Origin of the sequence: Halomonas sp. BMC6 (assembly GCF_964204995.1) — a bacterium.
Classification (GTDB): domain Bacteria; phylum Pseudomonadota; class Gammaproteobacteria; order Pseudomonadales; family Halomonadaceae; genus Vreelandella.
The window spans coordinates 2,220,483-2,275,663 of sequence record NZ_CAXNSH010000001.1 but is presented as its reverse complement, the minus strand read 5'-3'; the positions used below and the strand labels follow the sequence as shown (position 1 = coordinate 2,275,663).

The 55,181-nt window shown below is 56.7% G+C and carries 59 protein-coding genes, 1 pseudogene and 1 riboswitch (2 of these 61 cut by a window edge); of the genes and pseudogenes, 17 read left to right on the top strand and 43 right to left on the bottom strand.

Annotated features, from left to right (window positions below):
- The 8 genes from AB6K10_RS10945 to AB6K10_RS10910 form a co-directional block, all read right to left on the bottom strand.
- Positions 1-147: the 5' end (the start) of a cytochrome b gene (locus tag AB6K10_RS10945; protein WP_339118716.1), read on the bottom strand. It extends 381 nt beyond the left edge of the window; the window shows 147 of its 528 coding nt (coding positions 1-147); the start codon lies at positions 145-147; the stop codon falls past the left edge of the window.
- 113 nt (positions 148-260) lie between these two features.
- Positions 261-821 (bottom strand): hypothetical protein, encoded by a 561-nt coding sequence (locus tag AB6K10_RS10940; RefSeq protein ID WP_339118715.1) that lies wholly within the window; start codon positions 819-821, stop codon positions 261-263.
- A 109-nt stretch (positions 822-930) separates the two neighbouring features.
- On the bottom strand, positions 931-3,087 hold the full coding sequence (locus tag AB6K10_RS10935) for a TRAP transporter permease (RefSeq protein ID WP_339118714.1): 2,157 nt from the start codon (positions 3,085-3,087) through the stop codon (positions 931-933).
- Positions 3,088-3,164: 77 nt separating this feature from the next.
- On the bottom strand, positions 3,165-3,701 hold the full coding sequence (locus AB6K10_RS10930; RefSeq protein ID WP_339118713.1) for a TAXI family TRAP transporter solute-binding subunit: 537 nt from the start codon (positions 3,699-3,701) through the stop codon (positions 3,165-3,167).
- Positions 3,702-3,726: 25 nt separating this feature from the next.
- Positions 3,727-4,814 (bottom strand): IS3 family transposase gene (locus AB6K10_RS10925; protein WP_305948193.1). Its coding sequence is split into 2 segments (ribosomal slippage): positions 3,727-4,562 and positions 4,562-4,814, totalling 1,089 coding nucleotides; the frame shifts between segments, so codons are not numbered across the junction.
- 44 nt (positions 4,815-4,858) lie between these two features.
- Positions 4,859-5,341 (bottom strand): TAXI family TRAP transporter solute-binding subunit, encoded by a 483-nt coding sequence (locus AB6K10_RS10920; RefSeq protein ID WP_339118712.1) that lies wholly within the window; start codon positions 5,339-5,341, stop codon positions 4,859-4,861.
- 77 nt (positions 5,342-5,418) lie between these two features.
- A complete protein-coding gene (locus tag AB6K10_RS10915; protein ID WP_339118711.1) occupies positions 5,419-6,597 on the bottom strand; it encodes a glycerate kinase in 1,179 nt (392 codons plus the stop codon).
- Between the two features lie 9 nt (positions 6,598-6,606).
- Positions 6,607-7,671 carry a tartrate dehydrogenase gene (locus tag AB6K10_RS10910; RefSeq protein ID WP_339118710.1) on the bottom strand — a complete coding sequence of 355 codons (1,065 nt, stop codon included), beginning with the start codon at positions 7,669-7,671 and terminating at the stop codon, positions 6,607-6,609.
- A gap of 115 nt (positions 7,672-7,786) precedes the next feature.
- Here AB6K10_RS10910 and AB6K10_RS10905 point away from each other — a divergent pair, with 115 nt between their 5' ends.
- Together AB6K10_RS10905 and AB6K10_RS10900 are read left to right on the top strand one after the other, a co-directional pair.
- Positions 7,787-8,686 carry a LysR substrate-binding domain-containing protein gene (locus AB6K10_RS10905; protein WP_339118709.1) on the top strand — a complete coding sequence of 300 codons (900 nt, stop codon included), beginning with the start codon at positions 7,787-7,789 and terminating at the stop codon, positions 8,684-8,686.
- An 87-nt stretch (positions 8,687-8,773) separates the two neighbouring features.
- Positions 8,774-9,163, top strand: coding sequence for a RidA family protein (locus AB6K10_RS10900; protein WP_339118708.1), 390 nt, complete (start codon positions 8,774-8,776; stop codon positions 9,161-9,163).
- Between the two features lie 83 nt (positions 9,164-9,246).
- On the opposite strand, the gene AB6K10_RS10895 is transcribed toward AB6K10_RS10900, so the two are convergent.
- The 3 genes from AB6K10_RS10895 to AB6K10_RS10885 all read right to left on the bottom strand — a co-directional run bounded on the left by AB6K10_RS10895 (position 9,247) and on the right by AB6K10_RS10885 (position 13,555).
- A complete protein-coding gene (locus AB6K10_RS10895; RefSeq protein ID WP_339118707.1) occupies positions 9,247-11,190 on the bottom strand; it encodes a tripartite tricarboxylate transporter permease in 1,944 nt (647 codons plus the stop codon).
- 81 nt (positions 11,191-11,271) lie between these two features.
- The gene (locus tag AB6K10_RS10890) at positions 11,272-12,378 is read right to left on the bottom strand and encodes a tricarboxylate transporter (RefSeq protein WP_339118706.1); all 1,107 of its coding nucleotides are present in this window, start codon (positions 12,376-12,378) and stop codon (positions 11,272-11,274) included.
- A gap of 52 nt (positions 12,379-12,430) precedes the next feature.
- Positions 12,431-13,555, bottom strand: a complete 1,125-nt coding sequence (locus tag AB6K10_RS10885) for a 4-oxalomesaconate tautomerase (protein ID WP_339118705.1) — start codon at positions 13,553-13,555, stop codon at positions 12,431-12,433.
- 148 nt (positions 13,556-13,703) lie between these two features.
- Between AB6K10_RS10885 and AB6K10_RS10880 the strand changes: the two genes are divergently transcribed.
- A complete protein-coding gene (locus AB6K10_RS10880; RefSeq protein WP_188640235.1) occupies positions 13,704-14,609 on the top strand; it encodes a LysR family transcriptional regulator in 906 nt (301 codons plus the stop codon).
- On the opposite strand, the gene AB6K10_RS10875 is transcribed toward AB6K10_RS10880, so the two are convergent.
- The 4 genes from AB6K10_RS10875 to AB6K10_RS10860 form a co-directional block, all read right to left on the bottom strand.
- Positions 14,566-16,059 (bottom strand): cobyric acid synthase, encoded by a 1,494-nt coding sequence (locus tag AB6K10_RS10875; RefSeq protein ID WP_339118704.1) that lies wholly within the window; start codon positions 16,057-16,059, stop codon positions 14,566-14,568. The genes AB6K10_RS10880 and AB6K10_RS10875 overlap by 44 nt on opposite strands.
- A gap of 9 nt (positions 16,060-16,068) precedes the next feature.
- Positions 16,069-18,261: a S8 family serine peptidase gene (locus AB6K10_RS10870; protein WP_339118703.1), complete on the bottom strand. Its 2,193-nt coding sequence runs from the start codon at positions 18,259-18,261 to the stop codon at positions 16,069-16,071.
- A 181-nt stretch (positions 18,262-18,442) separates the two neighbouring features.
- Positions 18,443-19,372, bottom strand: coding sequence for an alpha/beta fold hydrolase (locus AB6K10_RS10865; RefSeq protein ID WP_339118702.1), 930 nt, complete (start codon positions 19,370-19,372; stop codon positions 18,443-18,445).
- Positions 19,373-19,387: 15 nt separating this feature from the next.
- Positions 19,388-20,758 (bottom strand): cytochrome P450, encoded by a 1,371-nt coding sequence (locus AB6K10_RS10860; protein ID WP_339118701.1) that lies wholly within the window; start codon positions 20,756-20,758, stop codon positions 19,388-19,390.
- Between the two features lie 215 nt (positions 20,759-20,973).
- On the opposite strand from AB6K10_RS10860, the gene AB6K10_RS10855 reads away from it, so the two are divergent.
- Positions 20,974-21,894 (top strand): glutaminase, encoded by a 921-nt coding sequence (locus AB6K10_RS10855; RefSeq protein WP_339118700.1) that lies wholly within the window; start codon positions 20,974-20,976, stop codon positions 21,892-21,894.
- Positions 21,895-21,903: 9 nt separating this feature from the next.
- Here the strand turns inward: AB6K10_RS10855 and AB6K10_RS10850 are convergent, their stop codons facing one another.
- Positions 21,904-22,758 (bottom strand): methylated-DNA--[protein]-cysteine S-methyltransferase, encoded by an 855-nt coding sequence (locus AB6K10_RS10850; protein WP_339118699.1) that lies wholly within the window; start codon positions 22,756-22,758, stop codon positions 21,904-21,906.
- Positions 22,759-22,926: 168 nt separating this feature from the next.
- Between AB6K10_RS10850 and AB6K10_RS10845 the strand changes: the two genes are divergently transcribed.
- Positions 22,927-23,520 (top strand): LysE family translocator, encoded by a 594-nt coding sequence (locus tag AB6K10_RS10845; protein ID WP_339118698.1) that lies wholly within the window; start codon positions 22,927-22,929, stop codon positions 23,518-23,520.
- Here the strand turns inward: AB6K10_RS10845 and AB6K10_RS10840 are convergent.
- A complete protein-coding gene (locus tag AB6K10_RS10840; RefSeq protein ID WP_253018907.1) occupies positions 23,506-24,336 on the bottom strand; it encodes an AraC family transcriptional regulator in 831 nt (276 codons plus the stop codon). The two genes, AB6K10_RS10845 and AB6K10_RS10840, sit on opposite strands and share 15 nt — an antisense overlap.
- 186 nt (positions 24,337-24,522) lie before the next feature.
- Between AB6K10_RS10840 and AB6K10_RS10835 the strand changes: the two genes are divergently transcribed.
- Both AB6K10_RS10835 and AB6K10_RS10830 read left to right on the top strand, forming a co-directional pair.
- Positions 24,523-25,332, top strand: a complete 810-nt coding sequence (locus tag AB6K10_RS10835; protein WP_339118697.1) for a DUF1206 domain-containing protein — start codon at positions 24,523-24,525, stop codon at positions 25,330-25,332.
- Between the two features lie 12 nt (positions 25,333-25,344).
- Positions 25,345-25,947 carry a VTT domain-containing protein gene (locus tag AB6K10_RS10830; RefSeq protein ID WP_339118696.1) on the top strand — a complete coding sequence of 201 codons (603 nt, stop codon included), beginning with the start codon at positions 25,345-25,347 and terminating at the stop codon, positions 25,945-25,947.
- Positions 25,948-26,001: 54 nt separating this feature from the next.
- Here the strand turns inward: AB6K10_RS10830 and AB6K10_RS10825 are convergent, their stop codons facing one another.
- Entirely contained in the window at positions 26,002-26,412 is a 411-nt protein-coding gene (locus AB6K10_RS10825; protein WP_253018910.1) for a DUF4019 domain-containing protein, read from the bottom strand.
- 118 nt (positions 26,413-26,530) lie between these two features.
- A complete protein-coding gene (locus AB6K10_RS10820) occupies positions 26,531-26,992 on the bottom strand; it encodes a GNAT family N-acetyltransferase (protein ID WP_253018911.1) in 462 nt (153 codons plus the stop codon).
- A 90-nt stretch (positions 26,993-27,082) separates the two neighbouring features.
- Here AB6K10_RS10820 and AB6K10_RS10815 point away from each other — a divergent pair, with 90 nt between their 5' ends.
- The gene (locus AB6K10_RS10815) at positions 27,083-27,838 is read left to right on the top strand and encodes a class I SAM-dependent methyltransferase (RefSeq protein WP_339118695.1); all 756 of its coding nucleotides are present in this window, start codon (positions 27,083-27,085) and stop codon (positions 27,836-27,838) included.
- Here the strand turns inward: AB6K10_RS10815 and AB6K10_RS10810 are convergent.
- Both AB6K10_RS10810 and AB6K10_RS10805 read right to left on the bottom strand, forming a co-directional pair.
- Positions 27,835-28,305, bottom strand: coding sequence for a DUF1456 family protein (locus AB6K10_RS10810; protein WP_339118694.1), 471 nt, complete (start codon positions 28,303-28,305; stop codon positions 27,835-27,837). The genes AB6K10_RS10815 and AB6K10_RS10810 overlap by 4 nt on opposite strands.
- Before the next feature lie 9 nt (positions 28,306-28,314).
- Positions 28,315-28,737, bottom strand: a complete 423-nt coding sequence (locus AB6K10_RS10805) for a tetratricopeptide repeat protein (RefSeq protein ID WP_339118693.1) — start codon at positions 28,735-28,737, stop codon at positions 28,315-28,317.
- Positions 28,738-28,968: 231 nt separating this feature from the next.
- Here AB6K10_RS10805 and AB6K10_RS10800 point away from each other — a divergent pair, with 231 nt between their 5' ends.
- Positions 28,969-30,168: a DEAD/DEAH box helicase gene (locus tag AB6K10_RS10800; protein WP_339118692.1), complete on the top strand. Its 1,200-nt coding sequence runs from the start codon at positions 28,969-28,971 to the stop codon at positions 30,166-30,168.
- Positions 30,169-30,217: 49 nt separating this feature from the next.
- Here the strand turns inward: AB6K10_RS10800 and rho are convergent, their stop codons facing one another.
- From rho to AB6K10_RS10785, 3 genes and pseudogenes are all read right to left on the bottom strand, one after another.
- Positions 30,218-31,174, bottom strand: a complete 957-nt coding sequence (rho, locus tag AB6K10_RS10795) for a transcription termination factor Rho (RefSeq protein WP_339118691.1) — start codon at positions 31,172-31,174, stop codon at positions 30,218-30,220.
- Positions 31,175-31,410: 236 nt separating this feature from the next.
- Positions 31,411-31,661 (bottom strand): annotated as a pseudogene (locus AB6K10_RS10790) (Txe/YoeB family addiction module toxin).
- Positions 31,662-31,669: 8 nt separating this feature from the next.
- On the bottom strand, positions 31,670-31,912 hold the full coding sequence (locus AB6K10_RS10785; RefSeq protein WP_058092928.1) for a type II toxin-antitoxin system Phd/YefM family antitoxin: 243 nt from the start codon (positions 31,910-31,912) through the stop codon (positions 31,670-31,672).
- A 128-nt stretch (positions 31,913-32,040) separates the two neighbouring features.
- On the opposite strand from AB6K10_RS10785, the gene AB6K10_RS10780 reads away from it, so the two are divergent.
- On the top strand, positions 32,041-32,325 hold the full coding sequence (locus tag AB6K10_RS10780) for a type II toxin-antitoxin system ParD family antitoxin (RefSeq protein WP_339118690.1): 285 nt from the start codon (positions 32,041-32,043) through the stop codon (positions 32,323-32,325).
- An 11-nt stretch (positions 32,326-32,336) separates the two neighbouring features.
- Complete coding sequence (locus tag AB6K10_RS10775; protein WP_339119615.1) at positions 32,337-32,618, top strand: type II toxin-antitoxin system RelE/ParE family toxin; 282 nt, start codon at positions 32,337-32,339, stop codon at positions 32,616-32,618.
- A gap of 44 nt (positions 32,619-32,662) precedes the next feature.
- On the opposite strand, the gene AB6K10_RS10770 is transcribed toward AB6K10_RS10775, so the two are convergent.
- The 8 genes from AB6K10_RS10770 to AB6K10_RS10735 form a co-directional block, all read right to left on the bottom strand.
- Entirely contained in the window at positions 32,663-33,601 is a 939-nt protein-coding gene (locus AB6K10_RS10770) for a hypothetical protein (RefSeq protein ID WP_339118689.1), read from the bottom strand.
- 79 nt (positions 33,602-33,680) lie between these two features.
- Positions 33,681-34,694 carry a nucleotidyltransferase gene (locus AB6K10_RS10765; RefSeq protein ID WP_339118688.1) on the bottom strand — a complete coding sequence of 338 codons (1,014 nt, stop codon included), beginning with the start codon at positions 34,692-34,694 and terminating at the stop codon, positions 33,681-33,683.
- Positions 34,682-35,311 carry a hypothetical protein gene (locus AB6K10_RS10760; RefSeq protein ID WP_339118687.1) on the bottom strand — a complete coding sequence of 210 codons (630 nt, stop codon included), beginning with the start codon at positions 35,309-35,311 and terminating at the stop codon, positions 34,682-34,684. The genes AB6K10_RS10765 and AB6K10_RS10760 overlap by 13 nt, the downstream gene beginning before the upstream one ends.
- Positions 35,312-35,396: 85 nt before the next feature.
- On the bottom strand, positions 35,397-35,858 hold the full coding sequence (locus AB6K10_RS10755; protein WP_339118686.1) for a hypothetical protein: 462 nt from the start codon (positions 35,856-35,858) through the stop codon (positions 35,397-35,399).
- Positions 35,851-36,510: a hypothetical protein gene (locus AB6K10_RS10750; protein ID WP_339118685.1), complete on the bottom strand. Its 660-nt coding sequence runs from the start codon at positions 36,508-36,510 to the stop codon at positions 35,851-35,853. The genes AB6K10_RS10755 and AB6K10_RS10750 overlap by 8 nt, the downstream gene beginning before the upstream one ends.
- An 824-nt stretch (positions 36,511-37,334) precedes the next feature.
- Positions 37,335-37,946, bottom strand: a complete 612-nt coding sequence (gene cobO, locus AB6K10_RS10745) for a cob(I)yrinic acid a,c-diamide adenosyltransferase (RefSeq protein ID WP_339118684.1) — start codon at positions 37,944-37,946, stop codon at positions 37,335-37,337.
- A 19-nt stretch (positions 37,947-37,965) separates the two neighbouring features.
- Positions 37,966-38,406, bottom strand: a complete 441-nt coding sequence (locus tag AB6K10_RS10740; RefSeq protein WP_339118683.1) for a YtoQ family protein — start codon at positions 38,404-38,406, stop codon at positions 37,966-37,968.
- 111 nt (positions 38,407-38,517) lie between these two features.
- On the bottom strand, positions 38,518-39,828 hold the full coding sequence (locus AB6K10_RS10735; protein ID WP_339118682.1) for a cobyrinate a,c-diamide synthase: 1,311 nt from the start codon (positions 39,826-39,828) through the stop codon (positions 38,518-38,520).
- 143 nt (positions 39,829-39,971) lie between these two features.
- Between AB6K10_RS10735 and AB6K10_RS10730 the strand changes: the two genes are divergently transcribed.
- Positions 39,972-40,862, top strand: a complete 891-nt coding sequence (locus tag AB6K10_RS10730) for an NAD(P)-dependent oxidoreductase (RefSeq protein WP_339118681.1) — start codon at positions 39,972-39,974, stop codon at positions 40,860-40,862.
- 3 nt (positions 40,863-40,865) lie between these two features.
- Here the strand turns inward: AB6K10_RS10730 and AB6K10_RS10725 are convergent, their stop codons facing one another.
- From AB6K10_RS10725 to AB6K10_RS10700, 6 genes are all read right to left on the bottom strand, one after another.
- Complete coding sequence (locus AB6K10_RS10725; RefSeq protein ID WP_339118680.1) at positions 40,866-41,636, bottom strand: ABC transporter ATP-binding protein; 771 nt, start codon at positions 41,634-41,636, stop codon at positions 40,866-40,868.
- Positions 41,636-42,607, bottom strand: a complete 972-nt coding sequence (locus AB6K10_RS10720; protein WP_339118679.1) for an iron ABC transporter permease — start codon at positions 42,605-42,607, stop codon at positions 41,636-41,638. Before AB6K10_RS10720 ends, AB6K10_RS10725 begins: the two co-directional genes overlap by 1 nt.
- Positions 42,607-43,539, bottom strand: coding sequence for a cobalamin-binding protein (locus AB6K10_RS10715; protein ID WP_339118678.1), 933 nt, complete (start codon positions 43,537-43,539; stop codon positions 42,607-42,609). The genes AB6K10_RS10720 and AB6K10_RS10715 overlap by 1 nt, the downstream gene beginning before the upstream one ends.
- On the bottom strand, positions 43,520-45,331 hold the full coding sequence (locus AB6K10_RS10710; protein ID WP_339118677.1) for a TonB-dependent receptor: 1,812 nt from the start codon (positions 45,329-45,331) through the stop codon (positions 43,520-43,522). The genes AB6K10_RS10715 and AB6K10_RS10710 overlap by 20 nt, the downstream gene beginning before the upstream one ends.
- Positions 45,332-45,471: 140 nt before the next feature.
- Positions 45,472-45,707: riboswitch (cobalamin riboswitch) on the bottom strand.
- 20 nt (positions 45,708-45,727) lie between these two features.
- Positions 45,728-46,171, bottom strand: coding sequence for a bifunctional adenosylcobinamide kinase/adenosylcobinamide-phosphate guanylyltransferase (locus AB6K10_RS10705; protein WP_253018925.1), 444 nt, complete (start codon positions 46,169-46,171; stop codon positions 45,728-45,730).
- Complete coding sequence (locus tag AB6K10_RS10700) at positions 46,123-46,776, bottom strand: histidine phosphatase family protein (RefSeq protein ID WP_253018926.1); 654 nt, start codon at positions 46,774-46,776, stop codon at positions 46,123-46,125. The genes AB6K10_RS10705 and AB6K10_RS10700 overlap by 49 nt, the downstream gene beginning before the upstream one ends.
- Before the next feature lie 140 nt (positions 46,777-46,916).
- On the opposite strand from AB6K10_RS10700, the gene AB6K10_RS10695 reads away from it, so the two are divergent.
- From AB6K10_RS10695 to AB6K10_RS10680, 4 genes are read left to right on the top strand one after another with little or no spacing between them, the layout of a single operon-like run.
- Complete coding sequence (locus AB6K10_RS10695; protein WP_016915086.1) at positions 46,917-47,204, top strand: hypothetical protein; 288 nt, start codon at positions 46,917-46,919, stop codon at positions 47,202-47,204.
- The gene (tnpB, locus tag AB6K10_RS10690; RefSeq protein ID WP_044630870.1) at positions 47,201-47,545 is read left to right on the top strand and encodes an IS66 family insertion sequence element accessory protein TnpB; all 345 of its coding nucleotides are present in this window, start codon (positions 47,201-47,203) and stop codon (positions 47,543-47,545) included. Before AB6K10_RS10695 ends, tnpB begins: the two co-directional genes overlap by 4 nt.
- A gap of 28 nt (positions 47,546-47,573) precedes the next feature.
- Positions 47,574-49,235, top strand: a complete 1,662-nt coding sequence (locus AB6K10_RS10685; protein ID WP_339118472.1) for an IS66 family transposase — start codon at positions 47,574-47,576, stop codon at positions 49,233-49,235.
- Complete coding sequence (locus AB6K10_RS10680) at positions 49,225-49,494, top strand: hypothetical protein (RefSeq protein WP_062375866.1); 270 nt, start codon at positions 49,225-49,227, stop codon at positions 49,492-49,494. Before AB6K10_RS10685 ends, AB6K10_RS10680 begins: the two co-directional genes overlap by 11 nt.
- Positions 49,495-49,499: 5 nt before the next feature.
- Here the strand turns inward: AB6K10_RS10680 and AB6K10_RS10675 are convergent, their stop codons facing one another.
- Genes AB6K10_RS10675 through cobT form a run of 5 tightly spaced genes read right to left on the bottom strand, consistent with a single transcriptional unit; the run spans position 49,500 to position 53,880 of the window.
- Positions 49,500-50,189, bottom strand: a complete 690-nt coding sequence (locus AB6K10_RS10675) for an adenosylcobinamide-GDP ribazoletransferase (RefSeq protein WP_339118676.1) — start codon at positions 50,187-50,189, stop codon at positions 49,500-49,502.
- Entirely contained in the window at positions 50,186-50,752 is a 567-nt protein-coding gene (locus tag AB6K10_RS10670; RefSeq protein WP_339118675.1) for a bifunctional adenosylcobinamide kinase/adenosylcobinamide-phosphate guanylyltransferase, read from the bottom strand. Before AB6K10_RS10670 ends, AB6K10_RS10675 begins: the two co-directional genes overlap by 4 nt.
- Positions 50,736-51,827, bottom strand: coding sequence for a threonine-phosphate decarboxylase CobD (gene cobD, locus AB6K10_RS10665; RefSeq protein WP_339118674.1), 1,092 nt, complete (start codon positions 51,825-51,827; stop codon positions 50,736-50,738). Before cobD ends, AB6K10_RS10670 begins: the two co-directional genes overlap by 17 nt.
- Positions 51,824-52,807 carry an adenosylcobinamide-phosphate synthase CbiB gene (gene cbiB / locus AB6K10_RS10660; RefSeq protein ID WP_339118673.1) on the bottom strand — a complete coding sequence of 328 codons (984 nt, stop codon included), beginning with the start codon at positions 52,805-52,807 and terminating at the stop codon, positions 51,824-51,826. The genes cobD and cbiB overlap by 4 nt, the downstream gene beginning before the upstream one ends.
- A complete protein-coding gene (cobT, locus tag AB6K10_RS10655) occupies positions 52,804-53,880 on the bottom strand; it encodes a nicotinate-nucleotide--dimethylbenzimidazole phosphoribosyltransferase (RefSeq protein WP_339118672.1) in 1,077 nt (358 codons plus the stop codon). The genes cbiB and cobT overlap by 4 nt, the downstream gene beginning before the upstream one ends.
- A 276-nt stretch (positions 53,881-54,156) precedes the next feature.
- Between cobT and edd the strand changes: the two genes are divergently transcribed.
- Positions 54,157-55,181, top strand: the 5' portion of a protein-coding gene (gene edd, locus AB6K10_RS10650; protein ID WP_339118671.1) for a phosphogluconate dehydratase. 865 nt of this gene lie beyond the right edge of the window; only the first 1,025 of its 1,890 coding nucleotides appear in the window; its start codon is at positions 54,157-54,159; the stop codon falls past the right edge of the window.

The window sequence follows — 55,181 nt, the reverse complement described above, 5'->3', positions numbered from 1 at the left end:
AAGAAAGCCTTCAATCGCCGTATCTTCTAAAAACACTCTGGCGGCTGCGCTACAAAATTGCCACACAAACAGCAGCGCCATTCCCCAATGCAATGACCGACTCACCAATCCATAACGCATAGAGCTGTCCATCACTGTTAGCGCCATCTACTGTTCCTCTTAACCAACGTTGAACGATGGCACTATTTTACCCAGCACCGCTCACCGGATCATGACAACAGCATGGAAGTTGGTTGCAAAAAATGGAACGTCGCGTTGCCTTAAAGCGTCGCAGGCACGTTATTGATCCCGGTTAAAAATGCCTCTTTAGCCTGAGCAAACGCAGCCGCATCGTGTTTAAAACGACGCAAAATCAGCGCTTCATCCAGTGCTAACGTGGGCGATAGCGCCTCAAGGCTTTTGGCAGGATGGCGCGCCGACAGCCCAATATGCTGGCCATTATCCGCTGCGAACCAGCGTTTAAAGCCGCACTGCTGATAGAACGTTTTCTCTTTTTCATTCTGAACATCAATGCGCAGCGGTGCTTTGAGGCTTAGCTCACTGAGTAAACGCGCTTTAGCGCCCTCTGCAAACTCACAGGCATGGGTCACGGTCATGCCCTGGCCCGCTTCATCAAGCACCAGCAGGGCGAGCGCCAGCGGCTTGCCCGCACCGTCTACGCCCGCCAAAAGGCGTGCGCCTTCTTGGGCAAACAGCACATTTTTAGTACCGGTAAACACCACCAGCGGCGTTAGGCCTGCCTGCTGGCCATACACCTCAGCACATAGCTTGGCCAAACACGCATCACGCGGCTCACTCTGACTTACATGGACTACCTTCATAACGCTCTCTCGTTGCGTTCGTTCACCCCGCCACTTCCCTACCTGACAACAAGCGCTGGCGAGCTATAAAAGCCCGCCAGCGTAGAGCAAAGCGCGTGATGACACCAGTTTAACTGGGAGATTTTGCCATTGAACGAGAGGCGACAAGCTGCGTTGTCAGTACGATACTTCCTAACCCAATACCCAATAAATCCGTCATCCAGCCACCGGCGATCATCGCCAGCGCTGCTAATAGAAGAATCAGGCGCTGCAAAACATTCGCGCGTCCACTCATAAAGTAGCCTTGTACCGCCGCCGCCAGCAGGTAAATCCCAATGCTCGCTGTGATCACTACCCGGAGGATTTCCCACCAGTGACCATCCATCAACAGCGCAGGGCTGTAGAAGAACATAAATGGAACAATGAACGCAGATAGCCCGAACTTAAACGATGTCATGGCCGTTTTAAGAGGATCCGTATTGGCAATGGCAGAGGCTGCATAGCCTGCCAAGGCCACTGGCGGGGTAATCGCAGAGAGCACGGCATAATAAAAAACAAAGAAATGGGCCACCAGCGGTGGAATACCAATTTGCTGCAATCCGGGTGCTACCACGGAAGCAGCGACGGCATAGGCGGCTGTCGTAGGCATGCCCATTCCCAGCAAAATGGAAATACACATAGCGAAAAAGAGCGCTAGAAAATGGCTAGCATCAGCAATGCCTAGCAGCATTGAAGCAAACCGCGCGCCAACGCCCGTTAATGAGATAACCCCTACAATAATGCCCGCACAGGCACATACGGCAATCAATGGAACCGCCATACGGGCACCCAAGGAAAGCGCATTAAGCAAGGCTTTAGGTCCCATCCAGTGAGGAGTGAACCAGGAAACCACCGCTGCACTGATCATGGCCAGCGTGCCCGCACGAATGACGGAGTAGCCCATAAATAGCGTGCCAACCAGAATGATGATGGGTAAAAATAGGTAGACCTGCTTCACCATATCTTTAAAAACAGGCAGCTGGTCTTTTGCCAAGCCCTGCATGCCATCTCGACGGGCCTCCAGATCCACCATCAAATAAATAGATAGAAAATAGAGCCCGGCAGGGATTAAAGCGGCAATGGCGATATCGGTATAAGGAATACCGGTAATTTCAGCCATAATAAAGGCACCAGCGCCCATAATGGGCGGTACGATTTGTCCGCCCGTAGACGCGGCCGCCTCAATCCCCCCTGCGCTGCGCGGGTGATACCCCACACGCTTCATGAGCGGAATAGTCAGCGAACCAGTGGCTACCACGTTGCCCGCAGACGTTCCGTTGATCATCCCCATTAAACCAGATGCAAAGACGGCTACTTTGGCAGGCCCACCACGGGAGCGCCCCGCTGCAGCAAAGGCAAAATTGACAAAGTAGTCACCCACCTTGGACGCTTGTAAAAACGCAGCAAAGGTAATGAATAGAATGATATACGTCGACGACACCGCCGTTGTCGGGCCAAGAATCCCATTGTCGGTATAGAGATAGGAAAAGAAGCGCGGTGCGCCATAGCCCTGATGCTCAAGAATGCCAGGCAGTAACGGTCCCGCAAACGCATACACCAAAAACACCCCGGTGATGACAATCAATGCTAGCCCCGCTACACGACGCGTTAACTCCATAATCAACGCAACACCCACAACGGATACCAACAGTTCCGTTTGGCCAACTAGGGGCATTCCGGCCACCATACGCCAGCGGTTAATGACGAAAATCAAGTATGCTGCGACCAAAATGGAAGCCACCATTAGCATCCAGTCCGCCCAATGGATGCGGTTATCGTTACTACGCCACACCCAACTGCTGAGAAGTGCGATTGCTGTCGCTAATGCTAAAGCCATGCTTAAGTGTTGCAAGGGGCCTGCGACTAATGCTGTTCCTTGTATGTCTCGAAGCCACCAAGCATAAATCATACACAGCACTGCGTAACCCAGAGTCATACCACTAGAGACTAACGCTAACCACTCAAGGGCTGAACGTTGGTGAGCTTGGGTCTCTCGTTCAAGCGTCGCAGCGGCGGTTAAAGCAAACCCCACTACTAACCCACCAGCAACGTGAAGGATCCGAAATGTCCACGTCTCGATGGGCGATACATTCAAGGCATATAAGTGCATTGAGGTGAATAAAACACACGCAAGGAAAATAACGCTGCCAGTCATCCCGGACAGCAGTCTTTCGTTATGGGCAACGGGCACATCCGACACACTATCGGTACGGATGATGGGCTGCGCTTCTAGAATATCGTTACTCATGCTGTCCTACCTTCAAGGTCTAGCAAGCCTGGGATGAAGGCGTGCGGGTTTAAACCGCACGCACTATGCCGAGATGATTAACCTTTCAAATCGTCGTCAATCTCTACACCATTCTCTTCAAACCAGCGGACAGCTCCCGGATGCCAGGGAATGAAAGCGTTGTGCTTAGCGTTCTCAGGTAGTGTTTCAATAGCAGCGCCATGTACCTGCATCATCCGGTCGTTATTTTCCATAACCGCCTTTGTCACTTCGTATACCAACGATTCAGGCATGTCTTTATGCGTAATAGCAACGTTCCATAACGACACCGCGGAGGTATCCTCTCCCAAGCTGCTATACACAGAGGCAGGTATCACAGAAGCTGATAACTCTGGGAACTGATCTGCGAACACTGTGATTTCATCGGGAGAAAACGAGAAAATATTGACATCAGCCTGGGCTTCTAACTGACTAAATGCAGACACCGGCATGCCAGAAGCAAAGGCAAACGCATCTAGCAATCCATCCTGTACCTGCCCCGCCTGATCGGCTGCTCCAGCATTACGTGTCTCGACGTCCAAACCTAGGGCCTCGAACAGCTGGGGATAGTACAGATCCCCGGGTAATCCCCCCATTTTTAGCGGGGTTCAAAAGTAGACCTCAGGCCATCATAGCCAACTTCTGTTGAGGGGTAATCCCTCCGAGTCCCATATTGGGTCGTTCGTGATTGTAGTGCCAGAGCCAACGAGTGGCATAATCCTGGACTTCTTCGGTGCTGTCGAATAGATATTGTGCCAGCCAATCGTAACGCACCGTTCGGTTGTAGCGTTCGATATAGGCATTTTGCTGGGGTTTGCCGGGCTGGATAAACGCCAAAGCAATGCCTTGGTTCTCCGCCCAGGTCGCCAGCTTGCCACTGATGTACTCTGGGCCGTTGTCACAGCGAATAGAACGAGGCTTGCCCCGCCATTCGATGATCTGCTCCAGTGATCGGATAACACGCTCTGCCGGAAGCGAGAAGTCCACTTCAATGCCAAGGCCTTCGCGGTTAAAGTCATCGATCACATTCAGCAGCCGGTAACTGCGTCCGTCGTTGAGCTGGTCGTGCATGAAGTCCATCGACCAGCTGTCGTTGATCGTGTCCGGCACAGCCAAAGGCTCCGGCTTTTCACGAACCAGGCGCTTCTTGGGCTTGATGCGCAGATTCAGTTCCAGCTCCCGGTAAATCCGGTACACCCGCTTGTGATTCCAGGCAAAGCCTTTCACATTGCGCAAATGCAGGAAACACAGACCAAAGCCCCAGTTCCGCTGATTATGGGTCAATCGAATCAGCCAGTCGGCAATCTCGGCATTCTCGCTGCTGAGCTTGGCCTGGTAGCGATAGCAGGTCTCGCTGATGCTGAACATCCAACACGCCAGGCGAATGCTGACACGCTTCTCAGTGACGGCCTTCTGCGCCATCTCACGGCGACGAGACGGCTTCACCACTTTTTTTCGATGGCTTCCTTGAGGATGTCAGCCTTCAGCCGTTCTTCGGCATACATCTTCTTGAGCCGGCGGTTTTCATCCTCCAGCTCTTTCAAACGGGCCATCATCGATGCGTCCATTCCGCCGAACTTCGCGCGCCATTTGTAAAAGCTGGCGCTGCTCATGCCGTGCTCACGGCACAGCTCCGGAACCGGGGCGCCGTTCTCGGCTTGCTTCAGGATCGACAGAATCTGGCTGTCGGAAAAACGTGACTTCTTCATGCAGAATCTCCCTGCGTGTAGCTTACGGAAAATTCTACTTTCGATCACCGCTGTTTTTCGGGGGGATTACCCCCGGTTCCACCAGCAGGGCCAATCCCCACCGTTTTGCCATCTAAATCAGCGATGGACTCAATCCCGGAGCTTTCTAGAGCAATCACCTGAAGGGCTGTCTGGTACATCGGAAATACTGCGCGAATGTCAGTATGCTCGACACCTGGAGCCAGGGCACTTTCACCTATCCAAGCTTGGTAAGCAGGCCCCATGGTCACCATTCCGAACTCGTGCTCACCCATTTGCACTAGTGTGACGTTTTGGACTGGCCCACCGGTGACCTCTGCTCCGAAATTGGCGCCAGTCGCTTCACTGGCTATATTTCCCCAACCCGAGCCATAGATATAATAGGTCGCACCTTGGCTACCGGTACCAATCGTTAGACTGTTCGGCCAGTCGCTACGATCATCGGCGAGGGTGCTGCCCGCAACGGCGGTGAATAACGCGCTTGTTAAAAGTGTTGTGAACGTTTGCATAGGAATACTCCATCAATATTGTTGTTGTCACTGTTGCTATGAATGCTGCGTTCGTTAAGTAGATAAGAATCAAGCCATCATGAGTTAGCGTGAGAAAACACCTCCTTGGGTAGGTTGCTTAAGTAATTCACCTTCATTAAGCGCGCCAACGATTCACAGCGATCTTCAATCAGCTTGGCGCTCTGGGCGATGGCATCGGCAAGTAAGACAGGGCCGTCTACCAGTGAAAACGCAGCAGTAACACCCGCTTGATAGGCGTTCTGCCAACCATTCCCTAAACTGCCTGCAATCACCACGACGGGAACACCTTGTACCGCCGCTGCTTTAGAGACGCCAATAGGCGTTTTCCCGGCAAGACTTTGCCCATCTAGCCGACCTTCTCCCGTCACCACCCAGTCGCACTCGTTTAAAAGGAGAGCAAATTGACTGTGCTTCATGACAAGCTCGATACCGGGCGTTAGCTCGGCACCCAACGCAACCTGGGCAGCAAACCCCATTCCCCCGGCCGCGCCCGCACCAGGAAAATCGACCAATGGCTTATCCAGCGCCAGACAAAGACATCGTGCAAAGTTCGCTAATGCGCGATCCAACCTTGTTACCGAGCCAGCTGCGACTCCTTTTTGTGGACCAAAAATCGCGGTGGCCCCGTTTTGACCGAGCAAAGGGTTACTAACATCCACCGCAGCAGTAAATGACACGCTGGCAAGCCTAGGATCTAGCGCATCCAGCGCCACGCGCTGAACCCTTTCCAGTGCGGCGGCTCCTAAAGGCAGGCAGTGGCCCTCTGCATCCAGAAGCTGTGCGCCTAGGGCCGTTAACATGCCTGCACCGGCGTCGTTGGTAGCGCTTCCTCCTAACGTCAGCACAATATGCTGTACCTGTTTATCCAGCGCTGCGCGAATAAGCTGCCCAATACCAAAAGTACTCGCGCACTCAACAGCACCTGGCCTGCTCGCCATATCAGCGCATAGCCCACTTGCCTGCGCCAGCTCAATAAATGCCGTCGCATTCTGCTCATCCCACCCCCACCCCGCCTGATGCTCACGACCATATGCGTCAATGACAGAACGCGTTTGCCGCGTGGCATGACCGCTGACTAACAGAACATCCAATGTTCCTTCTCCACCATCAGCAAGCGGGCATTGAGTAATCTGAGCATCGGGGCAGCCGCGCTTAAAACCACGCGCCATGGCTGCAGCAACTTCAGTCGCGCTAAGCGATCCTTTATAGCTATCTGGCGCTATCAAAATGTTCATGACGATTGCTTACGCCTGGCTTTCAATATCAGAACAAATAGCGAGAGTGACATCGCGGGTAGTAGCCGTACCTCCAAGATCCTTGGTCTGTAATCCTGAAGCCGTTAGACGCTCAATGGCTGCCATAAGACGCTCAGCGGCTAACTGTTCGCCCAGATGCTCCAGCATCATGACCGCGGTCCAGAAAGAACCTACAGGGTTAGCTATGCCCTGCCCCGCAATATCAAAGGCAGAGCCGTGGATGGGCTCAAACATCGAGGGGAACTGACGTTCTGGATTGAGGTTTGCCGTAGGAGCAATCCCTAAGCTGCCTGAAAGCGCAGCGGCTAAATCGGAGAGAATATCGGCATGCAAATTAGTCGCTACCACCACGTCAAGCGTGTCAGGTTTCAACACCATGCGCGTAGTCACCGCATCCACCAACTCACGGTCAATGGAAACATCGGAATACTCTTTGGCCACTTCAAAAAAGATTTCATCCCACAGCACCATACCGTGGCGTTGAGCATTGGATTTAGTAACCAGAGTAAGCTGCTTACGGGGCCGACTTTGGGCCATCTCGAAGGCAAAGCGGTGGATACGCTCGATACCTTTGCGAGAAAAAATCGACACTTCTGTCGCTACTTCGTCCGGTAAACCACGATGAACGCGCCCACCGTTGCCTGAATACTCCCCTTCGCTATTCTCACGAATGATGACCCAATCAATCTTATCGGCATGCTGCAACCGGCTGTTAACGCCTGGTAAAACGCGAGCAGGACGCACATTGGCGTATTGGTCAAACCCCTGACAAATGGCTAACCGCAGTTCCCAAAGTGAAATATGGTCGGGTACTTGCTGGCTGCCTACCGCGCCAAAATAAATGGCATCAAACGTCGCTAATTTTTCAAGGCCATCTTCAGGAATGTACTGGCCTTGATCCAGGTACCGCTGGGAGCTCCAATCAAACTCCTCAAAATTAAAGGTAAAATCACCGCTCTTCTTCGCCAGCGCTTCAAGCACTTTTTTGCCAGCGCCAATTACTTCTGTACCAATACCATCACCAGGAATGACTGCCACGTTATGTGTTCGCATGAGATGCTCCTACTTGTTAAGGGCTTATTGTGTGAACCTGAACGCATCCTAGGTGACATCACCAGACATCAGCAATAAACTCAGAGTTAATTTAGTTTTAACCTGAGAGTTAACAATGAGTAGCGTATCCGAACTCGATTTTTTTATTTTGCTATGCGCTGAAGGCAGTATTTCAAACGCTGCGAAAGCGCTGGATATTTCTTCGGCGGCAGCTAGTAAACGACTAGCTCAAATTGAAAAAAACATGGGTTGTCAGCTAGTTATTCGCTCCACAAGAGCAATGAGTCTCACCAGTAGTGGTCAGCTATATCTTGAATATGCACAGAAAATTAGCCGCGAAATGGACACAATGCGGCGTGCGATTCGCCAGCAGAGCACTGGCGCAGAAGGGACCATACGGATTAACGCTCCGTTTGGTTTTGGACGAAAGTATATAGCAGACGCAATATCTCAGTTTGTCCGAGAATATCCTCAAATTGACTGCCAACTTTACCTAACCGATCACCCAGTCAATCTTATTGAGCGCTCGTTTGATGTGTGTATTCGTTTTGGCAACTTGCCTGACTCCACGCTACATGCCCGCAAGCTAGTGACTCATCAACGCTGGCTATGCGCAGCACCACGCTATTTAAAAAAAGCAGGAACACCCGCGCATCCTCGTGAACTATCTCACCATAACTGTTTGTTTCTGCGCCAAAACGATGATACCTACGGTAATTGGACATTTATCAAAGAGAATGAGCATCAACACGTTAAAGTAGCTGGCTCGCTAAGCGCCAATGATGGTGAAACCGTTTTACACTGGACGCTACAAGGCCTTGGTGTCACGGTACGTGCAGAGTGGGACGTGGTGAAACATGTCAAAACCGGCAAGTTGATTCGCTTATTGCCTGATTACGCTTTACCAAATGCCGATATTTATGCGGTGTATCCATATAGCCAGTACACACCTATCAGGGTGCGGCTGCTCATCGATTTTTTGGCAGAGTATTTGCGTCAGCCACTGATTTTTTGATCATTCAGGCAAATTGAACGACACTGCAAGCCGCAAGTCATAACGTTCAAGGCTGCTTTATTTGAGTCTCATTGCCAAGGAGCGCACATGACACAGTTCATCAACGACCCTACCCTGCCGAAACCCAGCTTTCCGGGTAGCCATATGGTAGTTGACGACCACTATATGTTCATTTCTGGCCTGACGGTGGCCGATCTTTCCAACGGGGAAGCGGCGCGAGGCGATGTTAAAGAGGAGACCCGCCTCGTGATGCGCGAACTCGCGCGCATGCTAGAGCAAGAAGGTGGCAGCCTGGCGGACGTGGTTCGCGTGGATGTTCACCTCACTGACCTAAAACAGATCAATGCGCTAGACAGCATCTACGCCGAATTTTTTGAGCCAGGGCGCTACCCAGCGCGTACTTGTACTGAATCACCCCACATTTGCGGTGGCAGTACCGTGGAGATCACGCTGATGGCGCAGCGCGCCAAGCAATAACGCTTCCTGTTTTGTTGCTATCACTTGAACACAAAAAGCCACTTAAGTGGCTTTTTGTGAGTTCGTCTTTAGCTCGCGCCGTTTTACAGCCCCGCCAACATTCCTGTCGGATAGGTCAGCGTTAGCAGGTTGGCCATCCCCATCAGAAATAGCGTGACGCCCGCCGCCAGCCCCACGGCAGCTACTGGTTTCATCCGTGCCACCACCAGTAAGAACCCTAGGCAAAATACCGCAGCGGCAAATAGGAAGCCCAGCACCATCACACTGCCTATTAATGCGAAGAAACCGGCGACCCAAATCAACTGCTGACTCAATGTCTGCGTTTGCCACTTCATCGGCTTGATGACCGTTCTGATAATTTCCATCACGCACGCCGCGACAATAATGGCAATCGCCAGCCTAGGCATAATGCCACCCAGCATGGAAAGATCCGCAAAGGCCCACCACGTGTACCCCGCCACTGCTAATAGGCTAACCAGCAACACGACATCGATCACGCCCAGTGCCAGCGGAGCCACTTCCTCCTGAAGCTCATGGGTCATGGGTTCATTTGCTTGGCGGCGCTTTTTCAAGTAGCTGCGTAGAGGCGGGAGTAGCAGTGATGCCGCAATCAGAGCACCAATGATCAGCACGCCAGGCCGCATAAAGGCCTCAGTCCCCTGAAACTGGGCAGCTTGATAGAAGTACGCTTCGGCACCGGGCGCGAGCACAAAACCAATCAAGAAGGCAGGACGAGACCAATTCGCCTGCTTGAACAGCACACCAATCGCGCCAATGATACCGAGTGCAAAGAGATCCCCCAGCGAGCGCGTTGCTTGGTAGGCCGCAAAGAGAATCAAGATGGTAATCAGCGGCGCTAAAATCACGAACGGCACTCGCGTTAAGCTAGCCACCGGGCGCGCTAAACCTAAACAGAGCGCAGCGCCTAAGATATTCGCCAGGGCTAACGACCAAATAATGGTGTACGTCAGGTCAAGGTTCGTCTCCAGCATACTCACCCCAGGCTGAAGGCCCAGCAGTAGTAAACCACCTAAAAACACTGCCGCTGTACCAGACCCAGGAATACCAAACAGTAGCGTGGGCACCATCGCGCCGCAGGCACAGGCGTTGTTAGCCGACTCCGGCGCAATCACACCGCGAATATCGCCTTTACCGAATTGTGATTTATCCTTAGCGCTCTGCACCGCATGGCCGTAGGTGAGCCAATCCACCACGGAGCCCGCCAAGCCAGGAACCGTGCCCATCAAGCTGCCAATCCCCGCGCAGCGAGCTACCAGTCCAGGCCGCTTGGCCACATCCTTAACGCCCTCTTTCCAGCCTTTGCCCAATTGGCAGGGCTGCTCGGCAATCGCGCCGCGTTTCACTAATAAATCAATGATTTCAGGCAGTGCAAAAATACCTAACCCCACCACCACTAACGGCAATCCATCGTAGAGGTAGTCAATTTCAAACGGCAGCCGGAACTCCCCGGTGGCGGGTGCCATACCAATGGTACCCACCAGTAAGCCAACGCCGCAGGCAGCAATGCCTTTAAAAACATCCTTACCAGACAGCACCGCCACCATGGAGAGCCCCAGAAGCGTCAACATAAACAGCTCTGAGGAAGAGAACGAGAGTACAACCGGCCGTGCAATCAGGATAAAGGCGGTCAGCACAAGCGCACCGATAAGACCACCGATCATTGACGACAAAAACGCGCTAGACAGCGCTCGTGCCGCCTGCCCTTTTTTCGCCAGCGCAAAGCCGTCCACAACGGTGGCCTGGGAAGCGCTAGAGCCCGGGATGCCAAGCAGTACCGAGGCAAACGTATCGCCCGTGGGGATCACCGCCACTAGACCCATGAGCATGCCCAGAGCCACAGACGGCTCCATGCCATAGAGAAAGGGCAACAGCAGCGACATACCCGCAATGCCACCAAGCCCAGGAATGATCCCCACAATTAGACCGATGAGGACACCAATCACCATGTACAGCATATGGGGAACAGTAAACAACTGCCCCAAACTGGAAAATAAGACATCTGTCATTGTCTTGGCTCTTATGTTGTTTAATGTAAGGGAGCCCAAAGGCACTGCCTCAGCCGTGCCTTTTTAGTGTTAACTGGCGTGTTAAATACGGGCGCCGTGCTGCTCTAGCAGCCACTCCACCAGCCACTGGCGTGTGGCATCATCCAGCGACATGGCATCCTGCAGATGCTGCTCGACGACCTCACCGACCACCGGCGTGTAGGGGCCAAGCTGGGCCATGGCGGCTTCTTTGAACGCTTCCGTATCCACAAAACGGCGCGCCGCGTCGCGATACTCCTGAATCAGCGCTTCTGGCGCATCGTTTGGCAGTAAGATCAATTTTTGCAGCGTAAACCCTGAGGCAAAGAACTTACGATACGCCTCGGCACCTGGGCCGCTGGGTGCTTCACCATGCAGGTTTTCATACACTTCGTTGAAGGTCGGCAAGTCTGGGAAAGCAGGATCACGCACGATCTCGCCGCTATCGTTCAGCACGCCTAGCGAAAACAGCGGCACCGCTCGTCCGCTCTCAACCAGTGGTTCTACGCTGCTGAAATAGGCAGAAGTGGTTTGGAAGTCGATATCAGCCTCGCCACGCTCAAAGGCTAACCGCCCTTCTCCACGGCTACGCATGCCCGACACGGCCTGCACATCGGCCCCCAGCAAATCAAGCGCAATTAGTACTGGTAGCTCTAGCCCGGTATGGCTCTGCGCGGCAAACTTAACGCGCTGGTTAGTTACTGCGTTCAGCACCTCCTCTGCGCTATCGCCTAGGCCAGGCTGGGCATAAACCACGCCGCCGGTGGGCGTGGCTAGAATCGGCGTCCAATCATCGTAGCTATAGCGCACACGGCGGTCTTGCAGCATGGCAGGGTATTGAGTGGAGGCAGAGGTGCCGATCCACTGGCTGCCATCCGAGTCCGCTCGCATAGCAAACAAATTGCTGCCATTGATAGAGCCGCCGCCGGGTACGTTATCGATGACCAGCGTCGGGTTGCCTTCAATATGGTCACTCATCCAGGTGGTGAAGAAGCGTGCCCATACGTCGGTTCCTCCGCCTACACCAAAGGGAATGGTCCAGCGAATGGTGTCAGGCACGTTCACATCGTCAGCTTGAGCATTCACACTGATAGCGCCTAGCGTGGAACAAGCAACGACCAGTAGCGCTTTCTTGAACGTTTTAAACGGAGTGTTCTTCAGGGTGGTCATGGCGATACTCCTGTTATTGATTATTGTCGGTTAGTTATTTTGGTAGCGTTATTTAATCAACGGTTTCGATGGCGTGATGCCCCACTTCCTTTGGCGGGGTCGCGTAAAAAATTTGCCCGCTCATAATTTTGCGAGCCGTTCGAATGAGCGACACGCGCGCTAGATCAAAAGCATTCTGCTGGCGATATTCCGCCGTTAGCTCAATAGAACCAGAAGGATGCTCTAATGTAATCTGTGATAACAGCTGCCCGGCAGAAAGCTTCTGAGTGCTTATGGCCATGTGATTGGCTACCGAGCCGGGCAAGTTAGTCGCCGCCGCCACGGCCATCGCCCCTGTCACGGCAATCGCTTTATGGCAGCGATGGGGCACAAAATAGCGCACATTCAGCGTGTGAGATGCCGCTTCAGCCTCTGAAATCAGCACCACCTTGGGCAGCACGCTCTGGCTCACATCGCCCATTCCCATCCGCCGCCCTGCTTCACGGCGCAGGGTTTCTAAGCGGGTTAACAAGGCCGCGTTATTATCCAACTCCGCAGGCGCTTCATGGCCAGTTAGCCCCACCGACTCCGCGCGCAGCAGCATAATCGGGGTGGCGGCATCAATACAGCTCACTTCGACACCTTCGATCTCATCGCAGGCATTTCCCGTGGGTAACAGCTGGCCCGTTTTACTGCCCATGATGTCTAAAAAGCTAAGCTGGATGCCCGCCGCACTGCCAGGAACGCCGCTAATGGTGACGCTGCCTTCGTACTGCACCTGCTTACCTGGCGTGGGTACATGGCACTCAATCAGCCGCTGGGTGTTCAGGTTATGCACCTTCACCACGGTCGTACCGTCTTGCGGTTCCACCAACCCTGTTTCAATAGCGTAGGGCCCAACGGCAGAGAGCATGTTGCCGCAGTTCGGGTTAAAGTCGACGCGCTTGTTCACTACGTCCACCTGAGCAAACAGGTAGTCAACGTCGGCATCCGGGTGTGACGAGCGCTCCACAATGGCCACTTTGCTGGTGAGCGGGTCGCCCCCTCCAATACCATCAATCTGTAGCGCATGCCCGGAGCCCATCAGGCTAAGCAGAATATCAGCCTGCTGAGCCTGATCACTGGGCAGGTCTTTCATGCGAATAAAGGGGCCTCGAGAGGTGCCGCCCCGCATAATGACACAAGGAATGCTGTTCATATCGCTCCGCCATAGTTCGCGATGACTGTATGAACGGAGAATGTCAGCCAATGTTTAATGTCTCAAATGCAAATATGGATTGCTATAAATCCGTTTTGTGCATTAATGTGTTTTGGTTATGAATCCAACTTTTTAGCGCAACAATCCTATGCTGCATAGACTCGAATTTCTTGACCTCCAGGCCTTCATTTTGGTCGCTGAATTGGGCACCTTTCATGAGGCTGCCCAGCGCCTGCATTTGTCGCAGCCAGCACTCACTCGGCGTATCCAAAAACTCGAAGAACTCCTTGAAGTTGAACTACTTGAGCGAACCACACGGCGTACTCGGCTAACGCCGATTGGGGCCGATTTTCTGCCCCGCGCCAGACGCATGCTAGAGGAGTACGAGTCCTCCATCTTAGGCATTCGCGAGCTCGTCACCCACCAAAAAGGCACGGTGACGATTGCCTGCCTGCCCACGGCGGCCTTCTACTTTTTGCCTAGTGTCATTCGCGTGTTTAGCGAGGCGTGGCCGGGCATTCGCATCCGGATTTTGGATGTCAGCGCTAACGAGGGGCTGGAAAAAGTCATTAATGGCGAGGCGGATTTCGGCATCAACATGATCAGCGCGCAAAGCTCGGAGGTGCGCTTTACCCCGCTGCTGCGAGATCCGTTTGTCCTGGCACTGCGCTCGGACCACCCGCTGGCCAGCAAAAAGCAGATCGAGTGGAGCGATTTAGAGGATGTGCGGCTCATCACCGTGAGCCGCGATAGTGGCAACCGCACGCTGCTAGATAACGCGCTTTCAGCAGAGGGTATCCACCTCAACAGCTTTTACGAGGTGCAGCACCTTTCGACTTCGTTGGGGCTGGTGGAGTCGGGCCTTGGCGTGGCTATTTTGCCGCGCATGACCATGCCCGGCCCGGACCACGACACGCTCTGCTCTCGCGACTTACCCGAGCCACGCATTCAGCGCTCGATTGGCTTGGTACGCAGCAACTCGCACAGCTTATCCAGCACGGCGCAGCTGTTTATCGATCTTCTGTTAGAGCACTGGGGCAAAGAGGCTGTTTAGCAGCGCTTGAAGACGCAATGAGCGCCAGGATCGCGTCAATATCCAGGTGCGCTTCTAGCGTATCGGCCAAGCGCTCCAAGGCTTGTTCGCGGTGGGCGTTGTAATCGACGCTGCCTGCCTTGGCTAGGCCAAGCTTGGTGAGTAGCGCTTGGCAGGCTTCTGGATGATCAAACAGGCCGTGTAGGTAAGTGCCCATCACTTGGCCGTCCTCGCTGATGGCCCCATCCAAGTGGGTGCCTACATCGAAAAGTGGCCTGCTCAGAGCTGGGCCTTCGCTAACGCCGTTGTGGATCTCGTATCCCTCTACCTTTGCTTCTTCGCCCATCAACACGCCGCTCACGTTGCGCAGCTGCTTGCCGGGCACCATGCGCGTGGTCAGCGGTAATAGCCCCAACCCGGCGATTTTTCCGGGGGCACCTTCCAGCCCGTCGGGGTCATCCACCCACTCCCCCAACATTTGAAAGCCGCCGCAAATGCCCAGCACTTTGCCGCCGTAGCGCAGGTGACGGGTAATCGCCGCGTCCCAGCCCTGGCGCTTTAACCAGGCTAAGTCGCTGGCGGTGCTTTTACTGCCGGGAAGTACGATCACATCAGCAGGGGGAATGGGCTGGCCGATAAAACTAAGCGATACCTGCGGGTGCAGGCGCAGCGGATCGAAATCGGTGTGGTTACTGATGCGCGGCAGTGCGGGCACGATGACCTTGAGCGTTTGGCTCTCTTTCTCCGCCTGCACGGTGCCGATGCTATCTTCGGCATCCAGCAGCAGACCTTGAAGATACGGCAGCGTGCCCAGCACCGGCTTTTGGGTGCGAGCTTCCAACCACTCTAGCCCTGGTTCTAGCAGCGCAATATCGCCCCGAAAACGGTTGATGATAAAGCCTTTGGTGCGGGCCTGTTCGCTGTCACTCAGTAGCGCCAGCGTCCCGACCAATTGAGCAAACACGCCGCCGCGGTCAATATCGCCCACCAGCAGTACCGGACAGTCAGCGGCTTCGGCAAAGCCCATGTTGGCAATATCCCCTTTGCGCAGGTTGATTTCCGCCGGGCTGCCTGCGCCTTCGGCAATAATCACATCATAGCGCTGCTCTAACGCTTGCCACGCTGCCATCACGCTCTCTTGGGCGGTGCGTTTGAAGGCGTGGTAGTCCAGCGCGTCCATATGGCCGTACACCTTGCCACGCAGAATCACCTGGGCACCCCGGTCGGTTTCTGGCTTTAGCAGTACCGGGTTCATATCGCTATGGGGAGTAACGCCCGCCGCCTGGGCCTGAAGCGCGGTGGAGCGGCCAATCTCGCCGCCATCGCTGGTCACCGCGCTGTTTAGCGCCATGTTTTGCGGCTTAAACGGGGCCACCGAGATACCCCGGCGCTTGAGAACGCGGCAAAGCCCGGCCACCATGGTGCTTTTGCCCGCATCCGAGGTGGTGCCTTGAATCATTAGTGTGGTCATGCACGCCTCTTACCAAGCGTAGGTGTAGTTCACCATGGCCGCTGAGTCGCTCGGTGCGTCAGCATCGTGGCCCGGCTCTCGGGTATGCAGCAGATTGAACTGCCACTGGCTACGCTCACTGGCCGCAAACCCATAGCCCAGTTCGATATCGAGCTGACGACCCGACGGCTCTAGAGACGCGCTGCGCGTTTCACGCACCACGCTGCCATCCAAGCGGCGCCCTACGGGCACATCGAAGCTCGCCGTGGCGCTGTCTATACGCAGCGGCTGGCGCAGGGTGAGCGCCCAGCGCTCGGCGCGCTCGCCTTCTCCTTGCCACTGCAACCCCAGGGCCATTTGCTGGGCGCGCATGCCGTTCACGCTGGTCAGCAGGCCGCTGCCCGACGCGCTGCCCTGTCCCTGCTCAAATTCGGCAAAACCGCGAAAGCCATCCATCTGGGCCTGCAAGCTAACGCCCGTAAAACGCATCAGGTTATCGTCGCCCAAACCTAGCGCGCCGTTGCCGTTAGCGCCCAATAGGCCCTGCTGCTCGGTAAGCTGGCCGACATAGCTATCGATACTCAGCCCTGGAGCAATTTGCCATGCCAAACCTACGTCTGAGCGCTGCGCTTGATAGTCGCTGGCCGCATCGTCAGCCACATCACCGGCCCAATGGGAGGCCGTCATGCTGAGTCGTTCACCCAGCGCATAGCGGGTTTCTACGCCATCAACACGCTCGAAGGCATGGGTGAGCGCTGACCCTGCTTGAAACGAGATCATCGGCATCACGCCTAGCTCGGCGTAGCTGCCCATGGGGCTGGGCTGGTCGCCCGAAAAACGAAAGGCGCTGAGCTGGGCGTTGCCAAAGGTGCCGTCAAAGCGGCTGGCCAGCAGCTCACCGTAGGCCGTGCTGCTGGTGGAGAAACGATAGTTGCCTTCATTCGCCGTCTGAGTAGTGGCGTACAATGGGGAGGCGCTTGCCATCTGCTGCATCTGATCGCGAAGCTGCGTGGCCCGCGCGGTGCGGGGCTGCGTATTGCGCCCTAAATCAATGGCGTAATCTCGGCCCAGCGCGTCAAAGGCCACCACGTTCTCTAACACGCCGGACGCTGCGACCGCATCGCCATAGGCATCAGAAAGCTGCAGGTAAGAGACATCCGCCAGCGCGCCACCGTCGTCCACTCGCTGGCTTTGACTAACGACCAGATCGCCTTCCGGGGCCAGAGCAGCGTCAATATCGGCAGTGCCTTGGCCCAAGTAGAACGCGCCACAGTTCAACGTGCCGCTCGCGCCGCAGTTACTTTGCTGGAACAGAGCGCTCTCCTGGCTTGCCGTATCTAACAGCCGCTGGCTCGCCTGCTGTGCCGTGAGGTGCGGCCACTGCCCTACAATGCCTGCGGCATACTCTGAAATGCGTGCGGCGGAAATCGACGTGCCCTGTGCGCCCACGTCGCGGTTCGCGAAGTCGGTGCCAATCGAGCGCGCCTGCAGCTGCGCATCGTCACCGGGATAGCTGCTCGATGGATGAATATCACCATTGGTCGTCGTGCCAACGGCGATTAGCATCATTTCGTACAGCCCAGGCTGGCTGGCATAGATCGGCTTGCCTTGCGTATCGATAGCGCTGCCCGTATTGCCAGCACTCACCACGTAGATTGCGCCTTTGCCGCCGTTGGCATCCACTACGCGCTGATACGACGTCGCCGAGGTCACCCCATTGAACGTGAGCCGAGGGTCGCTGGCTTCCAAACGGCGGGAAAAACTGGCGTTGATAACCCGTGCCCCGCGGTTAGCGGCTTCACCAATGGCGTAGTCCAGAGCGTTATTTAACGTCGCCCCCTGGCTATCTTCTATTTTCAAGAGATCCAGGCGAGCATTGCCCAATGTGCCGCCCGTGATGGTAGAAGTGACGGCGTTGCCGTGCCACTCATCCACCCCACTAACGTCGGCGGAGCCGGTGTACACGTCCAAGCGGTCAATCACCCGCTCACTATTGGTGATAGTGGCAACATCGAACGCGCTATCCGCCACCGCCACTCTCACCAAACCCGGCTCAAGCGGTGTGGGGGTTTGGCTGGCCCCGACACCCGGGGAAGCGCCGCTAGGGGTATGCACGCCCTGGCTGCTATCTCTCCCGCCGCCGCCACTGGAACCACATCCTGATATTGTCAGAGTGCCCAGCGCTATCCCTACCGCCAGGAAGAGAGGGCGCCGTTCAAACATGGCGGCAGCCCTGCGTATGGGTATGGCGTTGCATAGAGTGACTCGCTTGCACTAATGGCGTTGGAAAACTGATGTAGAAATTCAGTTAGAAAGCTCAGTTAAAAACCCAGTTAAAAAACTAGGAAAGGCAACGGCATTAAATACTGAGGAAAGCCCCCTCGCAAGTCGTATAAAGCTCATGTCATAGGCCGTGGGTCTCTGCCCAGAGGGCGATACGCTGAGCAGCGGTAGTACTCACCACGATATCCAGATGCGACACGCCAGCGATGAATGCAAACTCTGACTGAGACGCATGAGGGTGAATGGTAGGCTCGAACTGCTTGGCGTAAAACGCCTCGTCTCTATCCCCCACCAGCACCAGAATGGGCGCGCGAATGTTGGCAAGGTCCGCTTTGTAGTCTGCCGTCCCAAAGCTCTCCATCATGCGGTAGGTGTAGCTGCGGGTTTCAGAGCCAGTGCGATACGCCAGCGGCAGGTTGAACCGCAGCACCGGCCAGTGATTGAAGCGAGTAACGCGCAGCTGATTCAGCAGCGCCAGCGGTACGATGCGCCATAGGTTCGGCTTGGCCCACCCCGCTTTTTTACGCACCGTGGCGGCGTTGTAAGCTAAAAACGGCGCCAACAGCACCACACCCGCTAAGTTGCCCGCCTGCTTGCCCGCCGCAAAGCGCAGCGCCAACCCGCCGCCGGAAGAGTGCCCGCCAATCACCACACGTTCATGGGGCGCGTGTTCATGCTTCGCGTGCTCGATCAGATCGGCCAGGTCGTCCTCTAACTGGCCGATGTAATCTACGTCACCCCGCCGCATAGGATTTGGCCCGTGGCCGCGTAAATCGGGGGTAAGGACATCGAAGCCAGCCGATGTCGCTAGGTACTCTGCCATGGGAGCCAAATAGTGGCTGCTGGCCGATGAGCCGTGTAGCAGCACCAACAATGAAGGCGGCGCGGCCTGCTCGTTGACAGAGGCGCGGCGGGCGGGATAGTACCGATAATTCAACGTACCGCCATCTCGTGCCGTATAGCATCGCAGCGGCGGAATATCGGCCTCCGCCGGCAGAATATTCACCAGCACATCGAAACGTAAACCGGTCGTAGGCTGAGCGTGTGGCATCGCGTGGTCTCCTTCTTACGCCGTGGCATCACTTTCAACGGAATGACGCTCCAGCCGAAAGCGCACATGGAACGGGCTAAGTAACCCCGGCATCGGCGCTTCGCCGGACAGCTTGTCGGGGGGATGCAGCGCCCAGCGCGCACGCCGAAGAAGCGCAGCGAGCAATCGGCTAGTGACGAGCAGCACGATGTGCCTGCCGGGGCACACCCCTGGCCCGGCGCTGAACGGCACCAAAGGCCAACGCCCTGCACCGTCCGGGCGCAACCACATCTCTGGCAGGAACCGATGGGCAGCGTGCAGGTAGCGCTCGTCGCGATGAAAATAGGGCGTGTGAATCAACAGCGACGTGTTGGCCGGCATTTCTCCCTGCTTCCACTGAGTCGCCTGGGTGGTCTGCCTTAAAATCAGCGGCGTGGTGGGCCATAACCGCAGCGCCTCTAGCACGCTCGCCTTGAGCCGATCCATGGAAGGCGGCGAAGCATCATTTACCTCGTCGAGCGCGCTGGCCGCATACTCAGGATGCGCGCACAAGAGCGCCAGCGCTCGAAACGTCGCCATACCGGCGGGATCAAACGCAAACAGCCATTGCGGCACTTGCTGCAGCGGCGCCGAGTCGCTATTCGCCTCTTGGTTCGTATGATGAGCGAGCATAGCCATCAGACTATGTGGCTCGGCCTGCTGGTAGTAAAACGCCAAGTGTCGCTCGAACCGCTGCTGCAAGCGCTTGCGCTTGGGGCGCATGAAACCCCAGTTGGCGGCCTTGCGCAGCCGTACTAATTCGCGGGTGACCGTCTGGTCATCCCGTGCGCTATCGCCCAGCACCACACGCCGCACGATACGCTCCCAAGCGTGTTGAAAGGTCGGCCAATCCAGCTCATCGAACCGTGTCTGGGTGCGGGCCACGAGCGCCTCGGCTTCCTCTTCGACCACCTGGGCGAACGCATCGGCAAACAGGTGATGCGGGCAGTCGCTCTGCAACACTCGCTCGTTTAAGTGGCGACGCGTTTGGCGTACTTCACCGTGGGACACGAGCGACATCTTGGGCTCGAAATGACCGAGCGCGCTGCGCTTAAGCGCTTCATTCGTCGCGAACGGTTCCGGCGTGTGCGCCAACACATGGTTGGCATCGGCAGGGTCGAGGACCACCGCCATCCTCTTTGTAGGCACGTTCAGCATGAGCGGGCCACGGCCATACTTTTTACTGAGCGCTTGAAGCTGCCGAATGCCTTTGGCATCCAGCCCGAAGCGCTCCACCACCCCGACGACGTTCGGTCGGCGGCGAATGACCCCTTTTGCCACGTTAGGGGCCATGACTTGGCTGATAATGGCAATGGTCTCCCTGAGCGTTGCAGTCGGCAACGCCTCAGGGGTGGATGTCCTATCCATTCCTGCTCCTTGAGTGATACGGCTATCGTGACAGTCTAGAGCCCACCCCAGCAGACGCAAGGAAATCACCGAGACCTTTTGCAACAAACACTTAAATCAAGCTAGGCGTTAATTTAGTTAGCGTTATGGGCCATGCCGTAAAGGGTATGCCAGCAGACAGCTTGGGTATTTTCCGCTAGGGTAGCGGCTCCCGCCACCAACCGATTACGCCCGATATGCAAGAGATACTGAACGAGATAGTCGCCGAGCTTGCGCAAGAGACCGAGCGCGGCAACGTGGCCGACTACATTCCGCAGCTAGCCCACGTAGACCCCAGCCAATTCGCCATTAGCTTGGCCACGGTCGAGGGCGAGCGCTTTTCAGCGGGCTGCGCGACCACGCCCTTCTCGATTCAGAGTATTTCCAAGGTATTTACTTTGACCATTGCGCTAGGCAAATGGGGCGATGGGCTGTGGTCGAAAGTAGGTCGCGAGCCTTCCGGCGACCCGTTCAACTCCATCGTTCAGCTAGAGCACGAGAGCGGCAAACCGCGTAACCCGTTCATCAATGCCGGGGCCATTGCGGTGGTGGATGCCATCATGATGGGCCACGAACCCAAAGAGACCCTGGCGGAAATTTTGAGCTTCGTGCGCTACATCGCCGACGACAACAGCATCTGTTTTGATCATCAAGTTGCCGCGTCGGAAATGGAGCACAAAGACCGCAATGCCTCGCTGGCCCACTTTATGAAAGCCTTTGGGCGGCTGCGACACGATGTCGATAAAGTGCTGGGCACCTACTTTCACCAGTGCGCCATCGCCATGAGCAGCGACCAGCTTGCCCACGCGGGGCTATTCCTGGCTTCCGATGGGGTCAACCGCCCTAGCAACCTACGGGTGGTATCACCCCAGCGGGCGCGGCGGATCAACTCGCTCATGATGATGTGCGGTCACTACGATGCCTCGGGGGAGTTCGCCTTCCGCGTGGGCCTGCCGGGCAAAAGCGGCGTGGGTGGCGGTATTTTAGCCATCGCGCCGGGGCGTGGTTCGCTCGCTGCGTGGTCGCCTGGGTTAGATCACTATGGCAACAGCCTGCTAGGGGCGCGGGCGCTGGAGATGTTCGTGCAGCGCACCGGCTGGTCTGTGTTTGGTCACTAGGCTTGGGCACTAGCTCCGAGCGCTCTCTTGCGATTCAAGGTGCTGGGCGGCTTCCCAGGCCTGCACTTGGCGTTTCACCTCAAGCCCCCAGCGGTAGCCGCCGAGCGCGCCGCTTTGTTGAATCACCCGGTGGCAAGGAATCCACAGCGCCACCGGGTTCGCACCTACCGCGTTCCCCACCGCCCGCGACGATTTCGGTGCCCCCAGTAGCTGGGCAATATGCGAGTAGCTAGCTAGCTGGCCATCAGGAATCATCAGCAGCGCTCGCCACACGTTCAGCTGAAAATTGGTGCCACGCACATGCAACGAGAGCGCCCCAGGCGCAGCGTTGTTCCTTGGCTCGAACAGTGCTTCAACCGCATAACGGGTGGCATCTGGCTGGTGGCGTAGCGTGCTGCGCGGCCACTCGGCGGCTATCAGAGCGAGAATATCCGCCTCGGGTGTAGCGGCCAGAAAGCCCATCCGGCAAATGCCCCTAGGCGTGGTGGCCACCAGCACCTCGCCAAACGGCGTGGGGTGAATGCCGTAAGCAATCTCCACGCCCTCCCCTTGGCGCTTGAACTCCCCAGGTGTCACCGCTTCCAGCGTGACAAAATGGTCATAAAGCCGCGAGCCGCCGCTCAACCCCAGCGCCTGGGCGGTATCGGTAAGGCTCTGGGCAGAGGCAATCAACTGCTTACCCCGCGCCAGCGTCAACGCCTGTAAAAAGCGCTTTGGGCTAACGCCTGCGTAGCGACAAAACAGCCGCTGAAAATGGAACGCACTTAAGTGCACCTGCGCCGCGACCGTGTCTAAACTTGGCTGCTGGGCAGCATTCGCCACCATAAAGGCCATGGCTTTTTCGATGCGGGCGTAGTCGTTCATTGCTTCTATCTCACGGGGAAAGTGACGGGATCGCGTGCATGATCATGCAAGCTTACTCAGCTAAAGCGCCAAACCCCACCCGAATCTTGCGCAAATCACACATCAATTTTGTGCAATACGCCGAATGTGACTCATCGCACACTGCGCACTCCCTTCAGGAGGATCATCATGAGCACATCGTTACTGTTACCTATGTCTGCCTTTGCCCTTGCTGCGTCTATTTCACCTGGGCCGGTGAATATCGTTTGTCTGAGCAACGGCACGCACTACCCCGTGCACAAAGGGCTCACGTTTGTTACAGGGGCAACCTTAGGCTTTATCGTACTGTTTCTCGGCATTGGCGCGGGCCTCTACTCGCTGCTCCATGTGATGCCATGGCTGGAGGAGGCACTGAAGTGGGCAGGCATCGTGTTCTTACTCTATCTCAGCGTTCGCCTGATACAACACGATGGCCGCCTGGGGGAATATAACCCACATAGAGCCCCTGGCTTTTTTACAGGGGCTGCGATGCAGTGGCTAAACCCAAAAGCGTGGCTGGCCTCGGCGGCGGGCATTGGCGCGTACACCAACGGCAACGATCCTTATCTCATCGGTCTGTTTGCGGCTCTTTATCTGCCTATTTGCTGGTTCTCGCTGGCAAGCTGGGTCTACGCAGGAGCGTTTCTCAAGCGCTACATGCAACGCCCCATTGTGCTCCTGACGATCAACCGTAGTTTGGCAGTAGGCTTGGTAGGCAGTGCGATATTTCTACTTTTTGAGTAACGGTACGCGATATTGATTCGGCGTGGCCGCGACCAGCCGTTTGAAGGTGCGCTGAAAATGAGGCTGATCGTTAAACCCCGCCGTTAGCGCCGCCTCGACAATCGGCTGGCCCTGCCTTAACGCCGCCTGCCCTAATTGAATACGCTGATTAATCAAATAGGCATGGGGCGTTAAGCCGTAATGCTGCTTGAACGCTCGAATCAAGTGCCCTGCGCTGTACCCCGTTTGCTGGGATAACGCCTCCAGCGAAATAGCGTGGGCACAATGCGTGCGCAAATACTCGGCCACTCGGGCCAGCAGCTCAGGCGTCGGCGATGGGGCCAGGGGTGGCTCCTTCGCCAGCTCGGTCATCAGCGTGGTCAGATACGCGGTGAGCACCTGCCGCTTCTGATCGATCGCGACGCGTTCATCCAACAAACAGTCGGCCATTTCACAAAACGGGTGGTAGAGACTCGGCTGGCGGATGACCGCCGTCGCGATATCTTGCCAGTGTGGGGAGGGCAACAAGCCAAGCCGATAACGCAGCGCGCTCATCCAGCGGGTATCCACGTAGAGCATTCGATACGCCCAAGGTTGGTTGGCCACGGGATTACAGGCATGCACCCAGTGTGGGTTCATCATGACCACGTCACCGGCGCTGATCGGATGCGATGCATCGCGATACATAAAGGTACTGACACCGGCGGTCACCGCCCCCACGGACCAGTGCGCATGACTGTGCGGGGCGTAGCACACCTGTCGCGCATCCTTTATCTCGCGCAGCTCGACATGGGGCATACGCGCATCGCGCCAGAAAATAGGCCGTGCATCCTTCATCGAATTATCGAGTTCCCTAGTCGGCTCAAGATAGTAGGCGCAAGACAAGCGCCATCGCCTTTGGCGCTGGTGGGAGTGAACATACCCTGCGAGCGGCCGCATAGTCTACGCTGGACAATACCCCGTCACACGCACAGTATGGGCCGCCGGAAGGATCGGCAGCGCCATTTACGTCAGGAGGACACCATGGCCAATCATACCCCGACACATCGGGACGCGGTGAAACTGTTCGCCCGCATGGGCTACGCTTCGCGGGGCGTGGTTTATTTACTGGTGGGCGGGCTGGCCGCGCTGGCCGCGCTAGGCCAAGGCGGCCAAACCGAAGGCAGTCGCGGCGCCCTTGAAAGCGTATTGACCGCCCCCTTCGGCAAAATAATGCTCGGCATCATTGCCCTTGGATTAGTCGGCTATGCCGTGTGGCGCACCTTACAAGCACTTCAAGACACCGACCGCCATGGCAATGGCCCCAAAGGCCTCACGATTCGCGGCGGGTTGCTGGTCAGTGCCGTCACTCACACGCTCCTGGCATATTTTGCGGCCAAGTTGATCGTTCGTTTGGGCGCGTCCGGTGGCTCTGGCAGCGGCTCTCAGGATGCCGTAAGCTGGCTGATGCAGCAGCCGCTGGGGCGCTGGTTGGTCGCGGCCGTGGGGGCTGCTCTGATTGGGGCGGGGGTTGCCCACGCCATCAAAGGTTGGAAGGCCAAATTCGATCGCCACTTCTCCATGCCCGCCCATGTACAGCGCTGGGCTTACCCCGTCTGTCGTTTTGGATTGGCGGTGCGTGGCTTGGTCTTTGCGATCGTGGGCAGCCTGTTTATCATAGCGGCCTATCAGTTCAACCCTAGCCAAGCAGGCGGCACGGCGGAAGCATTGAGCACGCTGAGACACCAAGCCTTCGGCCAGTGGCTGCTTGCGTTCGTCGCCATTGGATTATTCGCATTTGGTGTGTACAGCCTACTCACCGCCTTCTACCGCCGCATCAACCCTTCCCTATAGCGACGTCGATCCATGGCCTTCACCTCCACGCGAACCAAACAGTGGTTCGAGCGTATCAACGGCTCGAAAAACATGCTGTGGCTACTCGCCACGCTCTCCTTTCTGGAAACCATCATCCTACCGATTCCCATCGAGCTAGTGCTGATCCCACTCATGGCGGTGAACCGGCAGCGTATTTGGGCGATTGCCACCGCCACCACGCTGGGCTGTTTGGCGGCCTCCATCGTGGGCTATGGCGTGGGCATGGTGCTGTATCAGTCGGTGGGCACCTGGTTCATCGACTTCATGGGAATGGAGCAAAGCTATCAGGCGTTTCAAAGCTTCTTCGACCAGTACGGCTTCGCCGCCATTTTAGCGATTGGCATTCTACCCATCCCGTTTCAGGTGGCGATGATCACCGCTGGGCTTTCCGGCTACCCGATCGTGCTGTTCGCCTTGGCCGCCCTGATTGCCCGCGGGCTGCGCTACTATGGCCTAGCGTGGCTGGTGCACCGCTTTGGTCACCGAGTGGAAAGCATGTGGAGACACCACGCGCTGACAACCAGCTTGGTACTGGGTAGCGTGGTGCTGCTGTTAGTGCTGGGGATGCAGGCGCTGGCGGGATTGATCATGTAGAAAAAACACAATAGCCGCCAGCGTTGGCGGCTATTGATGGGCGCTCAAAGCACGTTACTGCACGTAATACCCACTCACCCGCCACGTGCCCTCTTCCAGATGTGGCGTAACGACTTCAACCACGCGCTGGTTGTTCGTGAACTGGGTTTGAAAAGCGAACTCTTTGTAGTCGTTGCGGGGGGCACCCGGCATCGAGGTGTACTGCGACATGCGGATGCGCCGCCGAGACTCCACGCTGCCTAGCTCGCTACGCGCCAGCGTTACTACCCGTTGCAGCATGGTAGGCGACAGCGGGGTTTTCAGCAGCGGCGACGACTTCTCCCACGCCTGTTCGTACTCACCTTGATCGATCGCTTCCAACCACGCCAGCGCGGCCGCTTCCGCCGCCTCGACGCTGGACGCCTGCGCATGAGTAGTCAACGCCAGCAGCAGAGCGGAGAGAAATAGAGCAAGGGGTTTTGGCATAGCAGCCTCTTATGGCAATCCAACAATTCGTGCGACTTAAGTAGTTATCGGAGCATCGCACCATTTCTTTAATCACATTACCCCTAAAGCGATAACCAAACTGTGAAAGAGTGCAAAATCACTCACTCAGCCGCAGCGTCATAAAACAGCTATTCGGATCTTGCTGATAATCGCCAAACGGCCCGCAGTACTCGAACCCGAACTTGGCGTATAACCGCCGGGCAGGCTCGAAAAAGGCCATCGACCCGGTTTCCAAGCTCAGCGTGTGATACCCCCGGGAGCGCGCTTGCTCCAATAAATGCGCCAAGAGCTGAGCGGCGACGCCCTGCTGGCGGGAGGCTGGCGCGGTGCGCATGGATTTCAGCTCCGCTTGGCCGTTGCCCAGCGACTTCAGCGCCGCACACCCTAACAGCACGCCGTCCCGGCGAGCGCAGTAGAAGGTAATCTCTGGCGCTTTGAGCGCCGTCACATCAAGGGCATGAATACTTTCAGGTGGCGATGTGGCGTGCATATCGGCCATATGCTCTTCAAGCAGCGTTATTACGTCTTGCTCTTCCAATGTCTCAACGCGTATTTGCATACGTGGCTCCCCTGCCTTCGCTTCTCAAACCCCAATCGCTCGTTTACTATGCGCCACCCAATGTATTTCAGCCCTCACCATTAGGCCACTATGTCCGTCAACGCACTCTACACCGACCTTTCTGGCTACTACGATTTGATGTGCGTCGACATCGACTACCAGGCCCAGAGCAACGCCATTCGCCGCCTGAATCAGATTTTTGGCAACGAAGGCAAACGCCATCTGGATGTCGCCTGCGGCACCGGCCCCCACGTACGTCATTTTCTGGATGCTGGCTTCACCAGCAGCGGCTTGGACATCAACCAGCCGATGCTGGATATCGCCGCCCAACGCTGCCCAGAGGCAAGCTTCTCACTACAAGACATGAGCCGCTTCGAGGTCGACGAACCGCTGGATCTCATCACCTGCTTTCTTTACTCCATCCACTACAACGATGGCCTGGAAAAGCTCGGCGACTGCATCGCCAGCGCTCACCGCGCCTTGAACGAGGGCGGCGTGTTCTGCTTCAACGTGGTGGATAAACAGCGGATCGATAACGAGCTGTTCGTAAAGCACACGGCCCAGCAGGCGGAGGAGTCTTTCACTTTCCGCTCGGGATGGCACTACAGCGGTCAAGGGGAGCGGCAGTCGCTGCGGCTAAGCATCGAAAAGACCACGGCGGAGACAACGCAGGTGTGGCACGACGAGCACCCCATGGTGGCCGTCAGTTTTAGCGAGCTTATCGCCCTGCTGGAGCCTACCTTCGAGGTGCACGTGTTCGAGCATGATTACCAGACCATCACGCCCTGGGATAACGTCTCGGGCAATGCGATCTTCGTGTGTGTGAAACGCGAGCGCCTCGCTTAACCGTTATCGTTGGGGCGAAGCTGCCGCTGTACGCCCATCAAGAAATTACGCAGCATTTGGTCTTTGCACTCGCGATAATTCTTGTGACTCGGCTTGCGGAAAAACGCACTGAGTTCGTGAGGGCTGAGCGGCAGGCCCACCTGATCGAACACTTCTAAAATATCCTCTGCCTTGATGTTCAGCGCGATGCGCAGTTTCTGAAACACCATATTGTTGTTCAACTGCGCTTCCGGGGCAGGCTGCGGGCCTTCACGCTTTCCCCGTTTGAAGCTGATGAAACCGTTCAAAAACGACGCCAGCTCTTTGTTCTTCATGGTCACGAAGGCGTCGTCTTCATCTTTTTTCAGCCACGCCGTCACCTGCTCCTGGGTCACACTCACGTCCGCCAGGGCGAAGATCTTGACGATGGTGTTGTCTTTCAAATCGAAGGTGTAGCGAATACGGCGAAAAATATCGTTATTGGTCAAAATGGGGTCCTAGGCGTGGGTTAGCGTGGCCAGCAGTTCATCGATTTCTGCTTTCAGCTCGTTATCTTCGATCGTTTGGGCGCTGGCCTGGGCCTGCTGCAAGAGTTCAATGGCCGCCTGGGTGTCGCCCAGCTCCACGTGCAGCGACGCCATGGCAAACCCAATCGAAGCAATGTGGTCATTCGACTGCTTCGCCACCGCTTTATCCAGCGCTTTTTGGTAGATGGGCAGCGCGTCTTCTAGCTCTTCGGTGAAGTCAGCCAGGGTTTCCCACTGCTCCGGGTGGTCTTTCTCGGTGTTCTCGTGCTCGGTGCAGATCGCCTGCAGCTCGGCATAAAGCGCTTCAAAAGTGGCGCGGTCATCTTTGGCAGCGGCCTTCATCAGCTTTTCGGCGAGTTCGTACACCGCCTTGTAAATTTTGGTGTTAATCATGGACCACTACCCCTATTGCTCAGAAACAGATGACGCAAAACAGACTCATAACAAACCCGGCAAGCGTGAGCTTCTGGGTGAATGGAGGGATTATACCTTGTGGGGATAGGGGTACGGTGGAAAGGTTGGATGGAAATAAACGCGTATTCGAGCAACGAACGGTTGATTTTACGCTATGCTGCACCACTTTTTATTTTCGACACCCCTTACGACACTCTGTCAGAGCTTCTCATGCCCTTTGCAAAACTAGGCTTATCCAGCCCGCTCGTTCAAGCGATTACCGAACTCGGTTACAAAACGCCAACGCCCATCCAAGAACAAGCGATTCCTGCCATTCTGTCGGGCAAAGACTTAATCGCCACCGCACAAACCGGCACGGGCAAAACCGCGGCCTTTGTGCTGCCGCTGCTGGAACAGTTCAGCAAAGCCGCAGAGCCGCTGCGCGGTAAACGCATCCGTGCGCTGATCCTTGTGCCCACTCGCGAGCTGGCGGTTCAGGTGGAAGCCAGCGTGGCGCAATACGCCAAGCATACCCAGCTCACCTCGATGGCCGCGTATGGCGGCGTGGATACCGCGCCGCAAAAAGAGCGCTTGATCGAAGGGGTGGATATTCTGGTCGCCACACCGGGCAGGCTGCTGGATTTGGCGCATCAGCGCGCGCTGCACTTTGATGAACTACAAGTCATGGTGCTGGACGAAGCGGACAGAATGGTCGATATGGGCTTTGTCGATGATATCCACAAAATCATCGTGCGCCTGCCGGAGAACCGACAGAACCTGCTGTTCACGGCCACCATGACCAACGACGTGCGCGCCATCGCCCACGCGTTTTCAGACAGCAAAATGACCGACATGGCGGCGAACATCTCCATTACGCCTAACGTGCGCGCCGCCGCCACCATCAAACAGTGGCTGATCACGGTCGACAAAGACACCAAGTCCGCCCTGTTGAGCCACTTGATCAACGAGCAAACGTGGGATCAGGCACTGATTTTTGTCGAGAAAAAGCACAGCGCGGCCAAGCTAGTGGCTCAGCTGGAAAAGCGCGGTATTCAAGCGGATTCCATCCATGGCGGCAGAAGCCAAGCCATGCGTGAAAAAGTGTTGGATCAGTTCAAATCGGGCGAACTGAAGTACCTAGTAGCTACGGGCGTCGCCGCGCGGGGGTTGGATATTGGGGAACTGAGCCGTGTGGTGAATTACGATTTACCCTTCCAGCCAGAAGAGTACATCCACCGCATTGGCCGCACCGGCCGAGCAGGTGCCTCCGGTGAAGCTATCTCGCTGGTCGATATCAGCGACTTTAAAAACCTGTGTGCGATTGAAAGGCGCTTGAAAAACACGATTGAGCGCAAAGAAGTGGAAGACTTCCCGGTCAAAAAAGCCGTGCCCGCGTCTAACTTGAACCACGTTAAAAAAAGCAGCCGTTAAGCGTTCACCAAGAAGCTCATCTTTAAAAATACAAGGGTGAGCTTCACCTCTACTCAGCGGAGGAAAAAGCCTCCAACAGCTCGGCATTCGTGGGGTATTTCTCCAACAGCGCAAGCAGCTTCTGCGCGCCTTCTGTGGGCTTAAGCGGTGTTAACGCTCTGCGCAGTGTCCTTACTTTTTCAATATCTTTCCCATCAATTAACAGCTCTTCTCGGCGGGTACTGCTTTTGGCAATATCAATCGCCGGGAAAATCCGTTGATTCGCCAGGTCCCGTGATAGCACCAGCTCCATATTGCCCGTGCCCTTAAACTCCTCAAAAATCACCTGATCCATACGGCTTCCCGTATCCACCAGCACGGTGGCCAGAATGGTGAGCGAACCGCCGTTTTCGATTTTTCGCGCCGCGCCAAACAGTTTGCGCGGTATTTCCATCGCCCGGGCATCCAACCCACCCGACATCGTGCGCCCACTGCCCCGCTGCTCGGCGTTATGAACCCGCGAAAGCCTGGTGAGTGAATCGATCACGATCATCACATCGTGCCCCTCGCCTGCCTGCTGTCGCGCTTTATCTAGCAATTGATCGGCCATCCGCACATGGTTCGCGTAGCTTTCATCGGACGATGAGGCATGCACTTCAGCCGACACGCTGCGCTTAAAGTCGGTCACTTCTTCCGGGCGCTCATCAATCAGCAAGGCGTACAGCTTTATATCCGGGTAAGCCTCTGCCACCGCTTGGCAGATATGCTTTAACAGCGTCGTTTTGCCAGAACCGGGCGGTGCCACAAACAACCCCCGCTGCCCCATTCCGATGGGCGTGATCAAATCCATCGCCCGCACGGTGTGGGGCTGATCACTCGGTGCTAAATAGAGGCGTGGGGAGGGATGAATGGCGGTGCCGTTGAGGAAGCGTGTTATGGGGTCGTTGGTGGTTGGTTCTTCGACTTCGTTGGTGGGTTTGGGCTGTGGTGGTCTTTTCGTTTTGAGGCTTAGAGTTTTGCGGGTCATAGGTTGGGGCCGTCTTGTCAAAGTTGGGATTCGTGGTTGGCCGTGTTCGCGGTTACCTGACGGCGGATGTAAAACTAGGCATGGTATTCATCGACCTCTATGACAGTACGTAGCGTCTTTTCGGGCTGCTGAATATCTACCGATGCTAGGGCGATACGAATGGCATGGGCGCGCCTGAACTGCCGGCTAAAAGGGCACAGCGGTAGACACACTGATGCACTGTTGTTGGTTATGCATTATTCGTAGTGGCTCCAGAGCCGCAGAACTTTCACAACCCGTTCCTCTTCCAGTACTTGGTAAACCAGACGATGCTGAATATTGATGCGGCGTGGATAGGCCCCCGTGAGATCCCAATGAGTTTCTCGAACGGAGGCGGCTTGCGGTAAGGGTCCTCTGTGATCAGCGCCAACAATTCCTGGGCTTTTGGTTTGAGGCCACTGGAGGCCAGTTTCTTTGCATCTTTCTGGGCTTGCTTGGTATAAACCAACTTTCATGTCACCAGTCCAGCTCCTCATCGCACTCATCCACGGGGGTATCCATCCCCTCACGAATAGACTCCCGCATACCCGGCACGGAGAGCAGGTAAAGTGTTTCCTGAATGGCAGACCAGTCTTCCTCGGAAACCAGAACGGCTTTGTTCCGCTTACCCATGATGACGATGGGTTGGTGGGACTCGGCGGTCTCGTCGATCAACCGATATAAGTTGCTGCGCGCCTCAGTGGCTGTGATTCCGGTCACGACGCACCTTTTGTGTATACAGCTTTTCACCGAGTGTATGTCTTTGAGTACGTACGTCAAGGCGTACTCCTTGTACAGCGCTGCAAGCAGCGGCGCGGCTTTATCGCGCCGACCTGCCTTGCCTTGTTATGGGGCCTTGCCATGATATACCAATATCTGGTAGAGGGTCTTCCATGGCTAGAAATACCAGCATTACACTCGGCCCCCACTTTGACGAGTTTATAGCCACTCGGGTTGAAAAGGGCCGCTATGGCTCGGTGAGCGAGGTGGTATGTGCCGGACTGCGTCTGCTTGAAGAAACGGAAAGTAAGCTTGAACGGCTCCAACGCCTCCTGGATGTAGGCGAGCAGAGTGGAATAGCAGAGTATTCCCTTGAAAGCGTTATTACAGAACTTGACAACGAAGCTCACTGATGCATCCATAACTGCTCACGGCCTCTGCCCGAAAAGACGTTGTCGATATAGGCCGCTTCACCACCAAAAAGTGGGGAAAGCGCCAACGCGATACATACCTCAGGCAGCTTGACGATGCTTTCAAGCTACTTGCTCGCCAACCTGATATTGGCCGCGATGCGGATGACATAAAGCCAGGATACAAAAAGTTCAGTCAGGCTAGTCATGTTATCTTTTACAGAGCCGGTACGGAATCCAGGATCGTTGCCATCCGAATTCTCCACAACAGTATGGATGTTGAGCAGCACCTTTAACGCTTCAATAAGGGTCGCCTTAGGCGTCACTCTTGATTTATTTGTTAAACATCAGTTGCACCTAAGTGCAAAATCTCACCTATGAGCAGATAGGTGTTCAAGAAAAGAGCCTTTGCTTCCTCAGCTGTAACATCGTTATGAACTCCACTTGAAACACGATCATATAGGTTGGCAAGATTCTGTCTGAATCTCTTTCTTCTCGTATTACTTTCTATTTTTTGATGGATATATACGTTTATTCGATTTTGGTGTCTATTTGCAGCTAAAGAAAGCTGATTGCCACCGATTTCATATGTCTCGTCAGAAGGCGGAAGAATAGCATCTGAAAATGAATCAATAACTCTTCTGCATGTTGTCAGCGCTTGACTTATAGCCTCTTCATCACCTTCGGCTAAACGGCTCATGACAGATGGAATTTGCTCAAGAACATCACCGCACTTTTCCGAGATTAAGGTATCAACGTCACGTTTGTATCTCTCAAATATAGATTCTGAAAGGCTATCAAATTGTTTCTCGTAATAAATTTCGCTAACAAATGTATGCAGGTGAGCAAGGACTCTGCTTTTTATACCACTTAAACGAGAAATATAGTTGGTCGATGAAGTCATCTGATCAGTAACATTTTTTGTTGATACAAAAGCCATATCACCAGCAATATCAGGTACTCGAAGAGTTGACAACTTGATACGTTCAGCTTCTAGAGCTGCTTCTTGTTGGGCTAGTGGCCCCCAGTATCCACGTTGTTTCTCCCTATCGATCCATCTACCAGTTATCCCCATATAACGAAGAGAGACTTCATTTGAGGAGTTATAACCCTTCATTTCAAGCATTAACCAATAGCGGATCTCTTCTGAGCCAACCCACCGCGCGAGCCTTGATGCTTTTAATATTAAACTTTCAGCACTTGTCCTGCTTAACTCGACATCATCAAGAAGCTCTTTAGCAAGTTCAAGGATATGTTCTGATCTACTTTGTTCTTCCACGGAACTTCCTTCTGATGTTTAACGCCGCATACAACGGCTTGTCCGCTGCTTTGTTAGCCATGATGAGTGCTCGTGCGCATTAATATTCCACCCTAGCTTCAGCCAGACGGCGGAAAGAACGCTGATTCTCACGCAAAACATCATTTGCTAGCTGCTCGAGTTCACGCGTCAATTGGTTTAGACCCGACAAAGTCGCATGACCTTCACAAAATACTTTCCTGTGGCCATCCGGCACCTCAATAGATTGGCGAAGCCCGTGGTCCGACTGTAGCTTTTTGCAGAAATCAAGAGAGGATGACAAGATTATTAGCTCACTTCCTTTAGGATAAGAAAGGCTTGCATCAGGCATATTAAAGGCAATAGAAACTATATCGTAGCTTGAAAGATCAATATTTTCTGAGTCGTACTTCAGTGACTTCATAAGACGACTAGCCTTGCGCATTCCACCTTGTGTATTTTTATCTTTATGTTCGATCCAGGCATTGTGCAAGAAAGGCGTGTTTGCCAAACTATTGGGGACAGATTTATCTAGTATTTGAACCCCTCGATAGATCTCATTACCGGATTCCGCGTATTTGTTAGTGTGGTACCAATTTGATGGGACAACATCGACTTTCCTAGTGAGTGATCCGCCCTCGATTGATATTGATTTACTTCCGGACTTATCAACCCTAGCCTGGGGGAAAGCTGCTTCCAAGGCCAGTTCAGCCTCATTTCGGAGGTCAAGCAAATCTTTTAGCGGGTCCCCCTTATAAGGATTTTTTGGAGTTTGTGGATTCTGTACGGTATAAAACTTTTCGATAATCACCAAAAGGTCTATGTCACTCTTGGCCTTGATGTGTGTGTCGTTCGTCACAGATCCTTGGTATTTATACTCGCAACTATCGGTTAATCTATTCTCTAGTTGACTTCTGACTCTCTCGGCCTGTTTATAAGTGTTGTTTGTATACTCTGGATCTATGGGTTGCATTGATCCGACAACATACTTTACAGACTCAGACTGGGAGATATTTCGATATGCCTCGTTAAATAACTTAGCTTCGGTTATACTGTCGTCAGTCCGACGAAGATTAAGTTTATCTAACCTCGACATGTTTCCTGCTCCCTTTCTAGCTTCATAGTCCCAACAGTAGTTCGATGCCGATCGGTATAATAGGAACCAGAAGCAGACTCTGCACCCTCTGAAAACAGCAGTTCCGCTGATCCAGAATGATTGCTCAGATCCAATTCGTCTGCGTTCGGCTTATTGTTGTATTGATAGAGCAACCTATATCCAACACCAGCTTCATGATAGATGCTTGCTGATATGCTCTTTGACTCAGACTGGCTGGTCTTAAGATGGATTAGAATTTTTGACCAAGACTGCGTGATCGACACCGTTGCATTCCAGTCGAAATTTACTGGCTCACCGTTTTTTAGGTTAGTGCGCCCTGTGCAAGCCCATTTTCCGTTCAAGTCAGGAACTAGCAAAAGCTTTCGCAGCCAAGTGATTTTCCATAAGAACTTGTCAAATAGAAAGTAAAGCCCTGCAAACAATCCGAATACCGGCACTCCGACTACTGGGGCCGAACTCCAACCAGTGCTAACTTCCAGCAATGAAACTAGATACTCAGCCAATCCCTTAACTATAGGCGCAGTCACGATTGCAATGAGTGCTAACAGGAAAAGGACTTTTTCCTTAGGGTGTCTATCAATCGAGTAGTCGTGCATTCGTTCTCCTTCTGGCTAACGCCCGGCTCACGCGACGATTTGGAGCCGCGAAGCGGCGGAAAATCGGTCGCTGTGCAGCCGATTGTTAGGACTTTCCTTTCTTACGATTAAACAACGCATTTAATTTCATCAAGTCGTATGTGTTTTTTATCAGGCTGTAAACGTTGATCAACCCCAATACGGACAGCCACAGAGACAAAATTGCTATTGACTTACTAGAAGTATTCATCACCAATATCAACGACACGACCAGAAGGACGTAAACACCGATAGAAAACAAGAATGAGCGCGCATAAACTGCAAATGCCTCTTTTTCATGTAACCACTGCACGAAAGGAGAGTCAGATTTAGAATAAAAAGTCCAAAAAAGTCCCAGGGAAGCCGCCAACAAAACTACCGCAAAGTTACTCGCGATATCCTTGGATGATGAATGGACAAATCTTATTACTTCAGAAAAGTCAAAGACAGAGAGCGTCAAAATAACTATAACCGTTGACGCAATAATCTCAACGATATAAGCCCAGAAGACGAGTAACTTTTTACTCATCCATTTCGCCTTTCGGGTGAAGCTTATCAATTTCATTTATGATTGCGGATAAAGCCGCTTGAGCTTCTTTTGTCTTAGCAGTAGTGTGCATTCCTCGCACAAAATCCCGCACTTGCTTTATTGAGCCCCTGGCCGAGACCGAACCCGAGCGGACCGTCTCTTCTACGTCGTTCCGAATGCCAGTGAAATGAACATCTCCCTTCTTATAGCCCTGTTCTGCAAGGTAAGCAGACGCATATGGTCGTGCGTCTTCAGATTTAGACAGCCCATTCGGACTCTTCATATCTTGCGTATATTCACGAACACCGCTGTTTGCTAAGTCGTCATACAACGACTTGGTGTAACGTGTCAGTTCAGGATTTGGTATCCGTAAAGTGACCCTCATTCGCGTAAGCTTATCAAATGACTTGAAGAGGCCGATGATTCCATGCTTTTCGGGTACAGGCTCTAGCTCGAAAGAAGAAGTAAAACCAATAGATAACGCCGTTTCCGATATTATCCGCTCAAAAAAATCTTTCCAAGCTGTCTGGCTCAACTCACCCGTATGTTCAACCGCCACCAAATGTCTGGATAAATCAAAGAAAACCGTCGCCGCAGAGGCCAAGGGAGGGGTCGCGGCTGATTTTCCTGCCGACAGGCCTTCTTCAGTCACAATGAGACCATCCTTGCTAATGGTGCTCCGAGCCAAAATCAGTGAGCACAAAGCACGTCCATGAATTAATGGATAACAATGAAACTCTCTGGCGCTCCAAAGAAACTCAGCTGTCCGTGTCTCCTGAGTTTGGTCACGCTTCGAATCGCACGATTCTTCGAGAACTTGTTTTATCTCGTCGTCGGATCTTATTCTCGAGCTGTCAGCGTCCTCCAGAAACAAATCCTCGAAATCGACGACATTCAATCTATAGAGGTCAAAATTAAACCTTCGTGACAAAACCGTTCTCCGTTATCTAAATGCGTTCAGCCCTAATAGTGATTATACGCCCTTCCACATAATACTATTGAACACGCTAGCATGATTATTGGTATTATATCGTCACTCAAACAGGCATAAGCCACTGTTTCTCATAGACTATGTCTGACACATGGCAGCATATCCAAAATTCGCGTGCCTGCTGCTTTTTACGGTTCAATCATACTCTATTGATAAATTTGGCTTAGGTCACGCAGATTTTTGGGGAAATTGCGCTACAGCATAAGAGGTGGGTGATTTGGTAATTGCTGAACTTGAGATGGGCGGTTAGTCGTGGCTTGGGGGATGGGCGGCTGAACGCCGCCTTCGCGGGTGCCTTCTTCGCTCGTTGCTCTCGCTCAGTCGTTACGCCGCGCTACGAGATTGGGCTATGTGGCTTGATCGTCGCGAGCTGAAGCTCCTTCCCACAAATTCAGGCCACCACCAGTCATAAACATAGGCATAGCGCAGGGTAACGGGGCCGTACCAACCATTCACTATTCACGACTTACGCTGCTCTCTCCCTCTTAAAGCTCAATCCCCTTCTGGGCTTTAATGCCTTGATCTTTGAAGGCGTGTTTGACCACTTTCATTTCGGTGACGGTGTCGGAGAGGTCGATGAGTTGTTGGGGGGCGTAGCGGCCGGTGACGATGGTGTGTTGCATTTCGGGGCGGGCTTGTAGGTCGTCGAGGACTTGGTCTAGGTCGAGGTACTCGTAGCGTAGGGCGATGTTGAGTTCGTCGAGCAGTACCATGTGGTAGCTGTCGTCTTGGAGCATGCGCTTGGCTTGTTCCCAGGCGGCGTTGGCGGCGGCGACGTCGCGTTCGCGGTCTTGGGTGTCCCAGGTGTAGCCTTCGCCCATTACGTGGTAGTCCACGTTGGGCAGGTTGCGGAAGAAGGCTTCTTCGCCGGTGCTGAACGCGCCCTTGATGAACTGCACCACGCCAACCTTCATGCCGTGGCCAAGGGCGCGGGCGAGCATGCCAAAACCGGAGCTGCTTTTGCCTTTGCCGGGGCCGGTGAGTACCAGCAAGATGCCCTGCTCTTTATCGGCGCGGGCAATGCGCTCGTTCATGATTTTTTGCTTGGCCGCCATGCGCTGGGCATGGCGTTCTAGGGTTTTGGCATTTTCGCGCATGGGGTCTCCTAGGGGTTTCTTACGCTTTCAGCAAGTAGCGCAGGGTTTCCACGACCTGATCGGTGGTGGTGCACCAAGCTTGTGCTTGGGCGTCGACTTCTTTCAGCGGGTGAACGATCTCTTCGCTGTGCAGCGTGATGTAGGGCTTGGCCAGTGCCGCGCAGTAGCCTGCGTCAAAGGCGGCGTTCCACTGTTTGTACTTGTCGCCAAAGCGCACCACCACTAAATCCGCCTGTTCGATCATCGTGCGGGTGCGGATGGCGTTCACTTTGGAAGACTGGTGGTCGCGCCAGAAGCCGTTCTCCGGTTTGCCCAGGTGGTCGCCTGCGGCATCAGAGGCGTCGTGGTCGGTCACCGGGGCGGTGAAGACGATATCCAGGCCTGCCGCTTCTGCGCCGCGCTGGATCTCTTCACGCCAGTCAGTGTGAATCTCGCCGGAAAGGTAGACGTAAAAGCTCATGGTAGCTCCTTTAGGGTTGGGGAGTGTCTCGCCGCTCTATGATAGCCCACTGCTGCTTTATGGAAAAACCTTCCATATTTTTCGGCTAATAGCTGCGCGCTCCCCTGCCCGTTACTCCGCTAGGTGAATTGGTTGGCCGGTGAAGATATCCGCCACCAATTTAGGCGCTGAAGGGAAATAGCCATGGAAGTAGCTGGCCACCAACGCGCCATCACAATAAATCGGTTCAGCTTCGCTACCGGCTAGTTTGCGTGTGCGGGCCAGCGGCTGCATGGAGGTTTCCAGCAGCGAGTGGTGGTAGGTGTGGCCGCGCAGTTCGCCGCGTTGGGTGTGCAGGCTTTGTAGGCCTAGCGCTGTCAGCTTACCGGCCATTTTGGCGGTGCCGGGCAGCAGCCCTAACATGGCGTGACCGCTACCTTCGCCATCGACTAATTGCTCGACACAGCTCATTAACCCGCCGCACTCGGCCAGTATCGGTTTGCCTGCCCGGTGGTGAGCGCTGATCGCCTCGCGCATGGGCTGGTTGGCGCTGAAGCGGGCGGCGTGAAGTTCTGGGTAGCCGCCGGGCAGCCAGAGCGCGTCGCATTCGGGCAGTGCTGCGTCGTTGAGCGGTGAGAAGAAGTGCAGCGTCGCGCCCATATCTTCTAATACATCGAGATTCGCGCGGTAGATAAATGCAAAGGCGTCGTCTTTGGCGATGGCGATACGCACGCCGCGCAAATAGTCCGGTGCAGGCGTGGGGGCGTCAGCGCTTAGCGTTACCTCTTTGGGCAAGCGGCCTAGCCCTGCCTCTTCTAACACCTTGGCGGCGGCGTCTAGCTGGGCATCCAGGCCGCTCAGCTCGCTGGCTTGCACTAGGCCCAAGTGGCGGTCGGGGATTTTCATGGCGTCATGACGGGGAATCGCGCCCAACAGCGCAATGCCTTCCGGCATGCTCTCATTCAACAGCTTGCCGTGGCCGGGGCTGCCGATGCGGTTGGCGATCACTTCGTGAATGGCGAGATCGGGGTGGTAGTTGGCCAAGCCCTGCGCTACCGCGCCAAAGGTTTGCGCCATGCCCCAAGCATCGATCACCGGCAGCGCGGGGATGCCCGCCAGAATGGCTAAGTCCGCGCTGGAGGGCGAGCCATCAAATAGCCCCATAGAGCCTTCCACCAAAATCACGTCGGCTTCTTGGGCGGCTTTGGCTAAGCGCCAGCGGCACTCGTGCTCGCCGGTCATCCAGGGGTGCAGTTGATACACCGGCTGGCCGGAAGCGACCTCTTGCACCATGGGATCTAGGTAGTCGGGGCCGTGTTTGAATACCCGCACGGTGCGCCCGGCGTTGCGGTGCAGCCGCGCCAGCGCCGCCGTCACCATAGATTTTCCCTGGCCCGAACCGGGGGCGCTGATGAGCGCTGCGTGTGCTTTTCCCTGGAACATAACGATCCTGTTTATCGGTTAATGGTGATTCCATGTCCATGCATTAACGGCTGAGTGTCGGCGGGTCGAACCTTTCTTTGCTAAGGTGAAGGTCTTCGTTTGATTCTATGTTCCGCTCTGTTTCACTCACCGGAGTTTTCCGCATGCGTATTCTGTTTACTGGCGGCAGCGGCAAGGCTGGCCGCCATGCCACTGCTTTTCTTCGCGATCAAGGTCATCGCGTCACCAATCTGGATTGGGCAGTATCCGACGTGCCCGGCATCACGACCCTAAAAACCGACCTGACCGATGCAGGCCAAGTGTTCAATGCGTGCCAGGCCTACGCAGGGTTCGACGAGCTTGAACCGGGCACCGGCGTGCCGCGTTACGATGCCATTGTTCATTTCGCTGCCATTCCGGCCATCCTGCATCGGCCGGATAATGAGACCTACCGCATCAATACGCTGAGCACCTACAACGTGCTGGATGCCGCCACCAAGCTGGGCATTCCTAAGGTAATCTTCGCTTCCAGCGAGACGACCTATGGCATTTGTTTTGCCGATGGCGAGAAGAAACCGGACTACCTCCCCATCGATGAAGAGCACCCCACCGTGCCTCAAGATAGTTACGCGATGAGCAAGGTGGTCAACGAGGTGACCGCACGCTCCTTCCAGGCGCGTTCGGGCATCGACATCTACGGCCTGCGCATCAACAACGTTATCGAGCCCCACGAGTACCGTCAGAATTTTCCGGCCTACATGGATGACCCTGCCCTACGTCGCCGCAATATTTTCGCCTACATAGATGCCCGCGACCTGGGCCAGATGGTCGATTGCTGCCTGAAAACGGACGGCCTGGGCTACCAAGTGTTCAACGTCGCTAACGACGATCTCTCGGTTGGCCTAACCAACGCCGAGGTGATTGAGCGCTTCTACGCTGGCGTGCCCATCAAGCGCGACATGGGCGAATTCGAGACGTTCTACAGCAACGAAAAGGCCCGCCGACTGGTCGGTTTCGCCCCCCGCCATACGTGGCGGGAAGAGCTAGATCACTAAGCGTTACCCTTTTAGCGGCACAAACACCGGCGCGCCCTCCACCTCGACCACCGCGAGCTTTTGGCGGTAGAGGCTTTCTAAAGCACGGGGCACCAGCATGGTGTCCCGTGGGCCCCAGCAGGCTTCGCCGCTGGGGTAGAGCAACAGAATGTGGTCGCACCAGCGGGCGGCTAAATTCAAATCGTGCAGGCACATCATCACCGCGCTGCCCTGGGCGGCCTGCTCGGCCATTAGCGCCATTACTGCGCTTTGGTGGTGTAAATCCAGGTGGTTGGTGGGTTCGTCCGCCAGCCAAATATTGGGCGCTTGGGTAAGCACCGTCGCCATGGCTACCCGCTGGCGTTCACCGCCGGAAAGCGTGCTGACCAAGCGGTGGCGAAGATGCGCCACATCCAGCGCTTCCAGGGCGGCCTCGGCGCGGGAGTAGTCGTCGGCACCTTCCATCTGCCACAGGGAAAGGTACGGATGGCGGCCAATCAGCGCGGTCTCCAGCACCGTGGCGGGAAAGCCGTCTAGCCGCTCTTGAAACACCAGCCCTAGCTGCTGCGCCACTTGCCGCCTGCGCAGCTGGCTAAGCGGCGTGTTGCCTATCAGCACCTGACCAGAACGGGGGGCATTCAGCCCCGCCAGCGTATGCAGCAGCGTGGTTTTGCCCGCCCCGTTGGGGCCAAGCACGCCCCACACCTGCCCTGGCTCGATGGTGAGGTTCAACGCCGTGCCTGCGCTGCGCCCCGGCACGTTGATGATCAGGTCTTGAGTCGCCAAGCGGGTCATCAGCGGCTCCGGTAGAGCAAAAAGAGGAAGGTGGGCACGCCCAGCAGCGCGGTAATCACGCCCACGGGGAGCTGTTCAGGGGCAATCATCGTTCGCGCTAAGGTGTCGGCCAGTACCAGCAGCGTGCCGCCTGCCAGGGCGCAGGCGGGTAAAATCAGCCGCTGGTCGTTGCCTAACAGCAGGCGCAGCATGTGGGGCACTACCAGCCCCACAAACCCAATGCTGCCTGCGGTGGTCACGGCGGCGGCGGTTAAGAGGCTGGCGGCAATGTAGATGCCCCACTCCAGCGGGCGAACATCTACGCCCAGGGCGGCCGCTTGCTGCGGGCCTCGGGCCAATACGTTGAGGCTGCGCCCCAGGGGTATCAGCAGTACGCAGGTGGCCATCAACAGCAGCAAAGGCGGCCACGGCGCGCGAGCGTAAGATAAATCCCCCATCAGCCAGTAGAGCATTCCCGGCAGCCGCTCAGCGGGGCTTAGCGCGAGCATCAGGGTAATCACCGCGCCCCACCCTGCGGCCACGACCACGCCCGTCAGCAACAGCCGGGAAGGCGTCCAGCCGCCGCTGCCGTGGGCTAAGCCAAAGACTAAAAACGTGGAGAGCAGCGCGCCTATAAATGCCGAGCCGGACATCAGCACGCCGCCCACGCCTGCCAGCATGGCCGCCAGCGCACCGATGGATGCCCCGCCGGAAAGCCCCAGCACGTAGGGGTCCGCCAGCGGGTTGCGCAGAAGTACCTGCATTAAAGCTCCGGCCACCGCCAGCAGCCCGCCCACCGCAAAGGCGGAAAGCGCCCGTGGCAGGCGAAGCTCTATCACCATGGTGCGCGCCAGCGCATCGCCCTGGCCCTGCACCACCGCCCAGAGCTGCGCTGCCGAAAGCTGCGCGCTGCCCACTGCCAGAGAAAACAGCATGGCGGCCAAGGCAATCAGCGCCAGCAGGCCAAGGGGTTGCCACAGGCGCGCCACCATCAAGAGGCCCCGCGCTTTTGGCGGGTTTGTTCAAGCTTTTCACACAGAATCTGCGCGCCTTCCAACAGGCGCGGAGTGGGCCGCTGAATTAAAGAAGGCGGCACGAAATAGAGGTTATCGCCCGTTACGGCGGCAAGATTGGGGTACTGCTCCCAGTGGGTGAGCCAGTCGCGGTTCTCCTCCCCCATACCACCGGCAATGATGGCCTCGGGGTTGGCCGCCAGTACGGCTTCATCGTCTAAACGCGGTACTAAGCGGTGCTGCTCGCCAAACACGTTTTCGCCGCCGCACAGCTGCACCACTTGGCCAATCAGGTGTTTATCACTGACGCCCATCAGCGGCTCATCCCACACCTGATAAAACGTAGGTACCGGGTCGCGGTCGCTATAGCGGGCGGTGAGTGCCGCCATGCCTTCCCTGAAAGCATTCGCCGCCTGCCGCCCGACCGGTTCGGTACCGGCCAAGCGAGCTAAGCGTTCGATGGTGTGGGCGACGTCTTCCACGCTGCGCGGCTCGATGTAGAACACCGGCATGCCCAGCGCTTCGAGGGTTTCCATCTGCTCGGCGGGGTTACCGGTGACCCAGCCGATGACTAAATCCGGGGCAAGCCCGACCAGGGCCTCTAAATCAACCCGCGTATGGCTGCCTACTGAAGCCACTGCCTTGGCTTCCGGCGGGTAGTCGCTGTAACTCACCACGGCCACCACCTGATCCCCAGCGCCCGCAGCGTAGGTGAGTTCCGTCGCACCGGGTGAAAGCGTGGCAATGCGGTTGGCCGAGGCGTGCAGGCACACTTCCCGGCCCTGGTCGTCTACCGCGCAGCGGCTGGGGTTGTCTGCCTGAAGAGGGTTGGCAATCCCGCTGCCTAGCCATAGTAAAGCGGCGCCCAAGGCGCCGCCGATTTGCTGCTGTTTATTGGCCAAAGTGAACACTCAAGAATCCTGCCCGGCCTGCGTTGATGTAGTCAGCGCCGTCAAACGAGCGCGTGGTGACGTAGTCTTGGTCTAGCACGTTCTCTAACGTTACCCGAGCGCTCCACAGCGGCGCAAACTGCCAACCTGCACGCAGGTTCACCAAACCATACCCGCTCAGACGATCTTCGTTGGCGGCATCGCGGTAGCGATGGTTTTGCGCGACCCAAGAGCCACCCACGGACCACTCCCCCAGCTCGCGGTCTACGTCTAGGCGCAGGCTTTGCGAGGCGCGGTTTTGCAGGCGTTTGCCGGTCAGACGGTTTTCAGGGTCGGTGTAGGTCAGCGCGGCAGCCAGCGTCCACTCATTCACTTCGACGCCGGTACTCAGCTCCGCACCGCGAATACGGGTTTCCGGTACGTTGAACTGCAGCCCCTGGCCCGCAATCAGATTGTCGATATCGGTTTGGTAAAGCGCCGCATCCCAGAACCAGCGGGCATACTGGCCGCGCACACCGACTTCAACCGACTCGGAGGTTTCAGACGCCAAGTCCGGGTTACCAAAGCCTGGGTAGTAAAGCTGGTTGTAAGTCGGCGCGTTGAACGCAGTGCCATAGTTAGCGCGCAGGGTATGGTGGCCATCCACGTCGTAGCCTACGCCAACGCTGCCCGTCACTTCTTCGCCGTAGGACTCGTTGTCGTCAAAACGAAGGCTGCCTTGTAGCGTGAAGGGAGAGAAGTCCAACAGGGCTTGAGTGAAAACGGCAGCGTTGCTGCGACTGGTTTCATCGTAGGCGGTGGTGCTGTCTACGCGGTCTTCACTGTACTCGGCCCCGGCGACGACTTCGTGGGCACCCACGGTCACGGTATTTTCCCAACGCGCCGTGCGTATCTTGGTATTGAACACGGAATCGCCGTAATCTGCGAAATTATCGCTTTCATCCCGAGCTTCGCTGAGCGTTAACCGACTGCGCCAGTTGTCGGCCAGCGGCAGCTCGCCGTACACGCCTGCGACCTGCTGGACAAAATCGTTTTCGCCACCGTCGTACTCGTTATGCCCACGGGCACGCAGCGCCAACACGCCTGCTTCGGCACCGTTATCGAACGTGTGCGACACGCGCGCCAGCGCGGAGGTGTTGTCGTAGCCTTTGTCGTCGCCATCACGGCGCACTGGCTGACCGTCGGTATTGAAATGGCTGCCAGAAAAACTATAGCGGGTGCCGCCCTCTTTCCCACTGATGCCGGCACTCAGCCGCTGGGTATTGAACGAGCCGCCCCCCGCCGAGATGCTCGGCTGCGGGCCTTCCTCTTCGCCCTGCGGGGTGAACAACTGAATCACGCCGCCTATGGCATCGGCCCCGTACAGGCTGCCCCGAGGGCCACGAACGATTTCCGCGCGTTCAAACATGCGCGGTTCGAGGGATTGCCAAGCGGCACCGCCGCTGGTGGCTGAATTCAGGCGAATGCCGTCGATCAGCAATACGTTCTGAGCGCTGCCCGTACCGCGAATGAAGACGCTGCTGTTCTTACCAAAGCTGCCGTTACTGGAAACGTCCACGCCCGGCTGGCCGCGCAGCAGGTCGGTGATACTCACGGGGTCTTGGCGGCGCAGCGTGGCCTCGTCGATCACCGTGACCGAAGAGAGGCTATCGTTGGCGGTGCGCGGGGCTAGCGCGGCCGTCACCACGACAGGATTCAACGTGTCGGAGGCGTTCGTCGCGGTATGAGACGCGGTTTGCGCCTGAACGGCCATGGGCAATGCTGCCAAGGCGAAGGCCGCCAGAGAGGCGGAGGAGTGAAAACGATTGAACATGATGGGTCCCTTGCTCGCTGTGCTCACCCGCACAGCGTGTTTTTAGTGACCGGGCAGGGGCACACAAGGGAAACCCGTGGCTGAGCGCCACGTAACTTCTCCCTGCACATGCCCTCCGCATGCCGGTAATCCGTGGCTTTTCTAAGCCATCACTCTTAGGCCGGTCTCCGGGCTGACGAGCGAAAGGGGCCGCTTCACGTAAGCGTCGTACCTTTCCGAACGACCACCTTCCCATGCATAAGCACAGTGGCGTCTCTAGCCGTTCTTATCTCGATCACCGTTGCGGGGGCAGCGTTGGATTCACGAAAAACGTTCACCAACTTCCCGTTTAACTGATGGCGTTAGTGCCACCAGCACCTGAGAGTGCGCGTAAACTAGCAACTTGTTAGGGGTTGGTCAATTTGCCGCCTCGCCTTTCAGCGCCCGCACCAGGCCGTGGCGCACGTACCACACGTGCTCGGCGTGGGCGGCAGCGTCTTGGGTGAACCAGCCGCTCAAATCACGCAGGCGGCGCTGTTCGCGGGCTACGGGCACCAGACCGCGCCCCAATTCGTTGGCGATGATCACCAGCGTCACATGATCCGCGGCCGCGGCTAACGACAGCCGCTGTAAATCTTCTCTCCACTGGGCGCGCCATTCGTCGCTGCTAAAGTCGGAATCCAGCGCGGCGGTGAGCCACTCGAAGAGGCCATGAAGCACCAGCGGCGTGTTGGGCAACATGACGTGAGAGACTTCGTGAAGGCGCTGACCGGGGGCTAACCGCCACCACACCGCGCCGGGAAAGCGTTGTTTTACAGCGTCGCGCTTACCTGCGCTGGCACCGCCGATGAACAGTTGCATTGCCATTCTCCTTTTCCATCCTCACCTGCTTGAAACGCGAGCTGCCAGCGCCGTCCTTGGGCTTGATGAACGATCCCCTCCCAAAAATCGAGAGTTTCAAAGCGGCGGCGTAGCTCACGAATGACGCCGCCGTGAGTGACCACCAACACTTTTTGATAACCGTGTTGTTGGGTGTGTGTCGCTACATCGTCGAGCCACGCATTCAGCCGTTCACGCAGTTGACCAGAGGACTCCCCGCCCGGAATTTGCAGCTCTCCGGCGCTATCTATCCAGGCGCGATAGTGCGGCAATTCTTTTAATTCATCGTAAACCTTGCCTTCGTACTCGCCAAAGTCGAGCTCCCGCAGGCGTGGCTCCACATACACGGGAATGCCCGGTTTAGCCGCCTGCGACCAAGCCAGGGTTTCCTGGCAGCGGCCTAGGTCGCTGGCATAAATGGCGTCGAAACGTTCGTCGGCCAGGGCCGCGCGCAGCGCTAGAAGCCCCTCCTCCGCGTCGGGAAACAGTAGCGGAATGTCCCGCTGTCCCTGGTAACGGCGCTCTAGATTCCAGGCGGTGATACCGTGACGAACTGCCACCAGCTCCACATTAAGATCAGTAGCCAAAGCTCTCCTCCTTCGATGGTGGCACCGACCATATCCCCGTTGATGCCGTTAAATAGTAAGCGTTCATTCCACGACGTTCTGCCACCCTGCTGAAAATCGCCCTACAGTAACCTCACACTTTCCAACACGAGGTTACCCCCATGAGAAAGCACCGCACACCCGAACAGTGGCAGGCTCTGGTCAATCAGCAGCGTGACAGTGGTCTGTCAGCTTCGAAGTTCTGCAAACAAGAGAACATCGGCTACGCCAGTTTCTGTAACTGGCGCAAGCGCCTGTCCGATCAGGCGGCCGGTGACTCAGCGGATTCCGGCGAAGCCGGTTTTCTGGACCTGTCCTCTCTGATGGGTGCGGCGCAGTCCGGCCCAGGCTGGAACATTGTGCTGAGCCTGGGCAACGGCGTCGAACTGCGGCTGAGCCAGAACGGATGATCGGGCTCGATAGCCAGGCGCGCATCTGGCTGTGCACCGAGCCCACCGACATGCGCAAATCGTTCCGGGGCCTGAGCGCCCTGGTTCGGAATCAATTGAAGCACGACCCCCTCAGCGGTCAGTATTTTGTCTTCGTCAATCGCCGTAAGACCCAGATGAAGATGCTCTACTTTACCGCCACCGGTTACTGTCTGTGGGCCAAGCGCCTGGAGCAGGGCCAGTTCCGGGTGCCGTTATCCGCCTCCGGTCAGCGAACCCTGACCCTGACGGATTTGCAGCTGCTGATTGACGGCATTGAGGTGCAGAAATACCGCCAGTTCAAGCGTTTTCGAGGGGTATAGAAGACAGAGTTCCGGTATAATATCGGCCATGAATTCAACGGCTTCAGCTTCTTCTCCCGGTACACTTTCCTCCTCGGCTCTGGCCGAGGAGAATGCACTGTTGCGGGAGCAGTTGGAGGCCCAGGCGGAATCCATTCGGCAGTTGAAACACCAGTTAGACTGGTTCAAGAAGCAGCTGTTCGGCCCCAAATCCGAGAAGCAGGTGGTCGATCTGCCCGGGCAGGACAGCTTGTTCCAGCCAGAGGAGGCACCGCGACCGGAACAGCCTGCCGATGAAGAAAAACGCACTATTAAGGCTTACCAGCGCGGCACCGGCAAGAAGCAGCGGGACGACGATTGTCTGAACGACACTGGCCTGCGCTTTACTGCCGGGGTGCCGGTGGAAGTCATTGAACACCTGCCACCGGAGCTGACCGGTCCGGACGCCGACCAGTACGACATCATTGGCACTAAAACGACTTATCGCCTGGCCCAGCGCGCCTCCAGCTATGTGGTGCTCAAATGCGAACGCCCGGTGTTCCGTCGTAAGGGCACTGACTCAAAACCTGTGACGACGCCAGCCCCGTTCAACGTGCTGGACAACAGCCTGGCCGATGTCAGCCTGCTGGCCGGGTTGCTGGTGGACAAGTTCCAGTTCCACCTGCCGCTGTATCGCCAGCACCAGCGCATTCAACAAGCGGGTATTACCCTCAGCCGCAGCACCCTGACGAACCTGGTGAAGCGGGCCATCGACCTGCTTCGGCCCATTGTGGACGCCCAGACCGACAACGTGCTGCGCAGCCGGGTGCTGGCCATGGACGAAACACCCATCAAAGCGGGCCACCAGGGCCGGGCAGGCCCGCAGAAAGGCAAGATGAAAACAGGCTGGTTCTGGCCCCTATACGGTGATGACGACGAAGTGGTGTTTACCTACTCGAACAGTCGGGGCCGACTGCACATCGAGCAGGTTCTGAACGACCAATTCAGTGGCACTCTGATCAGCGATGGTTATGCCGCATATGCCCGCTATGCCGCGGCCCAGAAAGGTATTACTCATGCTCAATGCTGGGTGCATAGTCGCCGTTGCTTCGTTGAGGCCCAAAAGGATCATCCTGAGAAGGCCACCGAAGCCCTGCAACAGATCGCGAAGCTGTACCAGATTGAAGATACCATTAAGGAAAAGGAGCTCACCGGCGAGAAGAAGCGCCAATACCGGCTGGACCATGCGAAGCCGGTCGTCAGCGGCTTCTTCCAGTGGTGCCGGGATCAGTTGGCACAAGGCGGCCTCGTGCCCAGCGACCCGCTGACCAAGGCCCTGAACTACGTGCTCGGTCGCGAAGCGAGCCTGACCGTGTTCCTGGAAAACCCGGACGTGCAGCCAGACACCAACCACCTGGAACGGGCGCTACGCCCCATTCCAATGGGCAAGAAAAACTGGATGTTCTGCTGGACCGAACTGGGCGCGGAACACCTGGGCATCATCCAGAGCCTGATCAGCACCTGCAAGCTGCACGATATTAACCCCTACACTTACCTGGTGGACGTGCTGCAACGCGTCAGTCAGCATCCCGCCAGTGAAGTGGCGAACCTGACTCCGCGGCGCTGGAAAATCCGGTTCGCCGAGAATCCGCTACGGGCTCTGATCGATCCCCGTCATCCGGACCGACAAGCCACGCAACTCACACCGGTGGAGGTCGTCCATGCGCATTGAGGACATGAGCATCGACGAGTTGCTGGAACTGAACCAGTACATCTGCCAGCGCATTGATGAACTGCAAGAACAGGAAACCCTGCAAGCCTTGAGTCGGTTGCGGGTTGGTCTGAAAGTGACCTTCGAAGGCCGAGAAGGACCGGTGTTGGGGATCGTCACCAAGATCAACCGCAAGAGTGTGATCGTGCTGGGCGAGGAAGGCAGGAAACAGTACAAGGTCTCGCCGGAGTTACTTAGGCCTCTGCGTGACGTGAAGTAGGTCAACTACGTCGTAGGATGAACGCTTACGTTAAATAAGCGCAGCAGCGCTAAGCGCGCCAGCGTGACCCAACACACCACCCCTAGCAGCCACAGTGGTGCTGACGGCCATGGCATGGCGAGCGGTAGCAGCGGCAAAAGCGCCAAACCAACGTCGCGGCGACCCAACGACTGCTGCCAGCTCCACGCCAGGCCCCGTGAGTGGGCGCATGGGGTCAATATAAGTAGCGCGACTCCCGCCCAGCGCCCCAGCGCGGGCACGATCATCAGCCACCACAGCGGCGCGTGATACTGCAGCAGCGCCCAGAGCAACACGCCCTTCCAGGCCAGCAAAAACAGCAGCGCGAGCATACCGAAGCTGCCGATTTGCGGGTCTTTCATGATCTCCCAGCGCCGTTTAAGAGGCTGGTTGCTGCCCAGCGCATCGGCCAGATCCATCACGCCATCCAGATGCAACCCACCCGTGACGCCGACCCACACGCTGAGCAGTATCAGCGCGCTTATGGGCGTGGGAGTGTGTGCGTATTCCAGCAGTAACGAGGCTAGCGCGAGCAAGCCGCCGATGAGCAGGCCGACGAGCGGATAGGCGCGAATGGCCCAGCGGCGGGTGTCAGGCGTCCAGGGGCAGGCCACCGGAATGGGCAATCGTGTCAAGAACTGCAGGGCCAGCAGCCCACCGTAAAGGACGTTGTTCACGTATTCGCGACCGCCTTCCACTCGACGCCCTGGCCGGCCACCACTTCGACCACCCGCTCCGCCTCGGCGGCCAGCCAGCGATGCAGCATTTGCAGAAATTCGACATAGCGCAGTGTATAGGGGTCGTTGGGTAGCGGCGCTTCGTTCAGATCGTTGGAAACGATGACGAGGGTAATGTCTCGCGCCCGGGCATCCTGAAGGCAGCGTACCAGCAGCGCGAACCCCTCGGTCGTGGAGAGCGGATCGCTCTCATCGGCGTCGGCATTGAACATGACTTGGCTCGCCCAGAGGGTAAGGCAATCCAGTAGGGCGGCATGGCCGTTAGGTACTTGCGCGATGGCTTGGTCGATGGCCAGCGGTGCCTCCAGCGTCACCCATGCAGACGGCGCACCGTCTGCCTCTCGCTCGGCTTGGTGACGTGAGACCCGCTCGGCCATCTCGTCGTCGTATATGTCAGCGGTGGCCACGTAAAAACACGGTTTGCCGTTGGCGGCTTGCAGGACGCACTGTTCAGCGACGTGACTCTTACCGGAGCGTGCGCCCCCACTAACGAACACAATCATGTAACACCTTTAACAATCGATCATTTGCTGAGCCATCGCGCACGGCCAGCCGCAGCCAATCACCGTCGAGCGCTGCAAAGCTGTAGGTATGCCGCGCCAGCATACCGTGATGCAGCAAGCGTTCAAGCAGCAGCACGCTGGAAAGCCCGCGCTGGCACAACGCTGGACCTGGCTGCACCAAATAAAAGCAGCTATGGCTGGGCACCACGGTAAGCCCTGCCTCTGCCAGCGCTTGCCCCATGCGCGGCTGTTCGCGCGCCAGCCACTGCCGCGTGCGCTGGGCAAAGGCCGTATCCGCCAACAGCGGTGCCACCAGCTCGGCAGCGAGGTGATTGACGCTCCAGGGCGGCTGATGGCGTGCCAGGGCGGCAACGTGCTCGGCACTCGCCAGCACGTAACCCAGGCGTAGCCCGGGCAGCGTGTAAAACTTGGTCATGGAGCGCAGCAGCACAAGCTGCGGATAGCGGGCTAGCAGCGGCGTGAGCGGCTCGGCATCGAGGGCGAGATCGATAAACGCTTCATCCACCACTAGCGTTGCCGTGGTGGGCATGCACGAGAGCAAACGCTCAATTTCCGTAGCGGAGATCAGCGTACCGGTGGGATTATTGGGGCGGCATAGAAAGATCACGTCTGCTTGGAGGACACCCGCGTCGAGCGCTGCCACTTGCAGACCGAAACAAGGTGCCTCAAGGGCAGTTTCCGTTACCACTAGCCGATGCGCTGCGCAGGCCCTGGCATACTCACCAAAGGTGGGTGTTACGATCAGCCCGCGCTGGCCTGCATGAAGGGCAGCGGCTAAAAAAATGGCGTCTGCCCCGCCGTTGGTGAGCAGCACTTGCTGCGGCGCTACGCCCTCATGTTCGGCAATGGCTTGCCGCGCGGCTCGGTAGCTGGGCTCCGGGTAGCGGCTTAACCCGCTAAAACGTTCAACCAACCAATCCGCCACCCAGGGCGGCGGCCCCAGCGGGTTGAGGTTCGCGCTCACGTCCTCGACCGGGTGATCGGCAGGCAGCCCAAAGCGCGCCAGCAGCGCCGCTGCGTCGCCGCCGTGGTCTGGCCAGGGAGCCGTTGTCATCGCAGCCCCCAGAGAAGCGCCAAGAGCGCGATCACCGTGAAGAACAGTAACCACCCGCCGTGCATCAGCCGCAGCGTTATGGAAATATGCGCCACGTTGAGCGGCATTTGCCCGCTCCCCAAGGTCGCCCGATGGGAGGCCACACCATGATAAAAATTAGTGCCGCCTAACTGTACGCCCAGCAAATTCGCCACCATCGCTTCCGGCCATCCGGCGTTGGGGCTGGGGTGGCGCGGCGCTTCCCGGCAGGTGGCGGCCAGCGCGCCTCGCCAGCGTGATACGGTGACGCCTCGCCCTATCAAGCCGCTGCCCGCTAGCCATAAACAGAGCGCCGTCAGCCGAGCGGGCAGCCAGTTGGCGATATCGTCGAGCTTGGCGGACGCGTAGCCGAAATCCGCGTAGCGCTCGTTGCGATAGCCCACCATGGAATCGAGCGTGTTGATCGCTTTGTACGCCAGCGCCAGGGGCGCGCCGCCGATAACGGCAAACAGCAGCGGCGAGGTAATGCCATCCACGGTGTTCTCGGCAACGGTCTCTACCGCACCTCGTGTGATCTCGGGTTCATCCAGTGAGTCGGTATCGCGACCTACGACCATCGACAGCGCATGACGAGCGGCGGCCAGATCCCCTTGGGCTAGGGGTTGGGCGATGGCTTTCCCGGCCTCGGCAAGTCCTTTGATCGCCAGCGTGGTGGCCAGTAGCCAAAGCTCGGCGGCGAGGCCTAGCCAAGGGTGAAGCTGGGTCAGCAGGGCCACCACCAGCCACGCGGCGGTGAACGTGCCCAGTACGATCACCGCCGTCAGTAAAAAGCCCCTCGCGCGGCGGCGCTGGGCGCTGCCGTGGTTCCAGCGCCGCTCTAGGGCGCTGATGCCCCGACCGATGATCACCACTGGATGCGGCAGCGCGCGGGGGTCGCCCACGATGAGATCGAGCACGATGGCCAGTGCGACAAGCGTCACCGAGGCGGGCAGCAGGCTCATACTCCGCCGCTGCTCACGCCCGCCTTCGTAAAGGTAGCCATGTCGCTGAGCATTGAGGCGGCGGCCTGTACCAGCGGGAACGCCAGTACGGCGCCGCTGCCCTCCCCCAGACGCATACCCAGTGCCAGAAGCGGCTCGGCTTCTAGTGCCGCAAGCGCGGTGGCATGGCCAGATTCTTCGGAGCGATGACCAAAGATGAGATAATCGCGCACCGCCGGAGATATGCGACACGCCGTCAGCGCGGCAACGGTGGCGATGAAGCCATCGACGATGGCGGGTAGTCGATGGGCGGCAGCGGCCAAATAGGCCCCCGTCATGGCGGCAATCTCCAGCCCGCCGAGTTTGCTGAGTACGTCTAAAGGATCGTCGGCGTTGGCTTGGCGGGCGTGTAGCGCCTGCTCGATCACCGCCGCCTTGTGCGCTTGCTGGGCGCTGCTTATCCCGGTCCCCGCGCCGACCACCGACGCCACCGGCACCTGGATGAGCGCCGCCAGCATGGCGCTGCTGGCGGTGGTGTTGGCAATGCCCATTTCACCGACGATGATGCTCCTCGCGCCCTGACCCGCCAAACGCTCTACCGTGTCGGCACCCACACCAATGGCGCACAGCGCCTCCTCTCGGCTCATGGCGTCTTCCCGCACCATGTTCGCCGTACCGGCGCGCACCTTGGCACCGACCACGCTCGGCAGTGACAGCGGTGACGCCACCCCTACATCGACCACGTCGACCTGAGCGCCCATCTGACGAGCGAAGACATTGATGGCCGCTCCCCCCTGGGCGAAATTCGCCACCATCTGAGCGGTCACTTCCTGGGGAAACGCCGACACCCCCTCGTCGGCCACGCCGTGGTCGGCAGCAAACACGGCCACGCCCGGCGGAGAGACGCGCGGTTTGCGCTGGCCGGTGATGGCGCTCAACTGAATGGCGAGCGTTTCGAGCCGGCCTAGACTGCCGGGGGGTTTGGTCAGCGTATCGAGATATGCCCGGGTGCGCTCACCCTCGGCGCTATCTACCGCGCGAATGCGCGCCAGGAGTGACTGAAGTCGCTGTTCGGCGGTCGGCTCGTTGTCCATCACAATTCTCCACAGGCTGGTGGCGCAGGATAGTAGCAAAACCAGGGCTGCTATACTTGCGCATTAACCATGAAACAGGCGCTTGCACGCCGTTTTTTTCTATCATTCATCAAAGCATCATGCGCGACGGCGATAGTTGTTAACCATTAGGGTAATAAAACTACAACTTAAGCTATAAATAGCGATTTTATTGCCGTAAAGTCTCTTATATCGACGCCATAAGATGTAAAATAACTACAAACTTGACTCACCGTCTCGACACATGCAGAGGTCCCTATGCCTGGTTCAACACCCGCTACACTCAATCCTACGGTTGCCGAGGTTACCCAACGCATTCGTGAGCGCTCTGCCGAGCGACGCGCCCTGTATGAGCGCCGCATGGCAGACCAGCACAAACGCGGCGTGCATCGCGCCGAACTCTCTTGCGGCAACCTCGCCCACGGTTTTGCTGCCTGTAGCGCGCAGGAAAAAGACTCCCTGAAGCTGATGAACAGTGCCAACCTGGGGATCATTTCTGCCTACAACGATATGCTCTCGGCCCACCAGCCGTTCGAAACCTTCCCGGAAACCATCAAAGCGGCCGCCCGCGCCATGGGCTCTACCGCCCAGTTTGCCGGTGGCGTGCCCGCCATGTGCGATGGCGTGACCCAAGGCCAGCCGGGCATGGAACTCTCGCTGTTTTCCCGCGACGTGATTGCCATGGCCACCGCCGTGGGTCTTTCACATAACATGTTCGATGCCGCGCTTTACCTTGGCGTGTGCGATAAAATCGTCCCTGGCCTGTTCATCGGCGCGGCGCGCTTTGGTCACCTGCCCGCCATGTTTGTGCCCGCAGGCCCGATGCCCAGCGGCCTGCCGAACAAAGAGAAAGCGCGCATTCGCCAGCTCTACGCCGAAGGCAAAGTGGGCCGCGAGGAGCTTCTGCAGGCGGAGTCCGACTCTTACCACAGCCCCGGCACCTGCACCTTCTACGGCACCGCTAACTCCAACCAGCTAATGATGGAAGTGATGGGCCTGCACCTGCCGGGCACCTCGTTCGTCAATCCTGGCACCGAGATGCGCGAAGCGCTGACCCGCTACGCCACTGAACAGGCCATTCGTAACACCGAACCCGGCGGCGAGTACCGTCCGTTCTATAAGCAGATCGACGAGCGCGCCATCGTCAACGCCGTGGTCGGTCTGCTGGCCTCCGGCGGTTCCACCAACCACACCATGCACCTGATTGCCATGGCGGCAGCGGCGGGCATTACGCTGAACTGGGATGACTTCACCGACCTGTCAGCGGTCACCCCCAGCCTGAT

Excerpts from the sequence above, each read along its gene's own strand:
- AB6K10_RS10940 (WP_339118715.1), bottom strand. The coding sequence starts at position 821 with ATGAAGGTAGTCCATGTAAGTCAGAGTGAGCCGCGTGATGCGTGTTTG.
- AB6K10_RS10935 (WP_339118714.1), bottom strand. The coding sequence starts at position 3,087 with ATGAGTAACGATATTCTAGAAGCGCAGCCCATCATCCGTACCGATAGT.
- AB6K10_RS10930 (WP_339118713.1), bottom strand. The coding sequence starts at position 3,701 with ATGGGGGGATTACCCGGGGATCTGTACTATCCCCAGCTGTTCGAGGCC.
- AB6K10_RS10920 (WP_339118712.1), bottom strand. The coding sequence starts at position 5,341 with ATGCAAACGTTCACAACACTTTTAACAAGCGCGTTATTCACCGCCGTT.
- AB6K10_RS10915 (WP_339118711.1), bottom strand. The coding sequence starts at position 6,597 with ATGAACATTTTGATAGCGCCAGATAGCTATAAAGGATCGCTTAGCGCG.
- AB6K10_RS10910 (WP_339118710.1), bottom strand. The coding sequence starts at position 7,671 with ATGCGAACACATAACGTGGCAGTCATTCCTGGTGATGGTATTGGTACA.
- AB6K10_RS10905 (WP_339118709.1), top strand. The coding sequence starts at position 7,787 with ATGAGTAGCGTATCCGAACTCGATTTTTTTATTTTGCTATGCGCTGAA.
- AB6K10_RS10900 (WP_339118708.1), top strand. The coding sequence starts at position 8,774 with ATGACACAGTTCATCAACGACCCTACCCTGCCGAAACCCAGCTTTCCG.
- AB6K10_RS10895 (WP_339118707.1), bottom strand. The coding sequence starts at position 11,190 with ATGACAGATGTCTTATTTTCCAGTTTGGGGCAGTTGTTTACTGTTCCC.
- AB6K10_RS10890 (WP_339118706.1), bottom strand. The coding sequence starts at position 12,378 with ATGACCACCCTGAAGAACACTCCGTTTAAAACGTTCAAGAAAGCGCTA.
- AB6K10_RS10885 (WP_339118705.1), bottom strand. The coding sequence starts at position 13,555 with ATGAACAGCATTCCTTGTGTCATTATGCGGGGCGGCACCTCTCGAGGC.
- AB6K10_RS10880 (WP_188640235.1), top strand. The coding sequence starts at position 13,704 with ATGCTGCATAGACTCGAATTTCTTGACCTCCAGGCCTTCATTTTGGTC.
- AB6K10_RS10875 (WP_339118704.1), bottom strand. The coding sequence starts at position 16,059 with ATGACCACACTAATGATTCAAGGCACCACCTCGGATGCGGGCAAAAGC.
- AB6K10_RS10870 (WP_339118703.1), bottom strand. The coding sequence starts at position 18,261 with ATGTTTGAACGGCGCCCTCTCTTCCTGGCGGTAGGGATAGCGCTGGGC.
- AB6K10_RS10865 (WP_339118702.1), bottom strand. The coding sequence starts at position 19,372 with ATGCCACACGCTCAGCCTACGACCGGTTTACGTTTCGATGTGCTGGTG.
- AB6K10_RS10860 (WP_339118701.1), bottom strand. The coding sequence starts at position 20,758 with ATGGATAGGACATCCACCCCTGAGGCGTTGCCGACTGCAACGCTCAGG.
- AB6K10_RS10855 (WP_339118700.1), top strand. The coding sequence starts at position 20,974 with ATGCAAGAGATACTGAACGAGATAGTCGCCGAGCTTGCGCAAGAGACC.
- AB6K10_RS10850 (WP_339118699.1), bottom strand. The coding sequence starts at position 22,758 with ATGAACGACTACGCCCGCATCGAAAAAGCCATGGCCTTTATGGTGGCG.
- AB6K10_RS10845 (WP_339118698.1), top strand. The coding sequence starts at position 22,927 with ATGAGCACATCGTTACTGTTACCTATGTCTGCCTTTGCCCTTGCTGCG.
- AB6K10_RS10840 (WP_253018907.1), bottom strand. The coding sequence starts at position 24,336 with ATGAAGGATGCACGGCCTATTTTCTGGCGCGATGCGCGTATGCCCCAT.
- AB6K10_RS10835 (WP_339118697.1), top strand. The coding sequence starts at position 24,523 with ATGGCCAATCATACCCCGACACATCGGGACGCGGTGAAACTGTTCGCC.
- AB6K10_RS10830 (WP_339118696.1), top strand. The coding sequence starts at position 25,345 with ATGGCCTTCACCTCCACGCGAACCAAACAGTGGTTCGAGCGTATCAAC.
- AB6K10_RS10825 (WP_253018910.1), bottom strand. The coding sequence starts at position 26,412 with ATGCCAAAACCCCTTGCTCTATTTCTCTCCGCTCTGCTGCTGGCGTTG.
- AB6K10_RS10820 (WP_253018911.1), bottom strand. The coding sequence starts at position 26,992 with ATGCAAATACGCGTTGAGACATTGGAAGAGCAAGACGTAATAACGCTG.
- AB6K10_RS10815 (WP_339118695.1), top strand. The coding sequence starts at position 27,083 with ATGTCCGTCAACGCACTCTACACCGACCTTTCTGGCTACTACGATTTG.
- AB6K10_RS10805 (WP_339118693.1), bottom strand. The coding sequence starts at position 28,737 with ATGATTAACACCAAAATTTACAAGGCGGTGTACGAACTCGCCGAAAAG.
- AB6K10_RS10800 (WP_339118692.1), top strand. The coding sequence starts at position 28,969 with ATGCCCTTTGCAAAACTAGGCTTATCCAGCCCGCTCGTTCAAGCGATT.
- rho (WP_339118691.1), bottom strand. The coding sequence starts at position 31,174 with ATGACCCGCAAAACTCTAAGCCTCAAAACGAAAAGACCACCACAGCCC.
- AB6K10_RS10780 (WP_339118690.1), top strand. The coding sequence starts at position 32,041 with ATGGGGCCTTGCCATGATATACCAATATCTGGTAGAGGGTCTTCCATG.
- AB6K10_RS10765 (WP_339118688.1), bottom strand. The coding sequence starts at position 34,694 with ATGTCGAGGTTAGATAAACTTAATCTTCGTCGGACTGACGACAGTATA.
- AB6K10_RS10760 (WP_339118687.1), bottom strand. The coding sequence starts at position 35,311 with ATGCACGACTACTCGATTGATAGACACCCTAAGGAAAAAGTCCTTTTC.
- AB6K10_RS10755 (WP_339118686.1), bottom strand. The coding sequence starts at position 35,858 with ATGAGTAAAAAGTTACTCGTCTTCTGGGCTTATATCGTTGAGATTATT.
- cobO (WP_339118684.1), bottom strand. The coding sequence starts at position 37,946 with ATGCGCGAAAATGCCAAAACCCTAGAACGCCATGCCCAGCGCATGGCG.
- AB6K10_RS10740 (WP_339118683.1), bottom strand. The coding sequence starts at position 38,406 with ATGAGCTTTTACGTCTACCTTTCCGGCGAGATTCACACTGACTGGCGT.
- AB6K10_RS10735 (WP_339118682.1), bottom strand. The coding sequence starts at position 39,828 with ATGTTCCAGGGAAAAGCACACGCAGCGCTCATCAGCGCCCCCGGTTCG.
- AB6K10_RS10730 (WP_339118681.1), top strand. The coding sequence starts at position 39,972 with ATGCGTATTCTGTTTACTGGCGGCAGCGGCAAGGCTGGCCGCCATGCC.
- AB6K10_RS10725 (WP_339118680.1), bottom strand. The coding sequence starts at position 41,636 with ATGACCCGCTTGGCGACTCAAGACCTGATCATCAACGTGCCGGGGCGC.
- AB6K10_RS10720 (WP_339118679.1), bottom strand. The coding sequence starts at position 42,607 with ATGGTGGCGCGCCTGTGGCAACCCCTTGGCCTGCTGGCGCTGATTGCC.
- AB6K10_RS10710 (WP_339118677.1), bottom strand. The coding sequence starts at position 45,331 with ATGTTCAATCGTTTTCACTCCTCCGCCTCTCTGGCGGCCTTCGCCTTG.
- AB6K10_RS10705 (WP_253018925.1), bottom strand. The coding sequence starts at position 46,171 with ATGCAACTGTTCATCGGCGGTGCCAGCGCAGGTAAGCGCGACGCTGTA.
- AB6K10_RS10695 (WP_016915086.1), top strand. The coding sequence starts at position 46,917 with ATGAGAAAGCACCGCACACCCGAACAGTGGCAGGCTCTGGTCAATCAG.
- tnpB (WP_044630870.1), top strand. The coding sequence starts at position 47,201 with ATGATCGGGCTCGATAGCCAGGCGCGCATCTGGCTGTGCACCGAGCCC.
- AB6K10_RS10685 (WP_339118472.1), top strand. The coding sequence starts at position 47,574 with ATGAATTCAACGGCTTCAGCTTCTTCTCCCGGTACACTTTCCTCCTCG.
- AB6K10_RS10680 (WP_062375866.1), top strand. The coding sequence starts at position 49,225 with ATGCGCATTGAGGACATGAGCATCGACGAGTTGCTGGAACTGAACCAG.
- AB6K10_RS10670 (WP_339118675.1), bottom strand. The coding sequence starts at position 50,752 with ATGATTGTGTTCGTTAGTGGGGGCGCACGCTCCGGTAAGAGTCACGTC.
- cobD (WP_339118674.1), bottom strand. The coding sequence starts at position 51,827 with ATGACAACGGCTCCCTGGCCAGACCACGGCGGCGACGCAGCGGCGCTG.
- cbiB (WP_339118673.1), bottom strand. The coding sequence starts at position 52,807 with ATGAGCCTGCTGCCCGCCTCGGTGACGCTTGTCGCACTGGCCATCGTG.
- cobT (WP_339118672.1), bottom strand. The coding sequence starts at position 53,880 with ATGGACAACGAGCCGACCGCCGAACAGCGACTTCAGTCACTCCTGGCG.